The sequence below is a fragment of the Pedobacter hiemivivus genome, assembly GCF_004331685.1.
In the GTDB taxonomy this organism is placed as follows: Bacteria; Bacteroidota; Bacteroidia; order Sphingobacteriales; family Sphingobacteriaceae; genus Pedobacter; species Pedobacter hiemivivus.
The window spans coordinates 1-57,671 of sequence record NZ_SJSM01000010.1 but is presented as its reverse complement, the minus strand read 5'-3'; the positions used below and the strand labels follow the sequence as shown (position 1 = coordinate 57,671).

General features: G+C 40.7%; 54 protein-coding genes and 1 pseudogene (1 of these 55 running past the window's edge). 41 read left to right on the top strand and 14 right to left on the bottom strand.

Going from position 1 to position 57,671, the window contains the following annotated elements:
* The 31 genes from EZ444_RS15955 to EZ444_RS15815 form a co-directional block, all read left to right on the top strand.
* A protein-coding gene (locus EZ444_RS15955; RefSeq protein WP_131610149.1) for a relaxase/mobilization nuclease domain-containing protein crosses the window boundary here: on the top strand, positions 1-1,025 show its 3' portion. 214 nt of this gene lie to the left of the window's left edge; the window shows 1,025 of its 1,239 coding nt (coding positions 215-1,239); its start codon lies beyond the left edge, outside the window; it ends in the stop codon at positions 1,023-1,025.
* Positions 1,026-1,043: 18 nt separating this feature from the next.
* Positions 1,044-1,679 (top strand): ParA family protein, encoded by a 636-nt coding sequence (locus EZ444_RS15950; protein ID WP_131610148.1) that lies wholly within the window; start codon positions 1,044-1,046, stop codon positions 1,677-1,679.
* Entirely contained in the window at positions 1,676-2,053 is a 378-nt protein-coding gene (locus tag EZ444_RS15945; protein ID WP_131610147.1) for a hypothetical protein, read from the top strand. Before EZ444_RS15950 ends, EZ444_RS15945 begins: the two co-directional genes overlap by 4 nt.
* Complete coding sequence (locus tag EZ444_RS15940) at positions 2,050-2,391, top strand: hypothetical protein (RefSeq protein WP_131610146.1); 342 nt, start codon at positions 2,050-2,052, stop codon at positions 2,389-2,391. Before EZ444_RS15945 ends, EZ444_RS15940 begins: the two co-directional genes overlap by 4 nt.
* Positions 2,392-2,394: 3 nt before the next feature.
* A complete protein-coding gene (locus EZ444_RS15935; protein ID WP_131610145.1) occupies positions 2,395-2,715 on the top strand; it encodes a DUF4134 family protein in 321 nt (106 codons plus the stop codon).
* Positions 2,681-3,052: a DUF4134 domain-containing protein gene (locus tag EZ444_RS15930; protein WP_317130129.1), complete on the top strand. Its 372-nt coding sequence runs from the start codon at positions 2,681-2,683 to the stop codon at positions 3,050-3,052. The genes EZ444_RS15935 and EZ444_RS15930 overlap by 35 nt, the downstream gene beginning before the upstream one ends.
* Positions 3,052-3,360 (top strand): DUF4133 domain-containing protein, encoded by a 309-nt coding sequence (locus EZ444_RS15925; RefSeq protein WP_131610143.1) that lies wholly within the window; start codon positions 3,052-3,054, stop codon positions 3,358-3,360. The genes EZ444_RS15930 and EZ444_RS15925 overlap by 1 nt, the downstream gene beginning before the upstream one ends.
* Positions 3,332-4,618 carry a hypothetical protein gene (locus EZ444_RS27665; RefSeq protein WP_225874746.1) on the top strand — a complete coding sequence of 429 codons (1,287 nt, stop codon included), beginning with the start codon at positions 3,332-3,334 and terminating at the stop codon, positions 4,616-4,618. Before EZ444_RS15925 ends, EZ444_RS27665 begins: the two co-directional genes overlap by 29 nt.
* A gap of 44 nt (positions 4,619-4,662) precedes the next feature.
* The gene (locus EZ444_RS27660; protein ID WP_262711263.1) at positions 4,663-5,865 is read left to right on the top strand and encodes a TraG family conjugative transposon ATPase; all 1,203 of its coding nucleotides are present in this window, start codon (positions 4,663-4,665) and stop codon (positions 5,863-5,865) included.
* A 23-nt stretch (positions 5,866-5,888) separates the two neighbouring features.
* Positions 5,889-6,551, top strand: a complete 663-nt coding sequence (locus EZ444_RS15915; protein WP_131610142.1) for a hypothetical protein — start codon at positions 5,889-5,891, stop codon at positions 6,549-6,551.
* Positions 6,548-7,207 (top strand): hypothetical protein, encoded by a 660-nt coding sequence (locus tag EZ444_RS15910; RefSeq protein WP_131610141.1) that lies wholly within the window; start codon positions 6,548-6,550, stop codon positions 7,205-7,207. Before EZ444_RS15915 ends, EZ444_RS15910 begins: the two co-directional genes overlap by 4 nt.
* A gap of 4 nt (positions 7,208-7,211) precedes the next feature.
* Entirely contained in the window at positions 7,212-7,877 is a 666-nt protein-coding gene (locus tag EZ444_RS15905) for a hypothetical protein (RefSeq protein WP_131610140.1), read from the top strand.
* Between the two features lie 3 nt (positions 7,878-7,880).
* Positions 7,881-8,657 carry a hypothetical protein gene (locus tag EZ444_RS15900; RefSeq protein WP_131610139.1) on the top strand — a complete coding sequence of 259 codons (777 nt, stop codon included), beginning with the start codon at positions 7,881-7,883 and terminating at the stop codon, positions 8,655-8,657.
* 10 nt (positions 8,658-8,667) lie between these two features.
* Positions 8,668-9,807: a plasmid transfer protein gene (locus tag EZ444_RS15895; protein ID WP_131610138.1), complete on the top strand. Its 1,140-nt coding sequence runs from the start codon at positions 8,668-8,670 to the stop codon at positions 9,805-9,807.
* 37 nt (positions 9,808-9,844) lie between these two features.
* Positions 9,845-10,435 carry a conjugative transposon protein TraK gene (traK, locus tag EZ444_RS15890; protein ID WP_455430284.1) on the top strand — a complete coding sequence of 197 codons (591 nt, stop codon included), beginning with the start codon at positions 9,845-9,847 and terminating at the stop codon, positions 10,433-10,435.
* The gene (locus tag EZ444_RS15885; protein ID WP_131610137.1) at positions 10,410-10,859 is read left to right on the top strand and encodes a hypothetical protein; all 450 of its coding nucleotides are present in this window, start codon (positions 10,410-10,412) and stop codon (positions 10,857-10,859) included. Before traK ends, EZ444_RS15885 begins: the two co-directional genes overlap by 26 nt.
* On the top strand, positions 10,843-12,063 hold the full coding sequence (gene traM, locus EZ444_RS15880; protein ID WP_131610136.1) for a conjugative transposon protein TraM: 1,221 nt from the start codon (positions 10,843-10,845) through the stop codon (positions 12,061-12,063). Before EZ444_RS15885 ends, traM begins: the two co-directional genes overlap by 17 nt.
* 10 nt (positions 12,064-12,073) lie before the next feature.
* On the top strand, positions 12,074-12,907 hold the full coding sequence (gene traN / locus EZ444_RS15875; RefSeq protein WP_205945281.1) for a conjugative transposon protein TraN: 834 nt from the start codon (positions 12,074-12,076) through the stop codon (positions 12,905-12,907).
* Positions 12,908-13,104: 197 nt separating this feature from the next.
* Positions 13,105-15,141 (top strand): type IV secretory system conjugative DNA transfer family protein, encoded by a 2,037-nt coding sequence (locus EZ444_RS15870; protein WP_131610135.1) that lies wholly within the window; start codon positions 13,105-13,107, stop codon positions 15,139-15,141.
* A 53-nt stretch (positions 15,142-15,194) separates the two neighbouring features.
* Positions 15,195-15,623, top strand: coding sequence for a hypothetical protein (locus EZ444_RS15865; RefSeq protein WP_131610134.1), 429 nt, complete (start codon positions 15,195-15,197; stop codon positions 15,621-15,623).
* A gap of 56 nt (positions 15,624-15,679) precedes the next feature.
* The gene (locus tag EZ444_RS15860; RefSeq protein ID WP_165503633.1) at positions 15,680-16,255 is read left to right on the top strand and encodes a M23 family metallopeptidase; all 576 of its coding nucleotides are present in this window, start codon (positions 15,680-15,682) and stop codon (positions 16,253-16,255) included.
* Positions 16,256-16,286: 31 nt separating this feature from the next.
* On the top strand, positions 16,287-16,457 hold the full coding sequence (locus tag EZ444_RS27245; RefSeq protein ID WP_165503632.1) for a hypothetical protein: 171 nt from the start codon (positions 16,287-16,289) through the stop codon (positions 16,455-16,457).
* The gene (locus EZ444_RS15855) at positions 16,423-17,679 is read left to right on the top strand and encodes an ArdC family protein (RefSeq protein WP_225874745.1); all 1,257 of its coding nucleotides are present in this window, start codon (positions 16,423-16,425) and stop codon (positions 17,677-17,679) included. The genes EZ444_RS27245 and EZ444_RS15855 overlap by 35 nt, the downstream gene beginning before the upstream one ends.
* A complete protein-coding gene (locus EZ444_RS15850; protein ID WP_131610132.1) occupies positions 17,663-18,499 on the top strand; it encodes a DUF4099 domain-containing protein in 837 nt (278 codons plus the stop codon). Before EZ444_RS15855 ends, EZ444_RS15850 begins: the two co-directional genes overlap by 17 nt.
* Positions 18,459-19,091 (top strand): hypothetical protein, encoded by a 633-nt coding sequence (locus EZ444_RS15845; protein ID WP_165503631.1) that lies wholly within the window; start codon positions 18,459-18,461, stop codon positions 19,089-19,091. The genes EZ444_RS15850 and EZ444_RS15845 overlap by 41 nt, the downstream gene beginning before the upstream one ends.
* A 9-nt stretch (positions 19,092-19,100) precedes the next feature.
* Positions 19,101-19,421 (top strand): hypothetical protein, encoded by a 321-nt coding sequence (locus EZ444_RS15840; protein ID WP_131610130.1) that lies wholly within the window; start codon positions 19,101-19,103, stop codon positions 19,419-19,421.
* A 148-nt stretch (positions 19,422-19,569) separates the two neighbouring features.
* Positions 19,570-19,770: a hypothetical protein gene (locus tag EZ444_RS15835; protein ID WP_131610129.1), complete on the top strand. Its 201-nt coding sequence runs from the start codon at positions 19,570-19,572 to the stop codon at positions 19,768-19,770.
* A 34-nt stretch (positions 19,771-19,804) separates the two neighbouring features.
* Positions 19,805-20,626, top strand: a complete 822-nt coding sequence (locus EZ444_RS15830) for a DNA adenine methylase (protein WP_131610128.1) — start codon at positions 19,805-19,807, stop codon at positions 20,624-20,626.
* Positions 20,623-21,282: a hypothetical protein gene (locus EZ444_RS15825; protein WP_131610127.1), complete on the top strand. Its 660-nt coding sequence runs from the start codon at positions 20,623-20,625 to the stop codon at positions 21,280-21,282. Before EZ444_RS15830 ends, EZ444_RS15825 begins: the two co-directional genes overlap by 4 nt.
* 575 nt (positions 21,283-21,857) lie before the next feature.
* Entirely contained in the window at positions 21,858-22,079 is a 222-nt protein-coding gene (locus EZ444_RS15820) for a hypothetical protein (protein ID WP_131610126.1), read from the top strand.
* A gap of 164 nt (positions 22,080-22,243) precedes the next feature.
* Entirely contained in the window at positions 22,244-23,734 is a 1,491-nt protein-coding gene (locus EZ444_RS15815) for a recombinase family protein (protein ID WP_131610125.1), read from the top strand.
* Here EZ444_RS15815 and EZ444_RS15810 read toward each other — a convergent pair.
* From EZ444_RS15810 to ruvX, 8 genes and pseudogenes are all read right to left on the bottom strand, one after another.
* Positions 23,709-24,761 (bottom strand): annotated as a pseudogene (locus EZ444_RS15810) (YifB family Mg chelatase-like AAA ATPase); the annotation flags it as partial. The gene EZ444_RS15815 and the pseudogene EZ444_RS15810 sit on opposite strands and share 26 nt — an antisense overlap.
* 75 nt (positions 24,762-24,836) lie before the next feature.
* A complete protein-coding gene (gene ffh, locus EZ444_RS15805) occupies positions 24,837-26,171 on the bottom strand; it encodes a signal recognition particle protein (RefSeq protein ID WP_131610123.1) in 1,335 nt (444 codons plus the stop codon).
* An 83-nt stretch (positions 26,172-26,254) separates the two neighbouring features.
* Positions 26,255-27,292, bottom strand: a complete 1,038-nt coding sequence (locus tag EZ444_RS15800) for a DUF3078 domain-containing protein (RefSeq protein ID WP_131610122.1) — start codon at positions 27,290-27,292, stop codon at positions 26,255-26,257.
* Positions 27,293-27,695: 403 nt separating this feature from the next.
* Positions 27,696-28,448, bottom strand: a complete 753-nt coding sequence (locus EZ444_RS15790; protein WP_131610120.1) for a hypothetical protein — start codon at positions 28,446-28,448, stop codon at positions 27,696-27,698.
* Positions 28,449-28,496: 48 nt separating this feature from the next.
* Positions 28,497-29,408, bottom strand: coding sequence for a glucosaminidase domain-containing protein (locus EZ444_RS15785; protein WP_131610119.1), 912 nt, complete (start codon positions 29,406-29,408; stop codon positions 28,497-28,499).
* Positions 29,408-30,088 carry a glucosaminidase domain and LysM peptidoglycan-binding domain-containing protein gene (locus EZ444_RS15780; RefSeq protein WP_131610118.1) on the bottom strand — a complete coding sequence of 227 codons (681 nt, stop codon included), beginning with the start codon at positions 30,086-30,088 and terminating at the stop codon, positions 29,408-29,410. The genes EZ444_RS15785 and EZ444_RS15780 overlap by 1 nt, the downstream gene beginning before the upstream one ends.
* Before the next feature lie 3 nt (positions 30,089-30,091).
* Complete coding sequence (locus EZ444_RS15775; RefSeq protein WP_131610117.1) at positions 30,092-30,727, bottom strand: O-methyltransferase; 636 nt, start codon at positions 30,725-30,727, stop codon at positions 30,092-30,094.
* Complete coding sequence (gene ruvX, locus EZ444_RS15770) at positions 30,724-31,140, bottom strand: Holliday junction resolvase RuvX (protein ID WP_131610116.1); 417 nt, start codon at positions 31,138-31,140, stop codon at positions 30,724-30,726. The genes EZ444_RS15775 and ruvX overlap by 4 nt, the downstream gene beginning before the upstream one ends.
* A gap of 94 nt (positions 31,141-31,234) precedes the next feature.
* On the opposite strand from ruvX, the gene EZ444_RS15765 reads away from it, so the two are divergent.
* Genes EZ444_RS15765 through EZ444_RS15755 form a run of 3 tightly spaced genes read left to right on the top strand, consistent with a single transcriptional unit; the run spans position 31,235 to position 34,318 of the window.
* Positions 31,235-32,383, top strand: coding sequence for a DNA polymerase III subunit (locus EZ444_RS15765; RefSeq protein WP_131610115.1), 1,149 nt, complete (start codon positions 31,235-31,237; stop codon positions 32,381-32,383).
* A gap of 2 nt (positions 32,384-32,385) precedes the next feature.
* The gene (locus EZ444_RS15760; protein ID WP_131610114.1) at positions 32,386-33,855 is read left to right on the top strand and encodes a PSP1 domain-containing protein; all 1,470 of its coding nucleotides are present in this window, start codon (positions 32,386-32,388) and stop codon (positions 33,853-33,855) included.
* A complete protein-coding gene (locus EZ444_RS15755) occupies positions 33,848-34,318 on the top strand; it encodes a gliding motility lipoprotein GldH (RefSeq protein ID WP_131610113.1) in 471 nt (156 codons plus the stop codon). The genes EZ444_RS15760 and EZ444_RS15755 overlap by 8 nt, the downstream gene beginning before the upstream one ends.
* Here EZ444_RS15755 and EZ444_RS15750 read toward each other — a convergent pair whose 3' ends face one another.
* Positions 34,319-35,620, bottom strand: coding sequence for a UDP-N-acetylmuramoyl-tripeptide--D-alanyl-D-alanine ligase (locus tag EZ444_RS15750; RefSeq protein WP_131610112.1), 1,302 nt, complete (start codon positions 35,618-35,620; stop codon positions 34,319-34,321).
* Positions 35,621-35,711: 91 nt separating this feature from the next.
* On the opposite strand from EZ444_RS15750, the gene EZ444_RS15745 reads away from it, so the two are divergent.
* From EZ444_RS15745 to EZ444_RS15720, 6 genes are all read left to right on the top strand, one after another.
* Positions 35,712-38,198 carry a M14 metallopeptidase family protein gene (locus EZ444_RS15745; RefSeq protein ID WP_131610111.1) on the top strand — a complete coding sequence of 829 codons (2,487 nt, stop codon included), beginning with the start codon at positions 35,712-35,714 and terminating at the stop codon, positions 38,196-38,198.
* A 280-nt stretch (positions 38,199-38,478) separates the two neighbouring features.
* Positions 38,479-41,733: a SusC/RagA family TonB-linked outer membrane protein gene (locus EZ444_RS15740; protein ID WP_131610110.1), complete on the top strand. Its 3,255-nt coding sequence runs from the start codon at positions 38,479-38,481 to the stop codon at positions 41,731-41,733.
* Between the two features lie 20 nt (positions 41,734-41,753).
* Positions 41,754-43,121 carry a SusD/RagB family nutrient-binding outer membrane lipoprotein gene (locus EZ444_RS15735; protein WP_131610109.1) on the top strand — a complete coding sequence of 456 codons (1,368 nt, stop codon included), beginning with the start codon at positions 41,754-41,756 and terminating at the stop codon, positions 43,119-43,121.
* A 427-nt stretch (positions 43,122-43,548) separates the two neighbouring features.
* Positions 43,549-46,806, top strand: a complete 3,258-nt coding sequence (locus EZ444_RS15730; RefSeq protein ID WP_131610108.1) for a SusC/RagA family TonB-linked outer membrane protein — start codon at positions 43,549-43,551, stop codon at positions 46,804-46,806.
* A 35-nt stretch (positions 46,807-46,841) separates the two neighbouring features.
* Positions 46,842-48,449 (top strand): SusD/RagB family nutrient-binding outer membrane lipoprotein, encoded by a 1,608-nt coding sequence (locus EZ444_RS15725; RefSeq protein ID WP_131610107.1) that lies wholly within the window; start codon positions 46,842-46,844, stop codon positions 48,447-48,449.
* 11 nt (positions 48,450-48,460) lie between these two features.
* Positions 48,461-48,988: a hypothetical protein gene (locus EZ444_RS15720; protein ID WP_131610106.1), complete on the top strand. Its 528-nt coding sequence runs from the start codon at positions 48,461-48,463 to the stop codon at positions 48,986-48,988.
* A gap of 439 nt (positions 48,989-49,427) precedes the next feature.
* Here the strand turns inward: EZ444_RS15720 and EZ444_RS15715 are convergent, their stop codons facing one another.
* The 3 genes from EZ444_RS15715 to EZ444_RS15705 all read right to left on the bottom strand — a co-directional run bounded on the left by EZ444_RS15715 (position 49,428) and on the right by EZ444_RS15705 (position 54,246).
* The gene (locus tag EZ444_RS15715; RefSeq protein ID WP_131610105.1) at positions 49,428-50,510 is read right to left on the bottom strand and encodes a DUF5977 domain-containing protein; all 1,083 of its coding nucleotides are present in this window, start codon (positions 50,508-50,510) and stop codon (positions 49,428-49,430) included.
* 158 nt (positions 50,511-50,668) lie between these two features.
* Positions 50,669-53,245, bottom strand: coding sequence for an outer membrane beta-barrel protein (locus EZ444_RS15710; RefSeq protein WP_165503630.1), 2,577 nt, complete (start codon positions 53,243-53,245; stop codon positions 50,669-50,671).
* A 101-nt stretch (positions 53,246-53,346) separates the two neighbouring features.
* The gene (locus EZ444_RS15705; protein ID WP_131610103.1) at positions 53,347-54,246 is read right to left on the bottom strand and encodes a S66 peptidase family protein; all 900 of its coding nucleotides are present in this window, start codon (positions 54,244-54,246) and stop codon (positions 53,347-53,349) included.
* A 40-nt stretch (positions 54,247-54,286) separates the two neighbouring features.
* Here EZ444_RS15705 and metG point away from each other — a divergent pair, with 40 nt between their 5' ends.
* Positions 54,287-56,395 carry a methionine--tRNA ligase gene (metG, locus tag EZ444_RS15700; protein WP_131610102.1) on the top strand — a complete coding sequence of 703 codons (2,109 nt, stop codon included), beginning with the start codon at positions 54,287-54,289 and terminating at the stop codon, positions 56,393-56,395.
* 1 nt (position 56,396) lies between these two features.
* On the opposite strand, the gene EZ444_RS15695 is transcribed toward metG, so the two are convergent.
* Positions 56,397-57,194 carry a hypothetical protein gene (locus EZ444_RS15695; protein WP_131610101.1) on the bottom strand — a complete coding sequence of 266 codons (798 nt, stop codon included), beginning with the start codon at positions 57,192-57,194 and terminating at the stop codon, positions 56,397-56,399.
* Positions 57,195-57,422: 228 nt separating this feature from the next.
* On the bottom strand, positions 57,423-57,671 hold a 249-nt coding region (locus tag EZ444_RS27425), incomplete at its 5' end, for an integrase core domain-containing protein (RefSeq protein ID WP_394365958.1).

The window sequence follows — 57,671 nt, the reverse complement described above, 5'->3', positions numbered from 1 at the left end:
TTTCCGCGAAAGGGAAATCCCATACTAAGGAAGAGCTGACCAGTATCGCCGAGCAATGGTTGAAAGGGATGGGCTACGGTGAGCAGCCCTATCTCCTGATTTTTCATAAAGACACTGATAACAACCACGTCCATCTGGTATCCACCCGAGTGGGAATGGACGGTAAAAAAATATCGGACAGCTTTGAGAAACTCAGGGCGTATCAGGTGCTGAACCGGATTATGGGTATAGACGAAAAAAAGGAAGTATTGGTTCTGCTGGAAAAAGCATTATCCTATAACTTCTCAACCCGTCCCCAGTTTATGATGCTACTGGAAGCTCAGGGCTATTCGCTTGTTTTATCCGACGACCACTACGGCATCTGCAAATATGGGAAGGAACTTGCGCAAATCTCTTTAGAAAAAGTAGATGCTAAAATTACCATCTATAATAAAAACTTAGACCGGGTAAAACAGCTCCGTGCCATCATTGGCAAATATAGATTGAAACATGATCCCACTATTTACACTCATACCCAGGAACAGCCTGGGGGCGGAGCAAAGATCCAGAATGGTTATTCTTCCAAACTAGCGGAGGTATTGAGAGAGAAATTCGGAATACAAGTCCTTTTTCATTCAAAGGATAATAAGCCACCCTATGGCTATACCCTGATCGATCATAACCGTAAATGTGTTTTTAAAGGTAGCACTGAAGTCATGAAACTGGCCGAATTTATTTTACCGGAAGATGGCGTTAACTACGATCAGTCTGAAATTGTTTCTGTTAGCCAGGATCATACAATGGAAGGTGAAAGTCAGGAAGTAATGCTACAGGAGATACAGGAGCAAACTGATCATCCTTATGATGAAAATTCACCGACACTTACTGAAGCTGTTTTTGACCAGCCATTCGATCCGTTGGCTTCCCAGGACTCGGGCTTAAGCCTACCTGAAATCAACCTGGATATCGCTGATGACATAGATGACGAGGCTATACTAGGACGCAACCGTCGCCGTCAGCGCAAAGCCAGGACAAATTCCCGTTAACCTTTTAAACCCTTCATTATGGTCATACTGATAGGAAATCAGAAAGGCGGCGCAGGAAAGAGTACGCTCACCCTGTTGCTGGCCAATTATTTAACTGCCCTTCGTGGCCGCAGGGTAACTGTGCTGGATATGGATTACCAGCAGTCCATAGCCACAAAGGCTGTGAAGGCAAAAATTCTGGAGAATGAGCCACTTTATGAGATCATCCCTTCCGATCTCAAACATTTTCCCATGTTGCTTAAAGTGCTGGGCAACAATCAGGGAGAGATTGTGCTGATTGATCTTCCCGGAAAAATGGATGATGACGGACTTATTCCGGTATTTCTTGCAGGCGATGTAATCCTCTGTCCCTTCAATTACGATGAGTTTTCTGTGGATTCTACGCTGCTGTTTGCTTTAGTCACCCAAAAGATCAACAACAAAGCACCGTTTATTTTTGTGCCCAACCGCATTAAGACCACAGTAAAATATGATACCCGATTGGAAGTGGATAAGGTGTTACAGAGGTTTGGTGTAGTGACTCCAGGCATCGCTGACAGGGTTGATTTTCAACGGGTCAATACCCTGCATATTCCCGCCATTATACTGCCGGTAGTTTTGCCGGTACTGGATCTGATCTATGAATCTTACCTGTTAAAGGAGGAAGCGAAATGAATGAAATAAAAACATTAGCGGATCAGCTGCGTGAGAAGATCCGCAGTGGGGAGAGCGAAGACATACTTCCTGAAAAGAAAAGCCCCCTTACTGAATCCATCCCATTGACAAAGCCTAAAAAACCGCCCAAACCAGTTATAAGCGATACTCAAGCTATCGCTTTCTTTACCGCACTGGAAGCCTTCCGCCTGGAAGGAACAGAAAAAAGCCTGATCCGTCTGGACAGCAAAACTATGAACCTGCTTAAACGTATCAAACTCGCCAAAGGCATCGATATGAACAGATTTATAGTCTATAGCCTTCACCAATATATAGCGCAGCACCCCTGGCTGTCAGCTTACATCCAAGAAACACTTAAAAACTCAGAATTATGACATGGACAAGTTTTATTGTTACCCTGATACTGGCGTATCTGGTCTATTATGGCCTCAATCTCTTCCTTGACCTTTTGATCGGCAGGAAATCGGCTACTTCGGAATCCGAAAATGAGGTACTGTTTTTTGAGGAAAATAACGCTCCTGAAGCCATGAGTTATAAACAGGAAACCGAGCCTGAACCTGTTACCCAGTCTGCGGAATCCGATAGCGTCGGAAATACTGTGCGGAGCATCGCCTCCGGCCTGCTTGATGCAACTGGTGCTGTAGGACTAAAGCAGTTGTTCAACCTCGCCAAAGATGACCTTATCGAGTATACCAAGGCAATCCCTTATTGACCAATGAAATTCTATTCTATTTTAAAGACAGCCCCGGCTGTCTTTTTTTTTGCCCTTCCTTTTTTCGCTACGGCACAGGCCGGGCCGCCAGGTATCCCTGAATTCTATAGTGCCACACGTGAAATGCACCGCTGGTATTTCAATTTTTACGACCTGGTGATGGTCATCGGCACTATTAGCGGAATCCTTGGCGGCTTGCGCATCTATTCTAATTGGCAATCGGGCAAACATCACATCGATGCCCAGGTGATGGGATGGTTCTTTTCCTGCCTCTTCCTGGTACTTATCGGTGCCTTCCTCAAAACCCTCTACGGGGTCAATTAACCCTTTTTTTCATTTTATCCATTATCAAATGACAGTAAAAAACAAAAAACTGTATGCATTTGTGGCAATTTCTATGGCCGCAGCCCAGACCGTTAAAGCCCAAGGCGGTACAACCGGAATCAATGCAGCGACGTCTTCGCTAACGAGCTATGTTGATCCGGTATCTAGTTTGACCCTTGCCATTGGAGCCGTAGTCGGCATCATCGGAGGGGTACGAGTCTATATTAAATGGAACAGTGGTGACCAGGATATCAATAAAGAGTTGATGGGTTGGGGAGGTTCCTGTCTCTTCCTTGTGCTGGTGTCCGTTGTGATTAAAGCCTTCTTCGGCGTATAATGATCCGCAAATTTTCCATATACAAGGGGCTTCAAAAGCCCCTTGTATATAAAGGCTTTAAAGGAAAGTTTATCGGCTGGGGCATTGGTTCACTAGTGTTAGGACTTGTGGGAGGCGGTCTGCTGGGTACGCTTACCAATATGTACCTCGGCGGATTGGCCACAATTGCCGCCATTGCGGGAGGGCTAACCTATACCTTTTACCGGCAAAAAAGCGGACTGCATTCTAAGACCCGTTCCAGGGGAGTATTCATTCATTCCACCCACTTAAAACAGAGTTATGCAAACACATCAAAAGACGGCATTTAAAATGCCTTATGCGGGTATTGATACCTATGAAGGCCAAGCCCTATTGTATGGCGACAAAGGTGACTTTTCCATGCTTTTCCAAATCCGCAACCCGGTCATGCAATACGGAGCTGACCCCGAACCTTATGGAGCATATCACCATCTGCTGCAGAACATGATTAAGATTCTAGGCGAAGGTCACATCATCCAGAAACAGGATGTTTTTTCAAGGAAAAGCTGGCGGGGGGATCCGGCTAATGAATTCCTGCAACAAAAATACAACGAACACTTCAACGACCGGGAGTATACAGACATTAACACTTGTCTGATGATTACCCGGCAGGTCAAAAAAGGCGCATTCTATGTCTATGATAAAAAGGCACTCCATGATTTCAACCAGCTTACCACTAAGATTTATGATCTCCTGAGTGGCGCGGGGCTAAGCCCGCATATTCTAAATGAGGTAGAAATACGCCGCTATGTATCACGAATACTGGGTATGGAATTTACCTCTCCCCATATTACCCTGAATAACCTAAGCTCCGGGGATCAGCAGTTGCGCATCGGTTCCAGGGCAATAAAGAGCATCAGCCTGATCAATATCGATGATATTGACTTACCCGAGAAGGTAGGCACCTATACCGAGAAGCAGGATGGCAAGCAGCTGCGGCAATTCCCTGTTGACAATCTATCGTTTCTGCACCATGTACCTGACTATTGCTGCATTGTTTATAATCAAGTCATTGAAATACCTGGACAGCAGCTAACCCTGAACAAACTGGAGCTGAAACGCAAGAGGCATTCCGGGGTGCCTGATCCAGCCAATATGATATGCGTGGAAGATATCGATCAGTTGTTAGTTGATGTTGCTAGGGAAAATCAATTGTTGGTCAACGCCCATTATAACATTGTAGTCTGTGCAGACAATGAAAAGATCAGTCGGGCGACCAATTTTATTGAGGCCGCACTTTTCCAGCAAGGTATCATCTCATCTAAAAATGCCTATAACCAAATGGAACTGTTCCGAACTGCACTTCCCGGGAATGGGGTGGAACTCAAAAAATATGATTGGTTTCTCACCACTTCGGATGCCGCCTTATGCTTTTTCTTTAAGGAATCCATGCAGGCAGATGAAAAGTCGGATTTTTTGATCCGTTTCACTGATCGCCAAGGCATTCCTGTAAGTTTTGATCCGGCAGATCTGAGCACAGGACGTCTGAATAATCGCAACAAGTTTGTACTTGGGCCATCCGGGGGTGACCGGGTCATTTTTAATTAAATGACCCGGTCACCCTCCAAATTGGATCAGGAAAAAGTTTTTTTATGAATGCGCTCATTGAGCAATATATGAGGTATAATATGGATGTGGTCATCGTTGATACGGGTCATTCCTATAGTGGCCTATGTACCTATTTCGGCGGAAAGTACATTACTTATACCGAACAGACCCCAATAACTATGAATCCTTTCGCTATCAGTGAAAGTGAATACAATATTGAGAAAAAGGATTTTTTGAAGACTTTGATCGGACTACTGCTCAAAGGAGCCGAAGGGATAATTTCTCAGGTCGAGGACACCATTTTTTCCAATGTAATCTCCGCATATTATTCCGAGCATTTTATGCAGGGCCAGGCCGGTTGTGTTAAAAGCCTGAGCTTCGATTCCTTCTATGACTTTTCAGTGGAGAAGATCAGGGAAATCAAAGAGAACGAAAAGGTCAGCTTTGATCTTGATGAGTACCGTTACGTGTTAAAGAAGTTTTATAGGGGAGGTGAGCATGGAACAATTCTTAATGAAAAGGTTGATACTTCATTGTTAACCGAACGTTTCATTGTCTTTGAAATAGATTCGATTAAAGAAAGTAAAATTTTTCCAATTGTCACAATGATAATAATGGACGTGTTTTTACAAAAAATGCGTCACCGTACCGCTCAACGTAAAGCCTTGATTATAGAGGAAGCATGGAAAGCGATAGCCTCACCTTTAATGGCCTCCTACATTCTTTATTTATATAAGACCGTACGCAAATTCTGGGGAGAGGCGATTGTGGTCACCCAAGAATTGGGTGATATATTGGGTAATACGGTGGTTAAGGACAGCATACTGAACAACTCGGATACGGTATGTCTGTTAGATCAAAGCAAGTTCAAAGAGAATTACAAGGAGATCGCCAAACTACTTGCCATTACCGATACTGAACAGAAAAAAATCTTTACCATTAATCAGCTAGACAATACCGAAAACCGGGGACGATTTAAGGAGGTCTATATACGTAGGGGATCCGTAGGTGAAGTGTATGGCGTAGAAGTCTCCATCTTCCAGTATTTGGCCTACACTACTGAAAAGCCGGAAAAAAGCGCTGTGGAAATCTATGTTCATGCGAGCGGGTCATATCAGCAGGGGCTGGAAGCTTTTGTTACCGATATGTTGGCTAGTGGCCTTTCCCTTGGGGCATTTGTCAGCAAGATCAACAATGCCGGCCATCCGGTTTCCGGAAAAACTGAATATTTCAAACCAGATTTTTAATCACTATTTAATTAAGCCCAATTATGAAAACCTTATGTTTTTTTGCCAGCCTGCTCCTTTGTGGGGTAAGCCTGAAAGCCCAGATCTATGTCGATCCGGCAACAGCCGGTGCGACGGCTGTTCATTCGGGTATCATCAACGGCCAATTGAACCGAACGAATGATAATCTGACGCTGATCCAACGCGGACAGCTGGCTGTTACAGGCCAGCTGGTTATTGTTAACGATCTACAAAATCAAATCTATAAAGGATTAAGTGAGGTGTCCGCAGTGGTAAGGAACCTGCTGGCTGTAAAGGATATTACTGAGATAAGCGCCGACATCGTCCAAGATGTGAACAAAGCGATGAACATCGCCGGAAGCAATCCAGTACTGCTGCTTTTTGCAGAAAGCGGTGCCAGAGAGTTTAAGACCCGTGCAACAAATCTGGCTGTGGAGGTTAGCGCCTTTGTGTTGCAGGGCGGAAAAAATAACCTTATGGATTCCGGTGAGCGAGCGAAGCTGTTAAACAGGATTGTAACGGAGCTTACGATCCTGCGGGGCGTAGCCTATGGTATGTATCGCAGTATGTATTGGGCGAAACAAAGGGGAATCCTTAACTCCCTGAATCCTTATGCAGGTTTTATAAACATCGACAAACGCATTGCCGACGACATCATCAGAAATGCTAAATACCTAAAAGAATGAAAACATACTTATATATAATCATCTGTTTCTTTGCTTATTTGCCTAAAGGCCATGCCCAGCTTAATGTACAACTTTTACACCAGCTGGTATCCGAAAGTAAATCAGAATACAACAAGCAGAACGAAGCCAAAAACAAGCAAGCGGTCACATCAACAAATGAAGAAGTCAACCGTTCGGAAATGGGCAAATTGAAAACCAAATACCGGGAACTTCAAAGTAGGTTTAAGACACTTGGGCTTGTCATTGATGCCGCACAGATCGGGCTACAGGCCACGCCCATTGTTACAGAGATCATCCGGCAGCAAGGCATTATATTTCAGCTTGCTGGACAAGATCCACTATTGATCGCCCTGGCTTACCAGACTGAAAAAGATCTGGCAGACCAGGCATACCGGCTCAGCCAGTATTTGTATGCGCTGATGATTAGCATAGGTGACCTAAACCAGATGAAAGGCTCCGATAGAAAGATCCTGTTCAACCATGTGTTGACTGAGCTGCGCCGGATCGAAGGAGCCACCAGGGGGCTGGCAGCAAATCTTCAGTATGCAAACCGAAAGCATATTATGAATTCTATGAATCCTTTCTCGGAATTTGTGAACCAGGACAAGCAGCTGATTGACAATATTCTGCGCAATGCTGATATCCTTAAAAATTGAGATCATGTACAGGATCATTTTATGTTGCTGTTTACTGCTTGCTGCTTTAAACAGTGTGGCGCAAAGGCTTGTTTTTGACCGGAATCATTTTAATATTGTCAATGAAAACGGGGCCGTCCGCGCGGCCACCGAAAATACGAACAATAATTATTTAAGTTCCATCAATAACCGGTTAAGTGACATTAATCTGAATGTCAGTTCCGTTGTTATGGTGCAAACCCTGATCCATAATTCACTTACCGAGGTTAACCAGGCACTCCGGAGCGGGATCGCACTACGGCAGATCGGACAGCTAAGTAATGAGATTATTTATGAAAGTAACCTCATGATACAGACCGCATCGGATGCTCCTTATCTTTTGCTTTTTGCCGAGGATATAGCCAGGCAAATGAAGAACAGGGGAATAAGGCTGGTTAATGAGGTTTCCGTCTTTGTTTTAAAAGAAGGGGAAAACGTGTTGATGGATTATGAAAAACGGGATGCTTTGCTGCGCAAGATAATTCTGGAGCTGCGGGTCATGCGTGCGTTAGTCTATAGTATGCAGCGATCTATGCACTGGGCGAAAATCAATGGAGTATTGAAGACGGTCAATCCCTATAAGCATTTTATCAACCAGGACACCCGGCTGGTAAATGACATCCTTTCTAAGTATAACATCATTAAGCAATAGCACATGAAAGCATTTCTAATTTTTATCCTTGCGGCAGCTGGGTATTTGCAGGGCTATGCCCAGAAAACCATCCGGGACAAACACATCACCAACCAGCAGGAGCGTATGGTCTTTAAGCAGTGGAGCAAAAGTAAGTTCACGCCCACCAGCGGCTTTTTAGGTTTGAACCCGGAATATTGGCTCACATGGGCCTGGCATCCGGACTATCCGAAGAAAGACCTACGACCACTATCCCCTTCAGGGCCGCAAAGCCAAAGACTGCTTTTGGTAGCGGCTATGAGCAATACCGAAAATGCCTATAAACAACAAGCCGATACGCTGCGCAATACTGCCCTTAGCGAAGCTGTAAGTTATTCCGGTGATCTTTCGATAACAGATCCTTTATGGCTGTTGTACTACAGGCACGAGTTTGATCCGCTCCTTGAACTGGATGATGCCATGATCATGATTGGTATAGAGCAGAAGGTGAAAGATTACCTCATACAAACAGGGATTAAAAGTTGGTACCTGGAAGAAGGTCATGCGCTGGCGCAGCGGCTGGAAGCGACAAGGACAACCACGCTTGACCGGGGTTCCAGGATATTGGCATATCACCGTATGCTCGAAGAATACCGTAAGCTGAACTCAACCTGGGAGAATAAAAAACAGCGTGCAAAACTATACCTGTCCCTTAAAGAAACTCAGGAGAAAATCAAGACCAGGGACGAAGTTCTGGCACCAAAAGCCGGCAGATCCGACAGGCAAATCGCTGAAGATGTGCTGAGCAAAACCAAACTCTAAAACTAAAATTATGACCATTCTCAATTTACTAACCGGCACCGCCGGTTTTTTTGTGCAACATAAACCCGTCAATGTCCCTGAATCCTTTAAGGATACTTTTAATTATCTGCAGGGTAATGGGGTATATGAAGAGGGCACGATGCATTTTTTAAAAAAAATGAAAAACACCATCTGGTCACATTACGATTTTTTTATCGCTGATGCCCAGGCACTGGCAGCAATTTTTATGCTCATCTTTTTTGCGATCAAGACCTATGAGATGATGGCAGGAGACAAAAAGCTGGAGATCATGCCACTGCTCAGGCCGTTCGGTTTAGTAATGGTCATTTTGTGGTGGTCGGTTTTTACCAAAGTTGTTGCCTATCCGACACAGGTAATCGCCAATAAGACCGAGGCTATGTTTGATGCCAGCCAGACCGAGGTCAATAGCTTGCGTTTACAGCGGGCAAAATTAATGGTGGACATTTCCGATCAGCTGTTCACCATACAGGCGCAGACGGAAACAGCCAAGACCGAGGCTGATACCTGGTATGAAAACGCATGGGAAAGCGTCAAATCATCGGTTGTTGAAGGTTTTTCCGAAGTCTGGAACCCGATAGTTGAATTGCGTAACCGCTTACAGGTCAGTTTGCAATTGCTTGCTACATCTCTGTTGGAAACCCTGGCGATATGGCTACTGCGGATTTGTGTATATATCATATTTATCATTCAAATCATATTTTCCACGATACTGATCATACTGGGGCCGTTTTCGGTTGCTGTCAGTATCCTACCCGCCTTCCGTGACTCCTTTAGTACCTGGATCGCCCGGTTTGTTTCGGTCAACCTATATTCCGGTATCGCCTACCTGGTCATGTATGTCGCGTCGCTGTTTCAGCAGTATGCGATGGAAGCAGAGATCACCCGATATCAGGAGCTTGCTGGTACGACGGGAATAACTATGGCTAAACTGGCAGCTTTCGCAAGTAACGGAATCCTGTCTTTTGGGATGGTAATCGGCACGTTTGTGATTGGTGCCCTGACCATGCTTACTGTACCAAGTATTTCCACATGGATCGTATCCACCTCGGGGATCAGCTCTGCTGCATCTACAATGGGTCGGGGCGCTTCCAATATGTCCAGGATGATGACCAAAATGATGAAGGGGTAAGCAGATGATCATAAAAAATATAGAATCAAAAGTCCGCTTGGCCACCTTCCTTTCTGGGGGTAGTTTTATAGCGGCGATTATAATGGTAATGACTGTTTCTTTCTTTGCCTATCGGCAGGTTTCGGATGCCAGAAAGAGTATCTATATAATGGATGCCAGTAATGTGCCTTTGTTAGCGAGACAGACAGATGTACAGATGAACCGGGCAGCGGAATATCGATCACACATCGCCCGTTTTCATTCCTTGTTCTTTTCGCTGACCCCCGACGATAAATTTATCGAATACCAGATGAAACAGGCCATGTATCTCGTTGATGAGAGCGGTGCGCTGCAGTATAATAATCTAAAAGAGAAAGGATTTTTTAACTCGATCCTATCTTCCAGTGCTGTACTCACCATCCGTACCGACAGCGTTTTTCTGGATGAAGGAAGGAAATACTTCCGCTATTATGGTACGCAAAAAATTGACCGGAGGAGTTCTGCCATCGTTCGATCTCTGGTTACCGAAGGTTATCTCAGTGATTTGGAAATTCGTTCAGACAACAATCCCCATGCTGTGCTAATCACCCGATGGAAAACACTAGAAAATAAAGATTTAGAAAATGTTCAGAAAAATTCATTCCAATAAAGACACAGGTGCCACGCTTGGCGCTGAGCTGAAAAGGGAGCTTGGAAAGTACTTTGTGCGTCCCGGTTTCTACTGCCACTATGTATTGAATAAATACCCGCTTACTTTTTTCTCCGTAATGGTGATTTCGATTTTATTATCGTGTATTCTTTCATTTACTGTTATGCGTAGTGAAAAGCCGGGGACACTTCCTGTGTTTTCCAAAACGGCAATAGGCGGCTCAAGTGGACTCGCCGAAATGATCGGTGCCTACAGCGCGCTGAATGAGGTAACGGCTCTGCAAAACCGAATTGGAATCCTTGCTCGCAAGGATTCACTTAACGCTGGGGACAGTATTGAGGTTATCCATATACTGAAGCGCATCGACTACCTCCGCAATACCGCAAAATCTCAAAAAAAACAAAGCAATGAAGATAGACCTTAAAAAACCAAAGTATGTCATCCCGATAATCATGCTGCCTTTTTTGTGCATTTTCTTTTATGTGTATAAAAGCAGTTTCGGGAAGGAAACACCAAAACAGGCTGGAAAGGATTCTCTGCAGGTCAACCTTGCCGGGGTATCTGATCTGGTCAAAAATAGAGCGCTGGCAGATAAGCTGGATGCTTATCGCAATCAATACAAAGAGTCTGACGGTTATACTGCGGTCGGCCAGATCCAGGAAGAACAGATCGCCGGCCAGGCTCCGGGCACTTTATACAATGAGCATGAAAAGCGTATGCTGGATTCCATAGATAAAGTGATGAAAGCGAAATATGGCGTAGCAGCACCCGTGACACGAACGGGAGCTTACGGCGGTTTTCCAGATGCCGTACCTGTGGTAAAGAGAACAAAAAATTACGACCAGCAGGACAAGGCACTTGCCGCTGCTCTTTCAAAAATGAATCAGCCACCACCTGCATCGGTTCCCCGTCAGCAGAGTCCTGCACAGACGGATCCTATGCAACTATTTCGACAGCAGATGGCCCTTGTAGACAGTATAGGTAAGGCCAATGATCCGGATTATAAGTCGGATCAACAGCAGAAAAAAAATGCTGAGCTTCTGGAAAAAGAACTCAAAGGCCGCAAGAAACTGACCGTCAGTAAATCTGCTGTTTCTGCCGGAATCTTCAATACCATTACAGCCAGCGAGGAGGAAACCTTGATCACAGCCATCATTGATCAGGACATTACGGGGTATGCTGGTTCCCGATTAAGAATCCGGTTGCTTGAAGATATGATGGCTGGTCGTTTTCTAATCAAAAGGGGTACTTATATATATGCACAGATTTCCGGGTTCTCAGGGCAAAGGGTCAGCCTGACTGTCAGCTCCATTATGAACGGTAAAAATATTCTGCCGGTAAAACTAGAAGTCTATGACCACGATGGGCTTCCCGGACTGTACGTTCCGGCATCTGCCTTCAGAGAGTTTACCAGGGAGCTGGGAAGTAATAGTAGCCAGGGGATTACTCTGCAACAACAAGCAGAGAATAACAATCAGTTGGTCATGAGCATGATCCAGAAAATGTTCCAGTCCACCACAACAGCAGTCAGTAAAATGATACGCCAGAATAAAGCCAAGCTCAAATACAATTCCCTGGTCTATCTGATTGACCCGGATGAACTCAAAAACAACCAAAACAGTTATTAATCCTATCGATATGAAACAAATGCTTATTATTTTTTTCCTGCTGTTTGCAGGCTTCAGGCTCAGCGCACAAGTGACTGCTGCCATTCAGGTCAGTGACCTGCCTTCTATTGTGATTAATAGAGAGGTTTCCCTGCACATTATTTCTCCTGAACCGATCCGTTACGCAGACATTTCCACGAACTCCATCGCAGGGGATTTCCCGGTAGACAATATACTGAGGTTAAAAATTTTACCTGATTCAGCATCCCGTTTAAATAATTTTTCCAGCAACACTCCCATTGTTACGATTGTCGGCGAAAGCTTTATCGCCCAGTACAGGTTGGTCTATCTGCCGGGAACAGCAGTATCATCCCTGGTCAATATCTTGCCTGAGCATATACGTCCCTTGGACGTAGCAGCTACTAGCTTGACTAGCCCCGAGCTGAGGGTACATGCGCTTTCCATGTTAAAAAACAGGTCTTCACACAGAATTCGGAAGTCGGACGAATACGGGATTAGCGTAGCGCTGAATCAGGTATATACAATCGGAGATCAGGTATTTCTGGACATTACGTACCGCAATGAAACCAACCTTGCTTATGATATTGATGAAATGCGTTTTAAGATTGAGGACAAGAAAATAAACAAAGCAACCAACGTACAATCAATTGAGATCAAGCCCGTGTGGCAACTTTATCCGCTGACTGGATTTAAGAAAACATACCGTAATATATATGTACTTAAAAAGGTGACATTTCCAGAGAATAAGATCTTAAATGTAGAGCTCACTGAAAAGCAGATCTCAGGGCGAGCCATCACCTTACAGATAAAATATAAGGATATATTAAAAGCAGATACGTTTTAAGTTGTTTACTTGATGCTTAGTTTTCGGCGATCATCGCCGAAAACTAACAATTAATAAATATCTCAATAAACCGCTAAACCCGTAGCGGTTTTTTTATGCCCAAAATTCTCTGATTTCAAAGCCATTCCGTCAAAATTCACTCTCCAATCATGGAAGAATCGCGAAGTCCCTTCCAGTCTTTAAAAAACATATAACCTATGGAAGAAACCAAAGAACAGCAGGGGCTGCATCGTTTCCTGCAATTCGGTATTTATCTTTCGGTTGCCCTCGATATCCTTCTTTTTGTTTACGCTGCGAAGATCATCGCTCAGCCCGCAAGCCAGCATTATGGTCTTTCCCATTTTATGGAACGTATGGCAAGAGTAGTAATTTATCAGTATCCGCTGAACAGTAAGCTGTTTACCCTGATCCTGATCTGTTTGGTGTCGGTGGGAACGCTGAGTCGTAAGAAGAAAGATCTCAACCCTAAGAACGCCATTGTTTACCCACTTGCGATGGGACTGCTATTCCTGTTTGGGTGCTTAGGATTTTATGATAAATCTGGAAGCTACCTATTCCACTATACAAGTTGGTATGACCTGGGATATATCTTTTGCAGTATCGCCGGAACTATACTCATCCACATCGCAATGGATAATGTGTCAAAGATCATAAGCTCCAACTTGGGCAAGGATAAATGGAATGTTGAGGGTGAATCCTTCATGCAGACCACTAAGCCTAAAATTACACCCTACTCTGTCAATATTCCCATGCTTTTTTATTACAAGAAGAAAGTTCGCAAAGGTTATATAGTGCTGCAGAATTTATTCAGGGGAATGATTTTGGTCGGCGTTCCGGGATCTGGAAAGAGCTTCGGGGTCGTGATTCCGGTCATTAAGCAAATGATAGCTAATCAATTTACGCTTTGTATATACGATATAAAATTTCCTGATCTGAGCAGGGTCGCTTATTATCATTACCTGCTTGCCAAACAAAAAGGTAAGTGCAGTAACTACCAGTTTCATGTGATCAATCTTAATGAACCTGAGAAAAGCCGACGTCTCAATCCCTGGAAAAGTGTTTACCTGCGAACTCTGGCGGATGCCTCCGAAACAGCCGAGGCATTGGTTGAATCGATGAAAAAAGGTGATAAATCTGGTGGGAGTGATCAGTTTTTTACACAATCGGCCATTAACTTCTTGGCTGCCTGTATCTATTTCTTTAGTAGACATGAGGGGGGGAAGTATTCCAGCCTCCCTCATGTTCTGGCCTTTTTGAACTGCTCCTATGAAGAGATCTTCAACACACTTTTCAGTAACAAGGAACTAACCTCGCTTTTATCACCCTTTGTTACTGCGTTCAAGGCAAAAGCATTTGATCAGCTCGAAGGGCAGGTAGGCACGCTAAAGATTTTCATTAGTCGCATAGCAACTAAAGAAACCTTTTGGGTGTTCTCAGGTGATGATTTTGAACTTAAGGTCAGTGACCCAAAACATCCTGCTGTATTAGTTTTAGCAAATGATCCCAGTACGCAGAGCATCAATTCCTCATGCTATTCGGTTGTACTGAACAGGATTACTAAACTAGTTAACACTAAAGGCAATTTGCCATTGGGAATCATTATTGACGAAGCTCCAAGTTTGTATATCCATAAGGCCGAAGTATTGATAGCCCAGGCGAGATCCAATCTTGTGGCATTATTGTTAGGAATTCAATCAATTCAGCAACTGCAACAACAATATGGGAAGGAAACAGCCGCTACCCTTACCTCAGTTGTAGGCAATGTGTTGTCAGGGTCTGTGCAAAACAAGGATACACTCGAATGGCTGGAGCGTTTATTCGGCAAAGTAAAACAGGTAAGTGAAAGCTTGTCAATTGATCGGACAAAAACCTCTATTTCCATCAACGAGAAACTAGAACCACTTATTCCCGCAGGAAAAATCGCTTCTCTCAAAGCTGGTGAAATGGTAGGTCTGCTCGCGGCGGACGCAGTTGAAAAATATACCGGGCAGTTTGAAACTTCTGCCGTCCACTGCCGGATAAATCTGGATCTCCAAGCGATTAAGAAGGAGGAAGAAGCCTATCGTGAATTACCGACATTCTATGATTTCAAAGGTCGAAAGGATGAAGTGCTGCTCCAGAATTATTATCGGATCAATACAGAAGTGCAAAACATTATTCTAAAGTTTAAGTCTACCGCGGCTCCTGCAGTAGTGCCCCCCGCCAAAGGTTCAATGAAACCTAGCTCCAAATAACAGGCAAGCTTCAGCCTTAACCCAATTTCTTATTCATAAAAATCCAAAATCGTATGGAAGATTTAACTGGTACACTGGTTCTGGTACATCCAGAACTAACCACGGATCCTGCAAAACGGCAGGGTCAAATCGGCATGATTACTAGTGCTGACTTAAACAATAATGTTATCCGTGTGGGCTTTGGCAATACTCCTGTTGCCCTTTACGCTACAGAAGCGTTGTTAGTGCTTAGACCCCATAATGATCTTTATAGGGATTTGCTGACTGATGTTAAACAAATGGAAGTCCAGGATTTCAAGACCCTGCTTCGGGTAAGTATGCTTCTTGAAAATGGCAGTCCAAATCAATTAAAAGAGGCCTTGGAAATGGTTATAGCCAATAAACAGACCCTGGAGTATGGGACGGTTTCCCTACAAGATAAAATGGCACTGGTCATGGAAAAGGAAATTGAAGTCCAACAGCAGGTTGGCATAGGACGTTAGCGATGTTTCTGCATTACATCGTTAAGTGTGCGATTTGCATATTTTCCTTTACAGGATTGATTCCTCTAAGTGGAAATACACAAGTATTCAACACAGCTGGAATCTCCGCCCGCAGTAAAAGTGTAAATCTTTATCATTCTAAAGCTTTAAAGCCGTTTACTACCCTTGCCACAAAAGATGCAACCTTGATTCTCTTATCGACACAACCCAGGGACACTTCGGTTAAAATAGCTAAGGATTTCCTGTTCTGTATGCCATTGAAAAATTTGCAACTGACTTCTTCATTTGGCTGGCGCAGGCACCCCGTAACCGGAAAAGCAGATTTTCATAAAGGAGTTGACTTGTCTGCGAGATCAGAACCCATTTATTCTGTCCTAAAGGGCATTGTCAATGAAACCGGATTTAATCCCATACTTGGAAATTTTATCCGCATCGAACACGGAGTGGTAGAAAGTATCTATGGGCATCTATCCCTTATCATAGTTAGAGCCGGACAGGCAGTTGATGCTGCCCAGGTAATAGGCATAAGCGGATCTACAGGCCGGGCCACCGGAGAACACTTGCATTTCAGCATTAAAACGGATGGAACTTATATCCATCCATTACATTTTTTAAAAAGGCTTGCCGATTAGGCGGTGCCAAGCAATCACAAAAAAGATCATTATGAATCAGAATTTAAACCGGACAAAGCGTTCGCTGGCGTATAAACTCCAGCTTCTCGCCGATGGTGAAGATCAGGAACTGACTGCTGCGGAAGCTGCAGTATATGGGGCGGATTACGCCGATGAATTTCCCGAGGATGAAATCAGAGAGGAGGACGATCATGGCAATTGAAAAGACTAAACCTCTACACGTTCAAGTAGCAGAAAAATTAATTGAACAGTTGAAGGAGGGAACTGCTCCCTGGCAAAAACCTTGGAATAGTAGTAACCTGCCTTCATTTGAATTACCTTATAATGCTGTTACCGGCAACCGTTATAAAGGCATCAATACGATGTCTTTATTGATGGCCAAATATGAGGATCCGCGATGGATGACCTTTAATCAGGCTGCATCGCAGGATTGGAAAGTAAAAAAAGGAGAGAAAGGATCTTTGATCCAGTTTGTGAAACTGACAGACCTTTTAACCAAAAGAGATGAACAAGGTAAGCCCATGCTTGACGGGCAAGGAAAGCCCTTAAAGGTTCAGGTTAAACTTTCCAAACCAATCATTACCAGTGCATGGGTATTTAATGCTGCACAAGTAGATGGATTGGTGCCGTTAAAGCAACCAGAGATTACAAGCCTGGGTTGGGATCCGCTTGATCGAGCAGAACAGTTGATTACAAGCTCTGGTGCTGCAATAGAACACAAAGCAGGTGATCGCGCATTTTACAGTCCTGTCCGTGATCAGATAACTATGCCAATAAGGGAACAGTTTGATGCACCAGATAAATACTACGCCACTTTGCTTCATGAACTTGGTCATTGGACTGGCCACACCAGCAGACTGGATCGTTCGATAATGAATCGATTCGGTACAGAAGATTATGCAAGAGAGGAATTAAGGGCGGAAATCGCTTCACTATTGATTGGTCAGGAATTGCGTATTGGTCATGATCCTGGCCAGCATACAGCTTACGTTGAAAGTTGGATTAAGATGTTGACGGATACTCCCTTTGAAATTCATGCAGCAGCGGCTGATGCAGAAAAAATATTCGGCTACCTCATGGAACTGGAGCGTAAGAGAGAACTTAAAACAGAGCAAGTTCTTACAGATCCTTTAAGTGAAAAAAGCGTTACACAGGCGAAATCGCTTTCTATGGGTGACGAAATACCCTATAAGGATACAGTGTACAAGGTATTAGGCCACATCAAACAAGGTAGAATGCGTATGGAGGACATGATGTCGGGCAATACTTTCGTGCTATCTAAGTCGGATGGTTTGTACAATTCACTTATTTCTGCCAAACAAGAAACACTAAGGACACCAGTTGTACCTGCTCAGGTCCGGCCAGAACCTCAACAACTGCTGCAAGAAGCAGAAACAGTCGCGGCTTATGGTACTAAACGTTAACATTAACTCCAATTTTATGAAACCATTATTTGAAGAAAAAGAACTGCCGATCAACGATTTGCAGAAAATCGGACTGTACAATGACGGAAAACTCGCTCTCGGTGCCGAAGATCTTTCCGCACTGTTGGCTGGTCGCCGTACTGATTTGGTCAGTATACAGAATCTCAGGACAGAAGCATTCCATATTCAGCAGCTGGATGCCAAACTTTCACTCCAACGTCACCCTGATGGGAGCGTTTCTCTAAATCTCCATCCCATCTATAAACAAGCCGTTGGACATGAGTTGTTAGATAAAAGTGAGGTTGAACTTTTGACCAGTGGGAAAATTGCTAATGTGTCCAAGCAGGTTGATTTAGAGCCTGTGAAAAAGAAAACCTTAATTATCGAGTATGATGCGCAGACTAGGGAATTCATAAGCTACGATCCAAACGGTGTAGAGCCACCCGAAAAAATAAATGGACAGCAGTTGACTCCAGAAGATAAGCAAAATTACAAATCTGGAAATGTTGTTCAACTAGAGGACGGCACAAGGGTGCAACATCGGGCATCCGAGCGTAATGGGATGCTGTCCGATAGGCAAGTATTGATCTTATCTGTATTGTTGGACGGTGGGATTTCTTACTTGCTAATTACAGGCATCCGTAATCTTGTAGCTAATAGAGAGGAACAAAAAAGTCAATACACGAAGGGTTATGAGCAGGCGCTTAAAGAAATGAAGGATAGCACCCGTGCTAAGGACGAAATAAAATTGACACAGGCACCAGATGATGAGCGCAAAAATGACTATAAGCGCGGCTATGGTCGAAGTGGCTCCCGATAAGGTGGCATTACTGGATATAAAAAGCCTAAATCCGCAGGTGCAAGATTTTTTTGCTCCCTGGCTAAACGGAATAACTGAAGGAGAATTACATTTTACTTCTCCTGATTTCCACACACCCGCAGGGCTATGCCCTGCAGGTGTGTCTGATCCGGTAATGGTTAAGCATCATTTTCTTTTTTATTCGGCTATGGAAGTCCTTTGTTTTTGTAATCTGCACACAAACTGGCTAGAGAGGCCGGGCAGTAGTGCCTTTACTCCCCTGGGATTATTTCCCTCCGCTGGGCAGATAAAACAATTGCAGCTATGCTTTCCAAATGCAAGAATATTCACCGTTTTGGACAATGACCTTATTGGGCGTACTCTGGATTGTAAACTAGCCTTATGGTCTAAAAATAGGGATGCGAGTTTCTATTTGCGAAGCGACAATATGATGTGTAATTATTTTGATAAGGTATTCTGGATCCCTGAAAAGGAATTTTCCTTGCATCGTTTCCAGCAATTTAGTGGCCTGCGTTCGGGGATCCGAACCTTTAAGCCGAGAGTGGGATTTAATTCCTTTTTGGAATTGCATAGGCATGAACTAAACTTTTAAAACGATATCATGATCCCGGAACATTTTAAACAAACTACCAGTCTGGATATAAAAGTATTCGGGCTGCCAGTACAGGTGAACTATACCTTTTACTGGCCTGAATATAAGGGCAAGGATCAGGCAGATCCACTGGTCAGCCATATAGAATACTGCTCTGACTTCCATATCATTAGTGAAACAGGTTACCGGTCTCATTTCTTTCATACGGAATTATTAAAGGACACTGCTTACAGTTCCATAGAGGAACTCGTCATCGGCATAGGTGAATGCTTGGCTATTGAAAACGGATACAAACCTCCAGCGCCAGGCCATCAGATGAGCCTATTTTGATACCTCTATATTAATCCATTCAACTGGTTCATAAGTTGATAAATACACTGGAATAGGTTCAATCGATGGTTTGAGTAAACCGTTGAATCTTTCTGTGTCAATTCCAAAACAGGCTATTCAGACATCGGATAAACCAATTAGAAAAAGTATGAAAAAAATATTCGACCGGATTGACCGGATCAGAGCATCCGGCACCGCCGTACTTGACGTGGAGTCTGGAACTCCCTATTACCGCGAGAATGGAAAAAGGTTTCCTGTTCAAAGCATGGGTATACCTGGGCTTAAATGCCCGATTACCCTACTCATCAAAGGAAAATCAATCGATTTTACGATCCATGACGTGATGTGATCACTTTAATCCTAAACCCATCAATTATTTAAGCATGAGCAAAATAAGATTAAAAACACCTATTAGTTACTATGGTGGCAAACAGAAGCTTGCACCCAAAATAGTTTCCCTTATTCCCAAGCATACCTTGTATTGTGAACCCTTTTTAGGGGGGGCAGCGGTGTTCTTCGCAAAGAAAGCCTCAGAGATAGAGGTCATCAACGATACAAATCGAGAGTTGATGAACTTTTACCGTATGGTTAAGGAGGATTTTGTCAGTCTTGAAAAAGAAATCAGGATCAGTTTGCACAGTCGCGATTTGTATCGTAAGGCTTCTGTTATTTATAATAATTCGGATATGTTCACAGATTTAAAAAGGGCTTGGGCTGTATGGTTACTTAGTAGCCAAAGTTTCAGTGCTATGCTTGATGGCAATTGGGGCTATGATAAAACCAGTAATACAACTAGCCAAAAGATTAACCATAAAAAGGAATCGTTCACAGAAGAACTCGCCATCCGTTTGCAGAATTGTCAGATTGAATCCGCGGATGCGCTTTACATCATCGGCAGCAGAGATACTGTAAATAGTTTTTTTTATTGCGACCCACCATACTATAATTCCGATTGCGGACACTATGATGGATATAGTGAACATGATTTTGAAAGCCTGCTTTTTCTGCTTAGTAAGATTAAAGGTAAGTTTTTGCTTTCTTCCTATCCCTCACCCATATTGTCTAAATACACCAAGGAACATAGGTGGCACACATGGTCAATTAATCAAAAAGTATCTGTGAATGCCAAATCAGGCAACCAAAAGTCCAAGACCGAAATGCTGACTGCCAATTATCCCATCTCTGAGCAACTTAAAGCCGTATGATGCCTATTTTATATCATGGCTCTCCTGGAATCATGGGAGATACCATCAACCTAAAGCCTAATACTGGAGTGGGGTGGAATGCCTTTACCCTGGGCAATGGTTTTTACACCTCGGTCAATGAAGGAGCTGCACGATTGTTCAGTCATATTGCTATGCAGACCCATCTGCTCAGGCAGGGGCAGGAACCTGGGAAAATAACTATAGGAAAGATTTATCAGATCCACTTGAAAGATGAAGTCAACCTCCTTGATGCACAGATGCCTCTTGATCCACGTCAGATTCGGGAAATTTTGTTGCTGTCAGGCATTCGGGAAAACGCCATTGCGAAACATTCCGATAGCAACCTTTCTAAAATGGCGCCGGTTATAAATATACTCGCTTATGGGGAAAATTATAACTGTAATCCATATGAGCACCTGGTTCGTTGCCTGGGCTTTGACGGGTTAAAGATATTGGAAAAATCATGGGACAATTGGGATTACTATCCCCGGAACATTGGTGTGGATTGGGAACAATTCTATCAAAACTATAAATTTGATCCCCCTGATACCGTTGTTATATACGATACCGGCAAAATAAAAAGCTTTGAGCAGCTATATGGTGCCGAAAGATTGCATGAGCATTCAAATAAGGAGAATTTAACGCCAAGAAGATAGCAGCCAAGTTCAGAGTTTCAGTTTGTTTAATTTTATCTTCAACGGTTATTCCATTTTGCTGATACAGCCATACATCCTGAATTCGTTCCCGTTATCTCCGCCGGGTTGCCCCCTGTGACCTTTTGGAAACTCCCCAAAAGAAAAGGATCCATATACCAAAGCCGACAGCATAGGCTGGATAAGGATTTGATAGCGACAGCGCCGAAAGGAATGCCCCGGTTCCGATGATGCTTGTGATGCAGAGATAAACGAACGTTTTCATAATTTATCATTTTTCGTTAATAGATTCAACCAAGACAATATCCTACTTATTCAAATTTACAAAATTAACCTAGAATAAAGAAGCAATTCGTTCATCTTTAGTTAAATACGTATTTGTGTGGTTATGGTCTTAGCAGACACTTAGATCTTGTAATTCTTCTTTCAGCAATTACGAAGGTTTTATTCTTTGCGTGTATCTATTACCCAATGCAAGATTTAATAACATTTGTAAAGAGGCAGTCCACAGATGAGTTGCCTCCTTTTTTAAGTCAAATTATTGTGTAATCTATTCTTTTAATAAAGGAGCCTGCCAAATGAAAGACAAAGAAAAATCACCGCAAATAAAGGAAGTTGAGAAGATTATATTTATTGAGCATCCAGAATGTAACAGAACTATTCAGGGGAACAAAGCCATACTTTCTAAAAAATCGGCAAAGAGATATAAAGTTACTGTGCGATACATAACTGTTACCAGTGAAGAGGCCAAAATTAAGCGAGCAATAATCGAAAGTATTATGAAAAAGGGGCTGAAATAATTAGAAAGGTTCCTCGGTTACAAAATATAAATGTGTTCTTTTAATTGGTTGAATTTTTTGCATTTTAATCGCAAATATCTATCTCTATTAGTAAATAAAGCTGTTTTTTATTAGAAATTAACTGGAATTTTGGTTATATTTATATAACAAATAATCAACGAAATATGGAAGAAAAAAAGCGAGTTGGTATATGGATAAGGGTTTCCACGGAAATGCAAGTTAAAGACGATAGTCCAGAACATCACGAACAGCGTGCGAGATACTATGTACAATCCAGGGATTGGCATATTGAAGAAGTATACCGTCTGGAGGCCGTATCGGGGAAAAGTGTTATGGATCATCCCGAAGCACAACGTATGCTTAAGGACTTGAGAAGCGGACGTATTACTGGCTTAATATTTTCAAAACTTGCCCGTTTAGCGCGTAATACCAAAGAACTACTAGAGTTCGGGGATATTTTTAGAAAAGCGAATGCAGACATGGTGTCGTTAGCAGAACAGATAGATACCAGTTCTCCAGCAGGTAGATTGTTGTTTACTATTTTAGCTGCTTTGTCTGAGTGGGAACGTGAGGAGATTTCAAGTAGAGTCCTGGCATCAGTACCAATACGAGCGAGAATGGGTAAGCCGTTAGGTGGACAGGCGAGCTTTGGCTATAAGTGGCAGGATAAAATTTTGATGATTGATCAGAAAGAAGCGCCTGTTCGCAAATTGATGTACGAGATATTCCTTGAATGTCAACGTAAGAAAACGACATCCGACCGGTTAAACTCATTAGGGTATCGTACTAGAAATGGCGCTCGGTTTTCAGATACTACAGTGGATCGGTTGTTGCGCGATACAACTGCTAAAGGCCAGCGTCTTGCAAACCATACGAAGAGCCTGGGTGACGGGAAGCAGTGGATAACAAAACCAGAACATGAGTGGGTCGTGCTTCCGTGCCCAGCTATCATTGACGAACACTTATGGCAGCAATGTAATTCAATTCTCGATGAACAAACCACAAAGAGAACCAAAATTGGTAGAAAATCAGAATATCTTCTTGCTGGTTTTGTGAAATGTTCATGTGGAAAGTCGATGTACGTGACAAGCACGGCTAAAAAATTCACATGTAAAGTGTGTAAGAATAATATCAGCGTTGAAGACATGGATGATATTTACCAAGGACTTTTAAAAGGGTATCTTAATGATATGCGTCCTGAGATGTACATTGATGAAATAGACACCCAACTAAAAGAAAAGGAGCAGCTGCTTTCCTCAACTATAAAAAAACGTGCACAACTACGTAAGAAAATGGATGATCTGGTTACGCTTAGATTGAATGGTGAATTAGACAAGGATCACCTCGCAGAGCTGTACAAGCCATATGAAACACAGGTGCATCAACTTGATAAATCGGTTCCAGAGCTACAATCTGAAATAGACCTTAAACGGGCACAAATGACTTCAAGTGAATTTGTTTTAACTGAAGCAAAGGCTCTATATGAAGAATGGCACAATATGTTGTTCCCACAGAAACGAGCTATAGTCGAAACGGTTACCGAATATATTACTATCGGGCAGGACTCTGTCAATGTGGGTCTTGCTTACCTTCCTACCACCACTCCGCAAACAAGTCAACACGACTTCAAGGGTTCATTGAGGCAATTAGCATAAAGCTAGCTGGATACTCAACGCTCAAACGTGATCGTGAAATGGTTACTGAACGATCTTCGAGCGGTTGGCGCATTACTTCGAGCACGCTGCGCTTAAACTCTGGTAATTCATCTAAAAATAACACACCATTGTGCGCAAGGGAGATTTCGCCAGGTTGTGGGTTTGCACCGCCTCCTACCAAAGCCATGTCCGAAATGGTGTGATGGGGGCTACGATAGGGGCGCTCTGTCATTAGTGATTCGGCAGCATTCAGCTTTCCGGCTACCGAATGTATTTTGGTGGTCTCTAAAGCTTCCTGAAGGTTTAAGGGTGGTAAAATGGTGGGCAGGCGCTTAGCTAGCATGGTTTTTCCGGCTCCAGGTGGGCCAATAAGGATCAGGTTGTGTCCGCCTGCAGCAGCAATTTCCAATGCTCTTTTTATATTTTCCTGACCCTTTACGTCCGAAAAATCCTGCTCGTAATTGCTTACATTATTGTAAAATTCATCTCTGGTATTGACAATAACAGGTTCAGGCTGTGCTGTGCCGTTAAAAAAAGCGACAACTTCGCTTAGGTTGCACATGCCATATACCAGGAGTTCAGTTACGATTGCAGCCTCTCTGGAATTGTCTTTTGGGAGTATAAAACCTTTAAAGCCTGCAGTTCGGGCCTGGATGGATATGGGTAATGCGCCTTTTATAGGTTGTAAGCCGCCGTCTAAGGACAGTTCACCCATAATAAAGTATTTATCTAACGCTGCGCTTTCTATTTGCCCTGAGGCCGCCAAAATGCCCATGGCAATTGGAAGGTCGTAAGCAGAGCCTTCTTTGCGAATGTCGGCTGGGGCCAGATTAATGACAATCTTTTGTCGGGGCATTTTAAGTCCAGCCGATTGGATGGCACTTTCAATCCTTCTCAGGCTTTCTTTGATGGCGTTATCGGGCAAACCAACAATGTGGTATCTGTTGCCCCCGCCTATACTTACTTCGATGGTAATGGTTAAAGCATTTACGCCAAAGACGGCGCTGCCATATGTTTTTATCAGCATAGATTCACACTTAGATGTCCTAAGTGTGAATCTATACTGATTAGATGTTCGGTTGGTTAAGAAAAACCGAATTTTTTATCTCTGCGGCATTTTAGGCATATTCTTCATCATCCTGGCAGCTGTAGCCGGGTTAGAGAACTGCTTCATTACCTTACGCATATCTTCAAACTGCTTGATGAGTTTGGTAACCTCTTCAATTTTATTTCCAGAACCTTTAGCGATGCGCAAGCGTCTGCTTTGTTGGATACTATCTGGGTTTTCACGCTCAAATTTGGTCATGGATTGAATAATGGCCTCTACATTTTTAAAGGCATCATCCTCAATTTCAACGTTCTTCATCATTTTTCCAACACCAGGTATCATGCCCATCAGGTCTTTCATGTTACCCATTTTTTTAATCTGCTGGATCTGATTGTAGAAGTCGTTAAAATCAAACTTGTTCTTACGGATCTTTTTCTGAAGTTCTGCGGCTTCTTTTTCGTCAAACTGCTCTTGTGCACGTTCAACCAATGAAACCACGTCACCCATCCCTAAAATACGTGAAGCCATCCTTTCTGGATAGAACACATCAAGGGCTTCCATCTTTTCGCCAGTACCGATAAATTTGATCGGTTTGTTGACTACAGATTTAATGGAAAGGGCCGCACCACCACGTGTATCGCCATCTAATTTGGTTAATACAACACCGGTAAAGTCTAGCCTATCGTTAAATGCTTTTGCTGTGTTAACCGCATCCTGTCCGGTCATGGCATCCACAACAAATAGGATTTCGTGGGGTTTCGTATTTTCTTTTACAGCAGCGATCTCGTCCATCATCTGCTCGTCTATTGCTAAACGGCCTGCTGTATCTATAATGATTACATTATTTTGCTGTTTTTTACCTTCAGCAATACCTTCCAAGGCAATCGCAACCGGATCTTTAGATGCCGTATTTGCATATACTGGAACGCCGATCTGCTCACCTAGTATTTGTAGCTGATCTACCGCTGCCGGTCTGTAAACGTCACCCGCTACCAATAAAGGTTTTTTGCCTTTGCTTTTAAGGTAGTTGGCTAGTTTTCCGGTAAAAGTAGTTTTACCCGCACCGTTTAAACCTGCAATTAATATAATGGTAGGGTTTGCTTTTAAGTCTAATTCAGTAACCTCACCACCCATTAAGGCAGTCAGTTCATCATTCATTACCTTGGTCAGCAACTGACCAGGAGAAACAGCTGTAAGTACATTTAAGCCTAAAGCTTTTTCTTTTACCTCATCGGTAAAGGTTTTTGCCGTTTTATAGTTTACGTCGGCATCTAATAAAGCCTTACGGATCTCTTTCATGGTTTCGGCCACGTTGATTTCTGTAATGCTTCCCTGTCCTTTTAAGACCTTAAACGCACGATCTAGCTTATCCTGTAAATTTTCAAACATTGTCTTTAATGCTTAGTGTTCAATTTTTTGTAGCCTCAAAGGTATTAATTTTGAAGGAAAGAGTAATGGTTAATTAAAAAGTATTAACGAGGGAAGTAGAATGATACACCAAGTGAGAGTGCCTGGCTCCATTGTATATTCTTATCGTTGTCTTTGTCAAATAAACCCACGCAGGTTAATGAAACGTTCATCAGCCGGTTTAATTTGGAGGTTATGGAGGCATCCAAACGGTGGTCAATTTGATTTAAAGCCCTGTCGTAAGGAATAAACATCTGATACCTTGCTTTAAGCACGGTATTGGTAATTACTTCTTTTTCGAAATTACTTACGATCTGGAAGGCCAGTTCATTTTTAAATTTCTTACCAAAGTCAACGCCATATTTTGTAGCCGCCTTTTTATCTTTCGCCCTGTTATTTGGATCATTCGGATCCTTTGTGATGTAAACGCCTGTATCTAATACAAATGTTTGTCGCGCACTACCTGTACCAATCCTGGTGGAGAAATATTTATTGGGTTTGTACTCAAAACCGAAAGATTCAGTCAGGTAACCCGGTGCCATGAATTTTGAAATCAGGTTTGGAAACTCGTTCCCATCAGAATTCTTGCTATAAGAAAAGCCCGAATCGAACTGTGACTCAAAGTTGATCGAACCGAAGAAGTACCAGTTTTTAGACAACTGCAATGCGGCTTTATTGTCCCAGAAAATCCGATCTCGGGTTTTCTTTTGCAACTGATCTTTGTTTTTAACCTTCCCATATTCCAAAATTACCTCACTTACGTAACTATAGCTTTCTTTGCTGTATTCCGCTTTATAATTTACAATACCGCCCACAGCAAGGGAATTTACACCCCCACCTTTCCAGTTGTTGGAAAATGTAGCCTGGTTCACGTTAATACCTACAGAAGTTTTAGTTTTCCAGTAATTTACCCGGGCATCTACCACGATAGGGTTTAACTCTACAGGCTTAAAAGGGATTGTTCCGGTTCTCGACGGCAGTGGACTGCGCTTTAATTTAATATCAAGCCCTTTGGTGTTAATTGGGATGGTGTCGATCTCCTGAGCATACAGGTTTGCAGTACCGCTAAAAACAAGAAGTAGGGAGGCATAAAAAATCTTCATTGTTACAAAGAAAAACAAAAAAGTGACGGATTAAAAGTTTAATAGTAAACTAATTGGATAAATCCGGCAAAAATGCTGGTCTTTCAGAGATATCTGAGCCAGGAGAAAAACTTTCTTTGCTTCAAATAATTTAAGTCCTGCTGGGCAGCATAAGCTTCCTTTTCAAAAATGATATTGAAATAGGCTTGATAATGGTTTTTGTACTTGATGAGCAAAACAAGGTAGTTCAGCAGGTATAATAAATAAAAAGGGAATATCAGGAGTTCCAGTTGCTGCCGTAAGTGTATTCGCTCATGGTTTATCAGAACAGCGTCGTTTTTTTGCCCCTTGTTCTTTAACAGAATAAAAGGGAAGATTGCCATGGCATGGGCGGGAATTTTTGCAACAACTAGGAAGAGCGGTTTCAAAACGTTTCAATGGTTATTTTGGGCAGTGTGGGTAGTCGGAATGCCGCAGGATTACGTTTGTAATTTGCATAATTGTTCTTTAGATAAACTACAAAAGCATAATCTGAAGCTGTTAAAACAAAATCATAGGACGGGCGGTATTGCAACATAAAATCTTCTGCTTCGTAATCACCAATTTGTAAAACACGCTTTACGTAGTCGGGTTTAAACCTATAGTCAACAATAGCCTCCCGATAGTCTCTTTCCAATATTTTTTGCAGGTGTCGGGCATTCTTTCCTTGACGGCTAAGTAGGTTATAAATGGCATCTATACCCAATCCGGCACCACCAAGGCCCAGATTAAGCAGATCTTTTGCCTTCCCTTTGTCCAGCGCGTATTTATATTCCTTTAAGGATTTCTCATGAAGTTCCTTTGGGGTGTACTTATTGCCTACAATCGAGACTTCGCGAAGTGAAATACCCAAAGGTTTCAATTGGAAATAAAAGGCCTTTTGAGTGTTTATGACAACGGTATCTAAAGCGTATCCCTGTAAAACAGCGAATAGTGTATCGCCGGGTTTAGCTTTAATGGTAAATTCTCCTTTCGGAGTATTGTAAATGCCTTCATCATTGGCAGAATTGTAGATGTAAACTTTTGCCAGCCTAAGCTTGGAATCCTTGTCTATCACAAAGCCCTGCACCGACGTTTGTTGGGCAAAAGCTTTAAATGTTAAACAGTAAAAAAGGAGCACAAGGCTATAAAACTTCATTTAATACAAAAATACAAGATAATGATAGCGGTTAAATAATCATTAACATTATTTAACTAAGATGAGTTTTTGGCCTATTTTAATTCCCACGTCGCTAAGATCATTTAGCGTTTTTAAAGTATCAATGCTTACATTAAATCTTTTGGAAATTCCGTAAAGCGTATCGCCTTGTTTAACGGTGTAGGACCCCGGCTTAAATATAGGTGCGGTATTGCTTTCGGCATGGGCGCTATCTGTGACTATGGGGGTAGAAATCCTTAAGGTATCAGGAGTTTTCATCACCTGTTTTGAAGGTGGAGTAACCACGGGCGTAAATTTCTTTTTCTCGTTAGGGATGTTGGCATTGATCTCAGAAAAGACCTTGTCTTCTCTTTTAATTTTGTCCTTTTCAGATTCTGGGGAATCGTATTGGTATAGCTGGTATCTATCAATCACACTAATCAGCATAGCCGGATATTTAGGATTAGTCGCATAACCAGCCTGTTTTAAGCCCAAAGCCCAGTTTTTATAATCATTCTTGTCCAGCTCAAATAAAGCACTGTAACGCTTTCTTTTTAAAAATTCAGAATGATCTTTGTAGGATTCCCGGGCATCTTTATAAACTCTAAAGCAATCATCAACTTTGTCATCATCCTTATAATAACCCTTACCTTTCCAATCAGAGGTACATTTAATACCAAAATGGTTGTTGGCATATTTGGCCAGACTGCTGTTGCCGCTTCCAGATTCTATAATGCCCTGAGCCAGGGTAATACTTGCCGGGATGCCATTCTTGTTCATTTCCTCAATGGCAACAGTTTTAAAAGACTCAATATAATTGAGGGTAGTATATGATTTAGCATCAGGATTGGCCTTGTTGGCGGCTTTTTCTATTTGTTTATTGTTGTGACTGTATTTTCTGGATTTACAGGCGCTAAAAAATGCAAGGGCTAGTAATGCTAATAATATTTTATTGTTCATTATAATTTAAGTTTTTGTCCGGGTTTAATGGCGTGGCTTTTTAAACCGTTCTTTTTCATAATTGCTGCTGGAGTTGTACGGCGTGCTTTTGCAATGTTGTGCAGGTTGTCTCCACGCTTAACCGTATATATTTTTGAGGAAGAAGTCTTGCGTTTGCTTGATGGGGTAGGTTTTGCGGTAATAGGCTCTATGTAGTCGTCCGGCCGCTCATCGTATTGCACCAGGTTGTTCTTTTTAATGATGCCAATAATTTGTGAAGCCCAGGTGCGGCTTCTGGCATATCCACCACGCTGAATCCCTTTGGCCCAGTTCCGATAATCGTATTGGTCATATTTGTCAAACAGGCCGCTAAAGGAACCTCTACTTTTCAGAAAATCTAAAAAATGGTCATAAGATTCACTTACAGCGGGGTAATCGCGATATGAAGATCGGATTTCGGTATTGCTATTTGGGCCCTTAATTCCGAAATGGTTGTTTAGGTATCGGGCGATTTTGCTAGTTCCGGCAGCCGATTCATGAATGGCAACAGCCAGAATAACGCTTGCAGGAATTTTATACTCACGCATCAACTCTTGCGCATGCGCTGCATAGTTATTGATGTAATCTTCGATGGTTTGCGCATTGGCGCTAAAAGTAAAGCAGGTTAGGAATAGCCAGATATATAATGCCTTTTTAATCATACTTTATTTTTTTCTGATGACAAACAAGCCATCCCTAACCGGGAGGATGAGTTTTTCTACCCTTCTGTCTGCCAAAACCTTATCGTTAAATGTCGTAATATTTTTAGTGTCCTTGTCTGGGTTGCTGTTCAATACTTTTCCACTCCACAGTACATTATCCACAATGATCAGTCCACCAGGTCTTACCCTGTCGAAAATCAGGTCGTAGTAAGTGCCATTGTTCTTTTTGTCTGCATCAATAAAAACCAGGTCAAAGGTTTCGTTTAGCGCATTGATGGTTTCATTGGCATCACCCAGGATGTATTTTATTTTATCATTGTATGTTGATTGAGCAAAATTATTAAGGACCATTTCTTCCAGTTCTTCGTTTTTGTCTAGTGTGTAAATGAGTCCATTCTCAGTTAGCCCTTCGGCCAAACAAAGTGTAGCATAGCCGGTAAAAGTACCAATCTCGAGGATTCTGTTTGGGCTAACCATTTTGCTCAGCATGCTCAATACACGACCCTGATAATGTCCGGAAAGCATTCTAGGCATCAAAACCTTCAGATTCGTTTCCCGATCTATCTTTTGCAGTAGTTCAGTTTCAGGGTCACAAAAGTTGAGCAGCAGTTGCTGCATGTCGTCATTAATTAAGCTCATAAACGTTGGGTTTCCATAAAATATTGCAAAATTATGGTTGCTGATATGGTGTCTACTCTTTCTTTGTTCCGTCGATCTTGCTTTTTTAACCCGCTTTGCATAATGGTTTGATGGGCAAGTTTAGAGGTAAATCGCTCATCAATCCAGTGTTGGGGGATATTTGGAAAGGTCTTTTTTAATGTTGTAGAAAAACCCTTCACATGCTGTGCTGAATCTGAGGGAGAGCCATCCATTTGTTTCGGATCACCCAAAACAAAGGCCTCTACCTGTTCGGTTAACATGTATTTTTTCAAATATTCTATAATATCTTTAGGATGTATGGTGTCCAGTCCGGTTGCAATAATTTGCAAAGGGTCGGTAACGGCTATACCGATACGCTTGGTTCCATAATCAAAAGCAATAATTCTGGGCATGTGGGCAAAGATAAGGAAAATCCTAAAGGGTCATGAAATGTCAAATTAGAGTGGCTTTATATCCAAGTCTTAAAAAATTGTTATTTTGCACCAAATGCAATTTAAAGAGATCGTAGGTCAGGAGAATATAAAGCAGCAATTGATACAAACAGTTGCAGAGAACAGGATTAGTCATGCCCAGTTGTTTCTATCAAGCGATGGTAGTGGCGCTTTGGCTTTGGCCATTGCTTATGCCCAATACATCAACTGTTTAGATAAGCAGGCCGATGATAGTTGTGGTGTATGTTCCTCATGCCGTAAATACGAAAGATATATTCATCCCGATTTGCATTTTTCTTATCCATTCTTTGCTTCAAAAGATGTAAAAACAGCAGTTGATGTGTTGGAAGAGTGGAGAAGTATGTTGCTGGCAGATGCCTATTTTGATATGGACATTTGGCGATCTAAGCTAAGTGCAGAGAACAAACAGGCAAATATTAACATTGCCGAGTGTCATGACATCATAAAAAAATTAAGCTATAAAGCTTTTGAGGCAGAGACAAAGGTGCTGATTATGTGGTTGCCAGAGTACCTGGATAAAGAAGGCAATTCGCTACTTAAAATTATCGAAGAACCGCCTCAAAATACTTTGTTTATTCTGGTTGCCAATAATCAGGAACAAATCCTTTCCACCCTTTTGTCGCGTACGCAAATTGTCAAAATACCAAAGCTTTCTCATGCAACGGTTGAGCATTATTTGATGGATGGACATGGTTTGTCAGAAAATCAGGCGACAGAGTATAGCTTTCTGGCAGATGGGAATTTAATTGAGGCGAAATCGCTGGTGGCCAATACACACAACGACAATGCGGATAAGTTTGCCGAGTGGTTGCGGATGGGCTATGGAAATCGGGTGCTCGACTTAACCGCTTTTGTAGAGCAGGCTGCAACTTGGGGAAGAGAGAATCAAAAGAACTTTTTAAAATATGGAATCAGCTTTTTACGTGAGTGCAGTTTGTTGCTTAGCGGGGCTGATGATTTGGTGAAATTGCCTGTCAGGGCACTAGAAACCGCTAAAAAATTATCAACGCATGTATTAGATCTGAACATGGCGGATGCCATTATCTCGGAATTGGAAAAGGCTCATTATCACATAGAACGAAATGCGAACCCTAAAATTCTGTTTTTAGATGTATCTTTACAATTGGTAAAAATAATTAAGTTTAAAACGTTCCCGAAAGGGACTCAACATATATACAATTAATTATGGGATGTGGAAGTTGTTCTACAGGTGGCGGTTGCGCCCCCGCAGGCTGCAAAAGTAATGGCTCTTGCCTTACTGGCGGATGCGGAAAAATGGAAGTTTACGATTGGCTGTCGAATTTGGACATGCCCTCAAATTATAAGCCTTTTCAGGTAATAGAAGTTAAATTTAAAGGTGCAAGGAAAGAGTTCTTTGTAAATAATGATAACATTTATCTTGAAATTGGCGAGCTGGTGGCGGTTGAAGGACCAACTGGCGGCTACGATATCGGTCACGTATCACTTACCGGTGAACTGGTAAGAATGCAGATGAAACGCAGGAAAACTGCGATAGATCAGGTGACTCGGAAAATTTACAGGAAAGCTACAGAGGCTGATGTAGAGAAGTGGAAAATCGCTAAAGGAATGGAATGGGAAACCATGCATAAAGCCCGCACACTCGCATTAGATTTACGCTTGTCTATGAAAATTAGCGATGTAGATTACCAAGGTGATAAGACCAAAGCAACCTTCTTTTACACTGCCGAGGGCAGAGTAGATTTTAGAGAGTTGATTAAAAAAATGGCCGAAACTTTCCGGATCAGAATTGAAATGCGCCAGATTGGTATGCGTCAGGAAGCTGGTAGATTGGGTGGAATTGGATCTTGTGGAAGGGAATTGTGCTGCTCTACCTGGTTAACGAACTTTAAAACTGTGTCTACAGCTGCCGCAAGATATCAGAACTTATCCTTAAATACATTAAAACTGGCCGGACAATGTGGTAAGCTGAAATGCTGCTTAAACTATGAGCTGGATACTTATTTGGATGCGCTTAAGGATATTCCTGACCGTGTGGATAGTTTGCAGACTGAAGTTGGGGTGGCCAGACACCAAAAAACGGATATTTTTAAGAAGTTAATGTGGTTTAGTTATCCGAATATGGAAGACTGGATTCCTTTAAAAGTTGACCGTGTGAAAGAGATCATGGCGATGAACAAAAAGGGGCAGAAACCTAATAACCTTAAAGAAGAGGCTGTTGAATTGGTTTCTACGGCTGTAATTGATAAGATTCCGGATTATGAAAATGTAGTTGGACAGGATAGTTTGACACGTTTGGATGATAAGCCGAGAAATAAAGGCAACAAAAACAACAATAACCGAAATAACAATCAGAACCGTAGTAAAAACAACGCAGAGCGTTCGGATAGGCCTGATAAGGCAGTAAAACAACCACAACAGGCACAGAAGCAGGCACAGCAGGGACAGAAAGCTCCGCAACAGGCAAAAAATAAGCCTGATGTAGCTAAGAAAGAAAATGTCCCAGGACAGGTTCCATCTAAAGCCCCGCAACCAAAGGCTAAAGTAGCTGCTGTACAGGAAGGGCAACCTAATGCTGCGCAACCTACAGAAGGACAACCTGCGGCTAAAAAGAACAATCGAAATAGGAACAGTAACCGCAGAAAGAAGCCAACGGATAAGCCTAAAGATGAATAATCGTAGATTTTTACTTTTGTTTTCGACCGTTTTGACCTTGTTGTTTAGCGGTTGTGATACCAATATTATTGAAGATAGTAATCATGCCATGCCTTCACGTAACTGGAGTTATGCCGATAAGGTGAAGATCGTGGTTGATATTACAGACAGTAGTAAGCCTTATAATATATACTTTAAATTAAGGCATACTGCTGACTATAGATATTCAAATATTTTTGTCCTGCTGAATGTAAAGGGCGGGCAAAAAAAGCGAAGTAGACGTTATGAGTTTAAGTTAGCTCAACCCGATGGGCAGTGGAATGGATCTGGTTCAGGAAACCTATATACGTACGTTTTTCCGCTGCTAACCCAGTTTAAATTCCCGGCTCCGGGAAGATACGAACTGGAACTAGAGCAGAATATGCGTGATAATCCCCTTAAAGAGGTAAGCGACGTCGGAATAAAGGTGTCGCAGGCAAATTAGTTAAAGCAGCGGTAATAGCTGCTCTAAAGCCATTCCTCGTGATCCTTTTAACAGGACAAGGCTATTGTTTATTGGATTCTCCTTTAAAAAAGCTTGAGCTTCTGCAGGCGTGCTAAAGAAATGTCCTTTATTGGCTTGTTTTGCTTCTGAAAAATGATGACCAATAAAGATTAAGGTGTTTATTGATAGTTTTTCTGCTTGTTCAATGATGAGTTGATGTTGTGCTGGAGACTCTTGTCCCAACTCAAACATATCACCTATAATGATCGTTTTATTGTCGCTACTTAAAAGTTCTATATTTTTAAGTGCTGCGGCCATACTGCTTGGATTGGCATTGTAAAAGTCGCAGATAACCGTATTGGTGGCTGTTTTAGTGATCTGGGAGCGGTTATTGTTCGGAAGGTATCCCGATAAGCCAGCATTAATTTGATCGGGACTGACCTCGAAAAATTGACCAATAACGATTGCGGCCAGTATGTTTTCAAAGTTATAGGCACCGGTTAAATGTACTTCAGTATTAAATGATCCGGCATTGTTGGTCCAGGAAAGTTCAATAAATGGATCTGATTTGAGTAGTTTTCCTGATACGGTGTTATTAGCTTCTGTGCCATAATAGATTACTTTGTTTAGCATAGCCTTTTCACTCATCTCCATTATATAAGGATTATCCCTGTTGATGAAAGCCGTGCCATCCTGACTTTTTAGATAAGCAAACAACTCTGCTTTTCCCTTTTTCACACCTTCAAAGCCTCCAAATCCATCCAAATGGGCCATGCCTATGTTGGTGATCAAACCATGGGTAGGTTGTGCGATATCGCATAAAAACTCAATTTCCTTTTGATGGTTAGCGCCCATCTCTATAACCGCTATCTCTGTTTTCGAAGTAAGGGAAAGGATAGAAAGTGGTACGCCGATATGGTTGTTTAAGTTTCCTTTGGTCGCAAAACTTGTGTATTTCTGAGCAAGCACGGCATTGATCAACTCTTTGGTGGTGGTTTTTCCGTTGCTTCCTGTTAAGCCAATTACAGGGATGTTTAGCTGATTACGATGGTGTTTGGCCAAATCCTGCAAGGCGGTTAAAACATCAGGTACTAATATACAGCGTTCATCTGTTTGGTAATTTTCATTGTCAATAATGGCATAAGCAGCACCCTGACTTATGGCTTGTGTAGCAAATGTATTCGCATCAAATTTATCGCCGTTAAGGGCAAAAAATAGGCAGCCATCGGTAATGTTCCTCGTATCTGTACATATCGTTGGATGTTGAAGGAAGTGCTGATATAAGGAATTGATGGTGGCCATATGTTAAATTGATGAAATGAAGCTGTAAAATTACACTATGAAAGAGAAACAAAAAAGATTCTTTAGTACTTTAGGTATATAAATTCCTCAGATGAAATACTTTCTGCTTCCATTTCTGTTTTTAACGTTGGAGTTTGGGGTTGTAAAACCTCAGGTAAAGTCGCCCGATGAGTTTTTGGGTTATGCTTTAGGAAGTCGATTTACGCCTTTGGATAAGGTATTGGATTACTATAAATATCTGGGTAAAACAGCGCGGAACGTAAAGGTTGTTAGTTACGGTAAAAGCTATGAGGGGCGTGAATTAATGGTAGGCATTGTGTCTGCCAAAGAAAACATGGATAAACTGGAGCAGATTAGGCTAAATAATCTGAGCCTAAGCATTGGGCAAAAGATATCTGGGAAGTTGATTAAGCAACCGGCCATATTGTGGCTCAGCTATAATGTGCATGGTAATGAGGCTAGTTCCACTGAAACAGCTATAAAAATGATGTATGCGCTTGTAGAAGCTAAAAGTTCGAATATTCAGGACTGGCTAAGGAATACGGTGGTTATTATCGACCCGTGTTTAAATCCAGATGGCAGGGAGCGATATTTAAGTTATTTTAATAGTGTTGCGGGTATAAAGCCTAATCCTAACCCATTGGCCAGAGAGCATTTGGAGCTATGGCCGGGAGGTCGATCTAATCATTATTATTTCGATTTGAACCGCGACTGGGCTTGGCAATCACAAATTGAAACGCAGCAGCGATTGGTTTTGTATCACGAATGGATGCCTGAGGTTCATGTTGATTTTCATGAGCAAAACTACAATGAGCCATATTATTTTGCGCCAGCTGCTGAACCTATTCATCAAGATATTACAGCGTGGCAAAGAGCGTTTCAGGTTACGGTTGGGAAAAACAATGCGAAATACTTTGATCAGAAGGGTTGGAAATATTTTACAAAGGAGCAGTTTGATCTGTTGTACCCTTCTTATGGAGATACCTACCCATTGTATAATGGGGCTATAGGGATGACGTACGAGCAGGGTGGGATAGGTGCCGGGCTAGCGGTGATTACGATTGATGGAGATACGCTGACCTTAAAGGACCGGATAGATCATCATTTTGTAGCAGGAATGGCCACCTTGGAGACGGTATCGAAAAATGCAGACCGCTTGGTGGATGAATTTAGAAAGTACTTTGAGAATGCCAGGGTTACATCTCCTGAAGTTTTTAAGAGCTATGTGATGAAAGGACAAAATTTGGGTAAACTAAAGCGTTTGGCTGTATTGTTAAAGCGGAATAATGTAGACTTTGCTTTTGGTGGGGACGCTGCTACAGAAGGTTATCATTATGAAACGGGAAAAGTAGAGCCTTTTAAGATAGAGCGAAATGATTTAATTGTTAACCTGGATCAGCCAGCGGCCGTATTGGCAAATGTGCTTTTTGAACCGCAAACCAAAGTAAGCGACTCCAATACTTATGACATTACGGCCTGGGCCTTGCCTTATGCTTATGGTTTAAATGCTTATGCCGTTAAATCGTTAATTAAAGGGAAATACCCATCTTTGGAAGATCCAAACCCTGCTTTGAGTAACGTGCAGAAGCCGTACGCCTGGCTTTTGCCTTGGGGCTCTGTTGAGGATGCAAAGGTATTGATCGCGTTGCAGAAGGTCGGGATAAAGGTTCGGATGGCAGAAGAAGGCTTTGCTGTTGGTGGAATTAGCTATCCAATTGGATCGTTATTGGTTTATCGATCCGAAAATGAAAAGTCTGTTAAGGAATTATCAGCTAAAATCGTGGAGATACAGAAGCGTTTAATGGTGTTTTTTTATACGGTTAATGGTGGCTCAGTCGATAAGGGTAAAGATTTTGGCTCTTCGGTATACCCGGTATTGCCGGTGCCAAAAGTGGCCGTGGTTGCCAGTGCTGAAGCTAATGCTCAAAATTTGGGGGAGGTATGGCACTTTTTTGAACAAGAGTTAGGTTATCCTATAACGATGATCAGTTTGGATGACGTTGGGGTATTGGATATTAATAAGATAAATACGTTAATCTTGCCTGATGGCGCATATGGTGACAACATTAACGAAAAAACTCAGGATTGGGTTAAGGCTGGTGGAAAACTGATTTTGATGGAAGATGCTATCTTGAGCGTTGTAGGGAAGAAGCCTTTTGACATTCAAAGGAAAGCATACTTTAAGGATGAACTCTCTGTTGAAGTTGCCGCGAAATACCAGAGTAGGCGGCAGACTAATTTATCGAATGCTATTCCGGGAGCGATTTTTAAAGTGGAGTTGGATCGGAGCCATCCGATTTCTGCAGGATTAGGCAATTATTATTATACACTGAAGACCGACGAAAGGTTGTATGAGTTTCTTAGCCGAGGTTGGAATACCGGAATTTTAAAATCGGATAGTTATGTTGCGGGGATTGCCGGTGAAGGTGTGCTTAAAAAACTTGGGGGCGGGATGTTGTTTGGTGTACAACCTGAGGGTAAAGGAGTGATCATATATCTCGGAGCAAGTGTCCTTTTTCGTTCTTTTTGGGAAAATGGAAAACAAATGTTTGCCAATGCTGTTTTCTTAGTGAATTAACATGCGAATGTAGGATGATAAATAGATCTAACACCAATCGTTACTCTTTATAAAAATGCTGTTGCCATAATGTCATTCTCTGATTTTTGTAATTAAATTCTGAATAAAATTTGTTTGTTGATATAATGTTTTGTTTTTTATTGTTTTTTAAGATAATATAGTTCTTCAATAGTGTCATTTTGGTGTCACAAATACATTTTGCTTTTTCGATATGCTATGCGAGCATATCAATTTTTTAGTAGATTTAATTATTATTAACTAACCTAAATTTTAATACGTCATGAAAAAACTTCTACAAAGTTTGTTCATTTTAGTGTTTATAGCAGGAACTGCTATGGCACAAGATCGAACAATTACGGGTACAGTTACAGGGAAAGATGATGGCCTCCCAGTTCCGGGAGTCTCTGTAAAAGTGATTGGAACTACAATTGGTACCTCAACAGATGCAAGTGGCAAATACACGGTTAAGATGGCAGCTGGATCATCTTCACTTGAATTTTCTTCTATTGGATATGTACGACAGGTGGTGGCTATAGGTCCATCAAGTGTTGTGAATGTCACTATGTCTACTGATTCGAAGCAGCTGGGCGAGGTGGTTGTTACTGCGCTAGGTATTAAGCGGGAAGTAAGAGCTCTTGGCTATTCTGCTCAAAGTGTTAAAGGGGAAGATTTGACAAAAACTGATCAGGGGGATGTTTTAAAATCTCTTTCCGGTAAGATTGCCGGTGTACAGATCACCTCTTCCTCGGGTACTCCAGGGGCCTCTACTTATATTCAACTAAGGGGGTCAAATTCATTAACCGGGAATAATCAGCCTTTATTTGTGGTGGATGGAAACCCAATTAATAATTCGCAAAATTATTCTGGAGATCCTTCGGATGCCGAAAATAATTTACTGCAGGGAGCTACAAATTCGAATAGAGGAGCGGATATTGATCCTAATGACATCGAAAGTATTACGGTTTTAAAGGGGCCGGCAGCTGCGGCGATTTACGGTATTGAAGCTGCAAATGGTGCTATTGTAATTACAACTAAGAGGGGTAAAGCTGGTAAGGTGCAGGTTGATTTTAATACAGGAGTATCCTTTGATGCGATAAATCGTTACCCCGGCCTTCAAAATCAATGGGTTAAAGGCTCGGGGGGTGTTATTTCTCCCTTTTCTTCATCTAATCGTTATTCATGGGGGCCGCATGTAAATGATGTAGCTTGGAATGGAATTCCTAATGAGTTTGATTCTCATGGTGATGTTGTTTTGAAAACAGATCCTTCTGCTAAAATGCCGTTTGTTCCTTATGATAATTTGAAGAGCTTTTTTAGAACAGGGTCTACTTTTACAAATTCTGTGGCTATAAGTGGAGGTAATGATATAGCAACATATAGAGCTGCTGTGAGTAATGCTTACTCTAATTCAATTGTTCCATTACAAAGTTTTCAACGCACATCTGTTTCTTTTGCAGGAGATTTAAAAATCTCTGAAAAATTAAAAATCTCCAGTAATATAAACTATATCGCAAGCGATGGAAATATGCCTCAACAAGGAAGTAATGTTTCCGGTATTATGCTGGGATTAACCAGAACACCTATTTCATTTGATAACTCGAATGGTGCCAGTAAGGCGGATGATCCAAAAGCATTTTTATTATCAGATGGATTGGTTCGTTCCTATCGGAATGCGGTTTATGATAACCCATACTGGACAATTAATAAGAATCCGTACTCTACAAACCTGGGACGTTTATTAGCAAATATTCAAGCGGATTATGATATTGGTCATGGCTTTACAGCAATGTATCGTGCGGGTATGGATACTTACCAGGATAATAGACATCAGTATTATGAGATTCAATCGGGTGCATTCCCTGATGGACGAATTTTCGATGATCGGTATACTTATAGAAGTTTAAATACGGATTTAATCATTGGATACAGTAAGGATATTTCAGAGAACCTTAGGTTTGATGGAAAGGTAGGTGGTAACTTATATGGCAGAAAAATGGATGAATTGTATACTCAAGGGGATAATCTTACTGCTCCTGGTTTTGATAACATCTATAATGCAAGTGCTGTAAAATCTGCCAACTTTATTACCCCATACAGAAAATCTGGTCTTTATTATACGTTGAATTTATCTTATAAATCAATGTTGTATTTCGAAACGACTGGAAGAAACGACTGGACTTCAACTTTGCCTAAGGGAAGTAATTCCTTCTTTTATCCTTCTGCTAATGTAAGCTTTGTGCTTTCAGAGCTTGATGGGCTAAAAGGAGGAGATGTTTTGAGTTTTGCTAAAATTCGTGCATCTATAGCTCAAGTAGGTAAGGATGCAGAAGAGTTTAAAACAAAGTCTTTTTATGCGCCAACTACCTTCCCTGATGGTTATACCAGTGGTATTTCTTTCCCAAGTGATGGTGTAGCAGGTTACGGATTGTTTAATGTACTTGGAAATCCTGATTTGAAACCGGAAAAAACGACGGCTTATGAGATTGGTGCACAATTGCAATTTTTTCAAAATCGTTTAGGATTTGATATTACTGGATATTACAGTAAGGGTAAAGATCTCATTTTGGAGGCGCCTGTTTCCGGAGCGTCAGGCTATCAATTTCTTACGTTGAATTCTGGCTCTGTTAGAAATAGAGGTTTGGAAATTCAAGTTACCGGCACACCTGTGAAGAATACAAATTTCGAATGGTCTGCTTTTCTGAACTTTAGTATGACGAGAAGTAAAGTTCTTTCACTGGCGGATGGGGTTCAGCAGATTACGTTGAATGGGTTTACCGGAACCGTAATCGCTCAGGTGCCGAATATGCCAACGGGTATCATTTATGGGTACGGGTATACCAGGGATGACGCAGGAAATATTGTGATAGACGATAATGCGGTAGCAGATGGAGGAGGCTATCCGGTTGTAAATACGGGTGTTCAAAAACAAATAGGGAATCCTAATCCTAAGTTTTTAATGGGTTTGGGGAATACATTTACTTATAAGGGGCTATCGTTATATACTTTGTTAGATTGGAAATTTAAGGGTGATATCTGGAATGGAACACGCGGTTCACTTGCGGCAATCGGGACTTCAGATTTAACTAACGATAGAAACACTACGAAGGTATTCCCTGGAGTGTTAGGACATTTAAATGAAAATGGCGATTTGGTTCACTTCATCTCTCCTGGTGTGGAAGCGCCTGGAGCAGGAAGTGTAAACTCAGTTGGAGTGCCTTTAGATGAGGCTTGGTATACTGGTAATGGCGGTGGTTTTGGTAATTTAAATGAAGCTTTTATTGAAGATGGATCTTACATCAAATTAAGAGAAGTTGCGTTGTCGTATGATTTTAAAAATGTCTTCGGCAAAATGCAAAATCCTTTTGTTAAAGGGCTGACTGCTGGTTTGTTCGCAAGGAATATTATAATTTGGACACCTTACCATGGCATTGACCCAGAAACCAGTCTAACAGGTTCTACAAGTGCGCAGGGTATTGATTATTTTAATACCCCAGGGACTGCAAGCTATGGTTTGAATCTTAGATTTAAATTTTAATCTATCTAAAACATTAAGACATGAAACGAATATTAATAAATAGAATTAAGAGAAACCAGATACTTGTACTGCTGTTGGCGGTGTTGGTCGTTTCTTCTTGTAAAAAGAGTTATTTTTATGATGGGATTAATGATGACCCATCTCAGTTAAAAGATCCGGTTCCATCAAATTTGTTAGCTGGAGTAATTCAATCTACAGGTTATCTTGTCGGGGGAGATGCATCCAGGTTTACTTCAAATTTTATGCAGCAGGTAACAGGATCTGCAAATCAATCTCTTTTGGCAAATAATTATGAGGTGTCTGCTGATGACGTGGATAATATGTGGACTGCTGGTTTGTATCCTAGTATAATGGCTAATGCAAATGCTTTAATTAAGGTTGCTGAAACGAAAAATCAAAAGCATTACGCTGCTGTTGGGCAGATCTTAATGGCGTATAATTTGGGCTTGACTACAGATTTATGGGGTGACGTGCCTTATACTGAGGCATTTTTAGGTAAGGCAAATTTGCAACCAAAATACGATAGTCAGGCAAGTATTTATACCAGTCTTGATAATTTATTGGCAAATGCAATAACTGCACTAAGTACACCTGATGGTAGTCCATTTCAACCTGGGGATAAAGGAGATGATATGCTCTTTGGAGGTAATCTTCAGCGCTGGAGTAGGTTTGCTCATTCGCTAAGGGCTAAATTTTATTTGCACCAGGCAAAAAAGGACAATACAAATTATGCTAAAGCAATTGCTGAAGCTGCATTAGGTTTTCAGCCAGGAGAAATGGCCGCTGTTAATTTTACGGGTACAAGTGTGGGGACGCAAAATCCATGGGCCCAATTTAACGAACAACGTGGTGATATTGCTTTTACTGGCACTATTTATAATAAACTTGCAGCTGCAGCTGACCCTAGGTTAGAGGCTTATCAAACTGTAGACGGGCCTGATATCTTTTTAGGCCCTCTTTATGGAAGCTCTAACTCTCCGGTTGTCTTAATGAGTTATGATGAGCTTAAATTTGTAGAGGCTGAAGCTCATTTTCAGAAACCGGGCCAGGATAGAATTGCTGCAGCAGCAGCTTATAATGCAGGAGTTGCGGCAAATTTAACAAGAACGGTGGATGATGCTTCCTATGCCGTAATCGTGGCTAAAACGGCTGTGACTATTACGCTAAATGACATTATGACGCAGAAGTATTTTGCTTTGTTTCTTAATCCAGAGGTATGGACCGACTGGAGAAGAACAGGATTACCTGTGTTGACTGCTCCAGCTGGAAGTTCACTAGGCGGTGCTTTACCAAGGTCGTTGCTTTACCCTTCAGGAGAGCAAAGGTATAATTCGAATGCGCCTAAAAACACGTCAATGTTGAGACGGGTTGGATGGGATGTTCCTTAGTGATTAAAAATTTCAAATTATATTTAAGGCAGGATGTTAATTCTGCCTTTTTTATTGCTTTGCTAAATTTCTACTTTAAGGGGATTGGCATTTTTGCTAATCTTGCTGTTAAATATGCAAGTCCTAGGGTTTTACTGGGTTTTTTATTAGGTGGATTTTGCTATGTAATAATGAATAATAGTAGGTGTTAATTAATGTTAAATGTTTTGTTACATGTGCTGGTTTTTAGTTTGATTGAAATTTAATTCTGTAATAAGGACAAATGCAAGTATGATATGCTGTTTAATTGAGTTTTCAAAGTTTATGATGTCGTCTTGTTGTGTCATTGCATCGTCATAAATTAGGCTTGTGCTTGTGTAAAATTATGCTCGCATATCAATTTTGGTATATTTGGAATATTATTAACTAACCTAAATTTTACTTTTTTATGAAAAAACTTCTACAAAGTTTGTTCATTTTGATGTTCGTAGCGGGAGCTGCGATGGCACAAGATAGAACAGTTACTGGTACGGTTACAGGAAAGGACGACGGACTACCAATTCCGGGCGTTTCTGTAAAAATTGGTGGTACTGCAAACGGTACATCAACAGATGCAAATGGAAAATACGCCCTTAAGGTTGCATCGGGGCAAAATCTAATCTCAATCGAATTTTCTTCTATTGGCTATTTAAAACAACTTATTCCTCTAGGCTCTTCAGATGTTGTGAATGCGGCTTTATCTACTGATGCTAAACAGTTGGGTGAAGTTGTTGTTACGGCTTTTGGTATACAGAGAAAGACCAGGGCAATTGGTTATACGGCTTCTACATTAAATAACAGTGATTTAGCTCAGAAATCTGAACCAGATCCGCTAAGAGCTATGAGTGGAAAAGTGGCGGGTGTTAATATCATTGCTTCAAATGGTGTACCGGGGAGTGCGACAAACATTTCCATTCGTGGTAATACTTCATTCCTTTACAGCAATAAGCCTTTAATCGTTGTCGATGGTATTCCTTTTGATAATCAATCCACTCAATCTGGAGCCTCTACCCTGGTAAACGGTAATGCCGTATCTAATAGGGCTGTTGATTTGGATCCGAATAACATTGAGAGTATGACGGTAATCAAAAGTGCTGCTGCTGCTGCCTTATATGGTTCAAGGGCTGCAAATGGTGTTATTTTGATTACCACAAAATCTGGTAAAAGCGGAGCGAACAAAAAAGGGTTTGAAATTACATTATCCAGCTCTTATGCTATTGAAAAAGTTGCAAGTCTACCTGATTATCAAAATAGATTTGGAGCAGGCAGTGAGTTTAACTATTCTAATGCAAATGGTAGCTGGGGTCCGGAGTTCGGTCAACCTAACACCATTAGATATCCTCAAGGTAATGGTATTGCTGCTGATGGTACGATCCCGCATTGGTTTGCAGGTAGAGCATCACTTCCTCAGTTTCCTGCAACTGCCAGGACGCCATTTCAAGCTTATCCTGACAACGTAGCAGATTTCTTTAAAACTGGATCTGTATTTGAAAATGCTGTTCAGGTAAGTACTGGTGGTGAAAAGGGTAACTTTTCAGCCTCGGCGTCTAAAAGTAAAAACTTAGGGATTATTGAGAACTCTGATTTTACACGTACAACTTTTAACGTTGGTGGAAATATGAAATTGGACAATAAGGTTACAGTTTCAGGTACGTTATCTTATGTTGAGTCAAATCAAGCGGGACCGATTTTAGGTGCCCAAAATGGTGTTGGACAAGCGTCTGCTTTTGCACGTACTTTGTACTTAGGAAGAAACTGGAATCTGTCTGATTTTAATGTAGTTCCTTTCCAGGATCCGGTTACTTTAGGTCAGCTGTTTTTCGTGCCAAGTGTTGATAATCCATACTGGTCAGTAAAAAATAATACTTACAAAAGTGATGTAAATAGGGTTTATGGTAACGTTGGTTTATCATATGATGTAAATAGTTGGTTAAACCTAAATTATAAGATCGGGGTAAACCAGTATACAGATAGTCGTTTTAGGACTATTAGAAGAGGTTCTGTGGGAGCTAATGGTATTGGGGAAGTAACTTATGATCAGATTAGTAATCAAGAAATTGAATCTACTTTCTTAGCAACCGTAACTAAATCAATTACTCCAGATCTTAATTTTAGAGGTATTTTAGGGCATAACGTAAATCAGGCGAGAAATCAACGCGAATCTGTTGTGGGAAGTAATATGGTTGTTTTTGATATAGACGATATTAGCAATACAGCGAATGTGATACCTAATGGAGCTCAGGATATTAAAAAGAGGTTGTATGGTATTTTTGCTGATTTACAATTTGATTATAAGTCTTATTTATTTTTAAATGTGACAGGTCGGAATGATTGGTCTTCTACATTGCCTAAGTCGAACAGAAGCTTTTTTTATTCAGGAGTTAGTGGATCTTTCGTGTTCTCTGAGTTGACTAAAGATAATACGCCTTGGCTTTCTTTTGGAAAACTTCGCTTAAACTGGGCGAAAGTTGGTAATGATGCGCCTCCATATTTGTTAAATCCTACTTATTTGGTAAATCCTACTTTTGGAAATAACGCAAGTAACATTACTTTCCCATTCGTAGGGTTTTCAGGAGGATCTGTAGGGAATGGATTAGCTGATCCAAATCTTACACCTGAGTTTACGACAGAACGTGAAATTGGTGCTGAACTTAGATTTTTAAATGACCTTATTGGGCTTGATTTCACTTATTACGACAAAAAATCAACCGATCAGATTGCTCCTGTTACAATAGCTAGCTCGTCTGGTTTTACGTCTAAATTGACCAATTTTGGTGAAATGAGAAATAGAGGTATAGAAATCGGACTGGATTTAAATCCGTTTAAAAATCCAAATGGATTTAGCTGGAACATTTATGGTATATTCTCACAAAATAGAAATAAAGTGGTTAGTCTTACCCAAGGTTTAACTGAATTGTCACTTATTCCAGGTTTTGGTGATCCAGCGGTTGTATTAAGACCAGGTAGGCCTTATGGTATTATGGTTGGAACTAAAGCGGCTAAAGATGCGGATGGTAATTTCCTAATAAATAAGACTACTGGACTTTTAATAAGAAAGCCGGGAGAGGAAATTGGTGATCCGAATCCAAAGTTCACTACTGCATTAACCAATACATTTAGATATAAAGGTTTAAGCCTTTCTGTGTTGATTGATTATAAACACGGGGGTGATCTATATTCCAATACAGTCTCACAACTTTTGGGTAGAGGGGTAACTACAGATACAGAAGATCGTTTAACACCGAAAATTATCAAAGGATATTATGGAGATGCGACTACATTTCAACCGATTCTGGATGGTAATGGGAATAAAATACCAAACGAGATTCAGGCGACGACGAATGACCTATACTTTAATGGAAACGGGGGTTTAACCGGAGTTTCTGATCTTTTAATCTTTGATGCAAGTGTTTTTAGATTGAGAGAAATTTCATTAGGATATGCAATTCCTAAAAAGTGGCTTGGAAACTCACCAGTAGGTTCTATAAATGTGTCTTTTACAGCTCGTAATTTGTTTTTCTACGCACCGAATTTCCCTAAAGGAACAAATTTTGATCCTGAAACCAGTACTTATGGGGCTTCAGATACAAGAAATGTGCAAGGAATTGAATATACAAATGCACCAAGTACTAAGAGATACGGATTTAACATAAGAGCAACATTCTAATTAGAAATATATTAATCGATTTAAATTTATCCAAAATGGAAAAAAGATATAAATACTTAGCAGGAATAGCCCTAGTTTGCTTTTCTGCGATTTTGGGGAGTTGCCAAAAGAATTTTTTAGATATCAATAATGATCCTAAAAATCCGACGGACTTACCTTTGACTCAAATTTTGCCAATAGCAGAAGGTGGGCTAGCATTTAATTTAAGTATGAATGTTGGAGGGCTTAACTCTGCTGCCTCTACATTCTCTCATCAGATTGTAAATTTTAGGGTGAACGATTATATCGTAGACCGGTTTACTTTCCAAACACCTTGGAGTGGTGGAGGAGCTACCTATGGCTTATATTCAGGAGCCCTACAAGATTTTCAAACTGTAATTAATAAGGGGACTGCACAGAATGCGCCGCATTTTGTTGGGGTCGCACAAGTTCAAAAGGCTTATATATTCAGTCTTCTAGTTGACCTTTTTGGTGATGTTCCTTACTTTGATGCGTTAAAGGGAAATGATGCACTAAATCCTAAGTTTGATGGAAGTTCAGCAATTTATGACGATTTGTTTAAATCTCTTGACATTGCCATCGCCAATTTAAGTGCGGCATCATCATCTATTTCTCCAGACAAAACAACAGATTTTATTTATGGTGGAGACCGTCTGAAATGGATAAAATTAGCCAACAGCATAAAATTGAAATTGTATAATCAAATTCGACTTAAGCAAGATGTGTCGGCTCAAATGAATGCCTTAATAACCGCGGGCAATTTGATTTTGACACCAGCGGATGATTTTCAAATTCAATTTGGAACATCGTCGGCACCAGAAAATAGAAATCCAGGTTTTGTTGCTAACTATAATTCAGCAGGTTCTCGTGAAAGTTCTGTAAGTCCGTATTTTTATAATACTTTAAAAACTTTAGGGGACCCTAGGATGCCATATTTTATTTATAACCAGCTTGCTACCGCAGGTAGTCCTACGGATAATGCTCCCGACTTTAAAGATGGACGTTTTGTTTCCTTTAGGTTTTCGTCTAAAGGGCCTAATGCTAATAGAAGTCAACTTAATTCTCAATCTCTTCTTGGCTTGTTTCCAGTGGGAGGCCGTTATGATGACGGAGCAGGGGGGGTAGGAAAACTTGATAATGGACTTGCTAGCGGGGCCTTACGTCTTTTAACTAGTTACCAAGTTCTATTTATACAAGCTGAAGCAGCCTTGACTATTGGTACTACTGGATTGTCTGCCGATACTTTACTTAAACGGGGGATCAGAGCGAATTTGCGTAAAGTAAACGCGGTGGCTGCTTCTGTGCCAGGATCTGTTCAGAGTGTTCCTCAAATGCCATCTATTGAGAACTATATAACTAAAGTCTATACTGATTATCAGGCTGCTTCACCTGTTGGGAAATTAAATATTATCATGACTCAAAAATGGATCTCAACTTTTGGCTTTGGTATCGATGCTTACACAGATTACCGTCGTACTGGATATCCTGTTATCCCAAATACAACGGGGGCTGGAGATCCTGAGGTTATTGCCACTAGAACTTTTCCTTTCAGATTACCGTATCCAAACTCTGAGGTTACTTCTAACTCTAGTTTTCCAGGTCAACCTGATCCATACACATCAAAAATATTTTGGGCCCAATAAATATCATTCATATGAAATATCTTAAATTTTTACTCATCATAGGTATCATTACAAGCACTGTTTCTTGTAAGAAAAACCGATATCCAGAATTTGAAAACTCCGCGAATGCACAGTTTACAATCGTTAATCCGAAACCGAAACCTCCTGCGACAGCGATAGTTGCGTCTGATTATAACAATGGTCTATTAAGTAAGGCGACTCCTGCTGTTACGGACGATTTCGTGCTAAAATTAGTAGAAAGTGGAAACGTAAAGTCAGTAAGTGTATTGGTCGATTATAGAAAAACTGCGACTGTAACTACTTATACTAAGGAGTTTAAAAACATCAGCACTTGGCCGCAAACTTATAGTGCTAGTATAAATGATCTAGTTGCATTGTTTAGTTCCAATGGTTTAACCTTGGCGAACCTAGCTGTAGGTGATAGGTTTGTTTATCGCGTTGTGATTACGTTAAACAGTGGAACTGTTATTTCGGGTCAGGGGGCTTTATTAACCACTGCGCCTTACGCAATCACTTTAACTTATGTTGTGACTGCTTAAGCAAATATTTAATAGTAAAAGGGGTAATTTTCATAACGAAAATTGCCCCTTTTTATTTGCCCGTATCGGTAATAATGGTCAATTGAGCTCTAGTACTACTTTTTGTTGATCAATGGTCAACTTAGTGGGACTGGGCTTTGTTGCCGGAACTGAAATCAGAACTATCTTGCCTGCTACTATTATAAAGAACACTGTCTGGAACTAGCCTTTGAAAGGCATCTTTTTTCTGACCTGAAGTGTAGAAATGTGGCCATTGTAAGGGATGGTATCCATGGCGAATTTGATGATGGTATGAGGACAGCTATTCCTGCTCAGTATATAACATTGCCGGCAAGTGCTAAAGCATGTTTTTTTTCGTTCCAGAAAATGAAAGTTAAGGTAAATAAGAATTTACTTCATGATGTTAATTGTACACCGCGTTATATTATACTAGCTAAATCTAGTTCGAGCATAGCGTGTAATTATTAATATATCCCGAGCTATTAACGTTAAATATGCGAACTCCTTGTTCTCCATTGTCCGTTATTTCATAAAGGATTTTATAACTTCCTTCTGCAGCAGTGGTACTTCCAGTCGCAGAAGTATATGCAATGATTGCCCCTTGGGAGTAAATATTGTTTAAGTCGAGATCTCTTCTAATCCAAACAAAGCCCGATATTTCATCTGAAGAGGTACAAGGGCTAGTAGGGCGGAGGTTTACTCGGTATCTTCTTCTGTCTTCGGTGCATGTTCCATGCGTATTTGCAAAGTTTTGCCCATTAGCATTTAAATCGTTTGTAGCTTTCAAATCGGCCTCTGCTTGAGAGAATGCTTTATAAGTGTTTGCGAGTACGGTGTACACTTCAGTAGATGCAATATAGCCTGATCCACAAGTATTTTTAGTATAACTAGCAGACGTAATAGTGTTGTAATAGACCTGTTTGCAGGTACGATTCGCGTTAGCGGCATTTTGGCCATTAGCTGTAATTTCTGCGTCGGCGAGGGCATTAGCTGCTGCTTGAGTGCTAGCTGTGTACTGGCCAGCAGGTACTGAGTAGGTATATGGATCAGACTCAAATCCAGGCCCACAATCGTTCTTGTAAAAAGTTCGAGATCTTGGTTGATTTGGGAAAGAGGTCTGTACTACTGGATTAACTGTAACTGTCACTATTTGGTCCTCATTTCTTGATGGGTTGCCATTTTGATTTAAAATAGTACATTTAATTGTTAGTTTAGCTGTTATTGGTGTTGCTGGCGAATTAAAATACCCCGTTATTGTAAACTTGAATTTAGAAGCAGAGCCTACGGGATACGGATCGCCGGCGTAGTTGGGACTAGATGTGCTTACATTTGTTCCTACAGGTGTAATGACGCTCTGAGGGAGCATTATCTGGATGCTGCTTATATACCCGGAGCTACTTTCTCCGCTGGCGGTTAGTATTACCTCGTTGCCACTTGTTACTGTCGCAGTGGTTTGTAAGGTCTGGCCGTAGCCAGATAAAAAGCACAGAATAGCGCTAAAGAAAAGAAAAATCTTTTTCATAGTGAAGGGGTTAATTGTGAAAATTTTATAATTGACTTGTTGTTTGTGTGTAAGAGCGGGTAGTAACGAAAAGTACTAAGATGGTTGGGAGAGATTAATTTGTTCATATTGAGAGTGTTTCGTGAATTGAATTTATGCAATTAATTTGTATAACCAAATTATTTAATGGTATTAAATTTCACGCTTATTCCTAATAAACTATAGCGTTGAAGATTCACGTATTTTAATGTTTCAATGTAGGATGGGCCAATAATGTTATTGACGTATCTGAAGGAGTTGAATACATCGTAGCTTTTTAACCATATCGATCCACTATTTTTAAAGATATTTTTTTTTATTTCTGCGTTCATTGCCCAAGAAGAATTTTTGCGAATACCGGTGCTGTAATTAATAAATGGAAAAAGAATAATTTGAATCGTTTGTATTTGGATTGAGAGTCTGTCCGAATAGGTAAAAGACGCAAAGCTAGATTTGCTAGTGCCGTATTTATAGATGCTATTGGAGATTGACAATGATGGAGATATTGTCAATAAGCCTTTGATCAATGCTATTTTTGTGGATAAAACCTGATTAAAAGTTATTCCATTATTCGAGGTTTTTTCTGTGTTTACTATTGAAGGCATTTGCTGATAGGCCAAGGCGCTTCTAAAATTTATATTTTTTCCTTTTTTTGCCAAAAAAGAAAGAGAAAATGCCGCATCAGCAGCTATAGCTCTGCCAACATTTGCAATTTGGGTTTGTTGAAGATTATTGGGGCTACTTATAATGTTAAAACCGAATTTTGAGGATATAAGTTCTGCTCCGGCAAGAAAGGAAACCATTAGAGAGTCTGATCGTTTAAATTCGTAAGCAAATCCTAATCTTTGTTTTAACTCAGGCTTTAAACTTGGATTTCCAGAATTCTGAGAAATAAGATTGAAAGAATTATTAATATTTGTTAGTTGATCAATAATTGGATAGTTGGATTTTGCTGCATATTTAATATTGAAATTAGTCTTTTTATTAATTTTGAAATCGCTATTTAGGTCAATATCGGGTCTAAAAAAGACATCATAAATTCCCCCTGTATTTCTAAAATTGATTATTCCGCCTAGATATCCTGTAACCGAGATATTGTCGAAATTTTTTTGCATTTTAAGGGATGGATTTAAGTAATCATTTATGACTTTATTGACGATGTCTCCATTGTTTTTTAAGGTGTCGCTGTTTATAGTTTCATTGTAATTAATTGAGGATCTTTTATAGTTTAATCCAAAAAAAAGAACGCTCGATTCACTGAGAGAATTTATGAAATTAAGATTAATAGACGCTTCGTTCTCGGAAGCATAATTTGTTCCATTTAAAAAAAAACGAATTGGTTTTTGCAGATCAAGTGTGTAGACATTATTGTTTTCAGATATTCGAAATATTCTTTTCTGGTTTTTTATTCCAATAGATAAGCTTCGGCCTTTTTTTGACAAAAATGATTTGTTGAATAAAGCCTCATAGGACATCATCTTTGTTGTATTTATTCTATTTTTAAGTATGTTAGAGATCGTATTTAATGAATCAAGCCTAATGTTATAATCTAATGTGTCGGATTGATTCGTCTTATAGTATTCTATATTAAAATTTGCTTTTATAGTATTTTGTGAATTAATACGATAAATTAGATTTGCAGAGCTTTGATCAATATTTAATGACCTCATTTTCGATGAATTATATAACCTTGTTTGCTGATTTAAGATTTCTTCTTTCCTTTCCAATTCAGATATCGAAGTTTTATTCTCGATGGCAGCGTTTATGGATGTCATGACTTCAAGCTTTTTGAGAAAAACATTCCTGTATTCTATTTTTGGAATGGTCTTAATCGTATTATTCCCACCGGCAGAAAACATAACCGAAGGCTCGGAAGGTTGACTAGTGTTAACATTAATGTTATTAGAGTTTATTGCAAAAGAAATCTGTTCGCTTTTTTTGTAACGGTATAAATTTGTACTTACTATGTACCTTGTTAGTGTTCCGAGACCTAGGTTTGCGCTTCCGAACATCCCTTTTTTATAATCTCCTTTAAAGCTTAGATTAACCTTGACTAAAGGTCTAATCATGGTAATGTTAGTTAGACTATCAATGTCGGTTTCTACGATCTGTATGTCTTTTAAAACAAGCGCCGGAAGGTTTTCATAAATATTTAAATTGTTTCTCCCAAAGAAGGTTCCTCCATCGACGGTTACATCTGTCACTTGTTTTCCCTTATAAAATAATTGTCCCGCCCCATCGATATAAAATCCATTATTTCCAGAAAGTATGTCGCTAATCATGATCGTTCGCTCAAATTTTTTTTTACTCAGGTCAATAACCGTGGTATCACGATATCGTTTATTCTTTCTTATAACGACTTCTTTTAATTGAATGGAGCTTGTCAGTAACTCGAATATGCCTAAGGCTTGTGAAGAGCGTTTTTTAGAATCAATCGTTGGCTTGGGGATATTTAATGGCTGATAATTTATATTTTGTATTTTTAAATTGGTGTATTCTACTAGTGTATTCAAGGGAATAGAAAAAAAACCCAAACTATCTGTGCTGGTTTTATATACGACCTTAGAGTCATTATAAATTTGAATTATAGCATTTGGGATCGGGGATTTTGAGGTGTAATCAATCACCTTGCCCTTTGCTATATTTAAATTTTGAGCTTTTGTTTGGTTTGTAAAAAGAAAAATAAAGAAATATAATAGGAAAGAGCATTTTACCATAGTTCTAAGATAATTAATTTGCAACAAATAGTCGTTCCAAAAAATCATCAAAAGATGATCGGGTTATCATAGATCTGTATGAGATTTGCTATGGTTAGTGTTTATTCAAAAGATAAGGTCGCTTGTTGATTCTTAACAATCAATTTAGCAGATTTGCCAACAACCAAAGCTCTATTGTCATCAATATGCCCTACAGGGAAGTTAAAACATATCGGGTAATCATATTCTTTCACAATATCCCAGATCACCTGCTCCGGACTGGCTCCAAAAGGAATCGATTCTACCTCAACGTCATTAAAGGCACCTACAATGAGGCCTTTCAACTTGGCTAGCTTGCCGGCTCTTTTTAGCATACGCATCATTCTGTCGATGGAATATTCGTGCTCACCAACATCTTCCAGAAAAAGGATCTTATTCGTATAATCTATTTCCGAAGCTGAGCCCTCTAACATCACCATAAGGGTTAAATTACCACCAATAAGGATGCCTTCAGCGGTTCCCGAGCGCCCAGGAAACGAATTTGTATATTCGTATTTAATGGCCTCTCCAAACAAAGCCTTTTTTAATGAATCCAATGATTCAGGCGTTGCTTTCTCAAATGTATAGGGCATTTGTCCATGGATGCTTTGGATGTTTAACCTCGCAAATAAATCACACAGTAATACTGTGATGTCGCTAAATCCAATGATCCATTTAGGATTAACTTTAAATTTGTCGTAATTAAGCTCATCAATGATCCGTACGGTGCCATAGCCGCCCCTTCCGGCAATAATGGCTTTAATTTCGGGATCGTCAAGGAATCCTTGTATGTCTGCCGCTCTTAAAGCATCGTCGCCGGCAAACTGGTTGTGCTCGGCAGTGACGGTTTTGCCTATTACAACCTGCAAGCCCCAGCTTTCAAGGATCGCAATGGCAGGGGCAATACTCCCCGGTAATTTCTTTGCCGGACAAACTATTGCAATTTTGTCGCCTTTTTTTAAATATGCTGGCTGTTTAATCATAGGTAAAACACTTATCTTTGACAAAATAATAAAAATAGTTTTGGATAACAGTAAAATAAAAAGATATACCGTTACAGCGGCATTGCCCTATACAAACGGACCGGTACACATAGGACATTTGGCAGGCGTTTATTTACCTGCGGATACTTATGTAAGATACCTGCGCTCTAATAAAAGAGATGTTAAGTTTATTTGTGGATCTGATGAAAACGGTGTTCCTATTACGCTAAAGGCGAAAAAGGAGGGGGTGTCACCTCAAGTTGTTGTTGATAAATACCACAAAATTATAGGGGATTCATTTAAGGAATTTGGCGTTTCTTTTGATATCTATCACAGAACCTCATCCTTGATGCATCACCAAACGGCTTCTGATTTTTTTGAAACCTTATACAAAAAAGGGGTTTTTACGGAAGAAATTACGGAGCAGTATTTTGATGAAAAGGCTCAAACGTTTTTGGCCGATCGTTACATTACTGGAACTTGTCCGAAGTGTGGAAATGAGAACGCTTATGGCGATCAGTGCGAGAGCTGTGGCAGTACATTAAATGCTACAGACCTCATTAATCCGAAGTCGACCTTATCTGGAGAGCCTCCTGTAAGAAAAGAGACTAAGAACTGGTTTTTGCCATTGGATAAATACGAAGATCAGCTTAGAACATATATTGAAAGCCATAAAGAATGGAAACCAAATGTTTCTGGACAATGTCAGTCCTGGTTAAATTCAGGCTTACAGCCTCGTGCTATGACCCGCGATCTTGATTGGGGCGTTAAAGTACCTGTAAAGGATGCAGAAGGCAAAGTGCTTTATGTTTGGTTTGATGCGCCTATTGGTTACATTTCGGCAACTAAAGAGCTTTTTGATTATGCTCGTTTGGATGTTTGGAATCCTAAAGCTGAAGAGTATTATATCAATCAGACTCACATGGAGAAGGGCAGTTGGGAGGAGTATTGGAAAGACGATGAAACCAAGTTGGTGCATTTCATCGGAAAAGACAATATCGTTTTCCACTGTATTATTTTCCCGGCGATGTTAATGGCTCATGGCGATTATATCCTGGCGGATAATGTTCCAGCCAATGAGTTCCTGAATCTTGAAGGGCAGAAGATCTCTACCTCTAAAAACTGGGCTGTTTGGTTAAATGAGTATTTAGAAGAGTTTAAAGATAAACAGGATGTGTTGCGTTATGTATTAACGGCAACGGCACCTGAGACAAAGGATAACGATTTTACCTGGAAAGACTTTCAGGCTAGAAATAACAATGAGCTGGTTGCCGTATTTGGTAACTTCATCAATAGGGTAGTGGTATTAACGCACAAGTATTTTGCGGGTAAGGTTCCTACCTGTATGACCATCCTACCAGAGGATCAGGCAGTAATAGATGAATTGGCTACTTTCCCTGCAAAAATAAGTGCTTCTATCGAAAATTATCGCTTTAGAGAGGCGCTTGGTGAGGTGATGAATGTTGCTCGTTTAGGAAATAAATACCTGGCAGATACAGAGCCTTGGAAGGTGATTAAAACGGATGAAGACAGAGTGCGTACCATCTTATTTATCAGTCTGCAAATTGCTGCCAATCTGGAGATATTAATTGAGCCATTTTTGCCATTCACAGCAGATAAGCTGATGAAGATGTTGAATTATGGCGGACACACCTGGGAAGCTGCAGGCCAGATAGATTTACTACACAGAGGTCACCAATTGAATGAACCGGTTTTGTTATTCGAGAAAATCGAAGATGACGCGGTGCAAGCTCAAATTGATAAACTGAACAGAAGTAAAGCGGATAATGATGCGGCTTCGGTAGTTATAGCGCCAGCGAAAGAAAATATTCAGTTTGAAGATTTTACTTCGGTTGATATTCGTGTAGCCACGATTATTGCAGCAGAAAAGGTAGAGAAGACCAAGAAGTTATTAAAATTAACGCTGAATACAGGAATAGATCAACGTACGGTAGTTTCTGGTATCGCTGAGTATTACAAGCCAGAAGATATTATCGGTCAACAGGTGAGCCTTGTGGTAAACCTTGCGCCACGAGAAATCAAAGGGATCGTGTCGCAAGGTATGATTTTAATGTCTGAGGATACAGATGGAAAGCTAGCTTTTGTAGCTCCAACGGTTAAACATCAGAACGGTAGCGTGATCAAGTAATTTAAGGGTTCGGTTGGTTTTTAAAATCCATTTCGAGCCATGCTCCGGTAATCTCCATATTGGGTTCCCCTTCAGTCATAAAAGCTTTTAAAATGGCTGAAGGGTTAAAAATTTTATTATTGACGGTGTCATTTCCAGCAAATGTCTTTTCGTAATACTTCAATGCAATCCCTATTATGCATAGGCAGCCTGGCGCTATCTCAAACGTAAATTTGCTGGCCGGAATTATAGCGGGTTTATATGCATAATTAATTTCTGCACTTTGTATATTAGACTCCATGTGATAGCCATGCTTAAGGTCAAACTGAGCTATTTGGAGGGCTATTATACAATTTCTCCCTGGCTGAGGAAACCTTAAGTCCTGAGGGATATTCATTTCAGGCAAGGTTAATTCAAGTGTGTTCCCGGAAGTGGTTACTTCTGGCTGGGCAAACAGGTAGTTTTTTACAGGTGAGTTGAGATTAAATTCAAAGCCGTTAAACCTGTTGAATGAGTTTGGATTAAAGACAAATTTTTGTGTTTCCGCCACTAAGGCTGTGTTTAGCACATAGCCGGTGTCGCCAGTAAAGCGAGAGACCATAAAGGTGTCGTAAAATCCAATGATTGAATCTAATGAAACCCTGATGCTGCTGGCCAAACTACTAGCTTGACCAAAGACCTGTGCTGATTTTTTTGTTGCTTCAGTTTGGTCCTTTACAGTCATTTTGGACTTCTTTTGCACATACTGTTTTTTGCCTACTTTTTTGAATGTGATGTCTCCTACGGCTCCACGGATGAATTTACCATCTAATTTTCCCATACTATTCTATTTGGTTGAAAGGTTAACGAGTTAAACGGTTAAGGTACTCCTTTACCAAACTCCAAGCTAAATATACCTAAAGTATGGAACAAGTCCAAGTATTTATATAAATTACATGGACTTAGCATGGACTATACATGGACTCACCATGGACTTTGATAAAAGAATACACGAGCCATGTCTTATCCGTATATAGCTATACAGGTTGTTGAATTAATTTTGAATTGACTATACATGCAAATTTGTAATTCCTGATTCGGTTATACAAGTTGAATTTTGCTCTGATTTATATTTTTTTGGTTTCCATCTTTTTTTCAGTTCACCATGTTTAAGATGCGCTTGTTCCGGGGTCAGATAATCACAACTGGCATGCGGCCTTATCTGATTATAGGTTTGTATATTGTCCCTGATCTTTCTTGTCGTTTCCCTTAAGCCAGTTTGGGCTCCATACAGGTCAAACTCTGCTTTTAAGATCCC

Excerpts from the sequence above, each read along its gene's own strand:
- EZ444_RS15710 (WP_165503630.1), bottom strand. The coding sequence starts at position 53,245 with ATGGTAAAATGCTCTTTCCTATTATATTTCTTTATTTTTCTTTTTACA.
- EZ444_RS15815 (WP_131610125.1), top strand. The coding sequence starts at position 22,244 with ATGGAAGAAAAAAAGCGAGTTGGTATATGGATAAGGGTTTCCACGGAA.
- EZ444_RS15765 (WP_131610115.1), top strand. The coding sequence starts at position 31,235 with ATGCAATTTAAAGAGATCGTAGGTCAGGAGAATATAAAGCAGCAATTG.
- EZ444_RS15745 (WP_131610111.1), top strand. The coding sequence starts at position 35,712 with ATGAAATACTTTCTGCTTCCATTTCTGTTTTTAACGTTGGAGTTTGGG.
- EZ444_RS15915 (WP_131610142.1), top strand. The coding sequence starts at position 5,889 with ATGAAAACCTTATGTTTTTTTGCCAGCCTGCTCCTTTGTGGGGTAAGC.
- traN (WP_205945281.1), top strand. The coding sequence starts at position 12,074 with ATGAAACAAATGCTTATTATTTTTTTCCTGCTGTTTGCAGGCTTCAGG.
- EZ444_RS15940 (WP_131610146.1), top strand. The coding sequence starts at position 2,050 with ATGACATGGACAAGTTTTATTGTTACCCTGATACTGGCGTATCTGGTC.
- EZ444_RS15730 (WP_131610108.1), top strand. The coding sequence starts at position 43,549 with ATGAAAAAACTTCTACAAAGTTTGTTCATTTTGATGTTCGTAGCGGGA.
- EZ444_RS27665 (WP_225874746.1), top strand. The coding sequence starts at position 3,332 with ATGCAAACACATCAAAAGACGGCATTTAAAATGCCTTATGCGGGTATT.
- EZ444_RS15735 (WP_131610109.1), top strand. The coding sequence starts at position 41,754 with ATGAAACGAATATTAATAAATAGAATTAAGAGAAACCAGATACTTGTA.
- EZ444_RS15840 (WP_131610130.1), top strand. The coding sequence starts at position 19,101 with ATGATCCCGGAACATTTTAAACAAACTACCAGTCTGGATATAAAAGTA.
- EZ444_RS15885 (WP_131610137.1), top strand. The coding sequence starts at position 10,410 with ATGTTCAGAAAAATTCATTCCAATAAAGACACAGGTGCCACGCTTGGC.
- EZ444_RS15910 (WP_131610141.1), top strand. The coding sequence starts at position 6,548 with ATGAAAACATACTTATATATAATCATCTGTTTCTTTGCTTATTTGCCT.
- EZ444_RS15725 (WP_131610107.1), top strand. The coding sequence starts at position 46,842 with ATGGAAAAAAGATATAAATACTTAGCAGGAATAGCCCTAGTTTGCTTT.
- EZ444_RS15925 (WP_131610143.1), top strand. The coding sequence starts at position 3,052 with ATGATCCGCAAATTTTCCATATACAAGGGGCTTCAAAAGCCCCTTGTA.
- ffh (WP_131610123.1), bottom strand. The coding sequence starts at position 26,171 with ATGTTTGAAAATTTACAGGATAAGCTAGATCGTGCGTTTAAGGTCTTA.
- EZ444_RS15895 (WP_131610138.1), top strand. The coding sequence starts at position 8,668 with ATGACCATTCTCAATTTACTAACCGGCACCGCCGGTTTTTTTGTGCAA.
- EZ444_RS27245 (WP_165503632.1), top strand. The coding sequence starts at position 16,287 with ATGAATCAGAATTTAAACCGGACAAAGCGTTCGCTGGCGTATAAACTC.
- EZ444_RS15935 (WP_131610145.1), top strand. The coding sequence starts at position 2,395 with ATGAAATTCTATTCTATTTTAAAGACAGCCCCGGCTGTCTTTTTTTTT.
- EZ444_RS15720 (WP_131610106.1), top strand. The coding sequence starts at position 48,461 with ATGAAATATCTTAAATTTTTACTCATCATAGGTATCATTACAAGCACT.
- EZ444_RS15835 (WP_131610129.1), top strand. The coding sequence starts at position 19,570 with ATGAAAAAAATATTCGACCGGATTGACCGGATCAGAGCATCCGGCACC.
- EZ444_RS15715 (WP_131610105.1), bottom strand. The coding sequence starts at position 50,510 with ATGAAAAAGATTTTTCTTTTCTTTAGCGCTATTCTGTGCTTTTTATCT.
- EZ444_RS15900 (WP_131610139.1), top strand. The coding sequence starts at position 7,881 with ATGAAAGCATTTCTAATTTTTATCCTTGCGGCAGCTGGGTATTTGCAG.
- EZ444_RS15865 (WP_131610134.1), top strand. The coding sequence starts at position 15,195 with ATGGAAGATTTAACTGGTACACTGGTTCTGGTACATCCAGAACTAACC.
- traM (WP_131610136.1), top strand. The coding sequence starts at position 10,843 with ATGAAGATAGACCTTAAAAAACCAAAGTATGTCATCCCGATAATCATG.
- EZ444_RS15755 (WP_131610113.1), top strand. The coding sequence starts at position 33,848 with ATGAATAATCGTAGATTTTTACTTTTGTTTTCGACCGTTTTGACCTTG.
- EZ444_RS15950 (WP_131610148.1), top strand. The coding sequence starts at position 1,044 with ATGGTCATACTGATAGGAAATCAGAAAGGCGGCGCAGGAAAGAGTACG.
- EZ444_RS15825 (WP_131610127.1), top strand. The coding sequence starts at position 20,623 with ATGATGCCTATTTTATATCATGGCTCTCCTGGAATCATGGGAGATACC.
- EZ444_RS15760 (WP_131610114.1), top strand. The coding sequence starts at position 32,386 with ATGGGATGTGGAAGTTGTTCTACAGGTGGCGGTTGCGCCCCCGCAGGC.
- EZ444_RS15740 (WP_131610110.1), top strand. The coding sequence starts at position 38,479 with ATGAAAAAACTTCTACAAAGTTTGTTCATTTTAGTGTTTATAGCAGGA.
- EZ444_RS15800 (WP_131610122.1), bottom strand. The coding sequence starts at position 27,292 with ATGAAGATTTTTTATGCCTCCCTACTTCTTGTTTTTAGCGGTACTGCA.
- EZ444_RS27660 (WP_262711263.1), top strand. The coding sequence starts at position 4,663 with ATGAATGCGCTCATTGAGCAATATATGAGGTATAATATGGATGTGGTC.
- EZ444_RS15855 (WP_225874745.1), top strand. The coding sequence starts at position 16,423 with ATGAAATCAGAGAGGAGGACGATCATGGCAATTGAAAAGACTAAACCT.
- EZ444_RS15780 (WP_131610118.1), bottom strand. The coding sequence starts at position 30,088 with ATGATTAAAAAGGCATTATATATCTGGCTATTCCTAACCTGCTTTACT.
- EZ444_RS15945 (WP_131610147.1), top strand. The coding sequence starts at position 1,676 with ATGAATGAAATAAAAACATTAGCGGATCAGCTGCGTGAGAAGATCCGC.
- EZ444_RS15705 (WP_131610103.1), bottom strand. The coding sequence starts at position 54,246 with ATGATTAAACAGCCAGCATATTTAAAAAAAGGCGACAAAATTGCAATA.
- EZ444_RS15695 (WP_131610101.1), bottom strand. The coding sequence starts at position 57,194 with ATGGGAAAATTAGATGGTAAATTCATCCGTGGAGCCGTAGGAGACATC.
- EZ444_RS15870 (WP_131610135.1), top strand. The coding sequence starts at position 13,105 with ATGGAAGAAACCAAAGAACAGCAGGGGCTGCATCGTTTCCTGCAATTC.
- ruvX (WP_131610116.1), bottom strand. The coding sequence starts at position 31,140 with ATGCCCAGAATTATTGCTTTTGATTATGGAACCAAGCGTATCGGTATA.
- EZ444_RS15775 (WP_131610117.1), bottom strand. The coding sequence starts at position 30,727 with ATGAGCTTAATTAATGACGACATGCAGCAACTGCTGCTCAACTTTTGT.
- EZ444_RS15905 (WP_131610140.1), top strand. The coding sequence starts at position 7,212 with ATGTACAGGATCATTTTATGTTGCTGTTTACTGCTTGCTGCTTTAAAC.
- EZ444_RS15820 (WP_131610126.1), top strand. The coding sequence starts at position 21,858 with ATGAAAGACAAAGAAAAATCACCGCAAATAAAGGAAGTTGAGAAGATT.
- EZ444_RS15830 (WP_131610128.1), top strand. The coding sequence starts at position 19,805 with ATGAGCAAAATAAGATTAAAAACACCTATTAGTTACTATGGTGGCAAA.
- EZ444_RS15790 (WP_131610120.1), bottom strand. The coding sequence starts at position 28,448 with ATGAAGTTTTATAGCCTTGTGCTCCTTTTTTACTGTTTAACATTTAAA.
- EZ444_RS15750 (WP_131610112.1), bottom strand. The coding sequence starts at position 35,620 with ATGGCCACCATCAATTCCTTATATCAGCACTTCCTTCAACATCCAACG.
- EZ444_RS15785 (WP_131610119.1), bottom strand. The coding sequence starts at position 29,408 with ATGAACAATAAAATATTATTAGCATTACTAGCCCTTGCATTTTTTAGC.
- EZ444_RS15850 (WP_131610132.1), top strand. The coding sequence starts at position 17,663 with ATGGTACTAAACGTTAACATTAACTCCAATTTTATGAAACCATTATTT.
- EZ444_RS15845 (WP_165503631.1), top strand. The coding sequence starts at position 18,459 with ATGACTATAAGCGCGGCTATGGTCGAAGTGGCTCCCGATAAGGTGGCA.